52 protein-coding genes and 1 tRNA gene (1 of these 53 running past the window's edge) are annotated in these 57,671 nt (G+C 69.5%); 30 read left to right on the top strand and 23 right to left on the bottom strand.

Translation table 11 applies throughout. The features are described 5' to 3' along the window. The 4 genes from leuA to KVA01_RS08610 form a co-directional block, all read left to right on the top strand. Positions 1 to 442, top strand: the 3' portion of a protein-coding gene (leuA, locus tag KVA01_RS08625; protein ID WP_371858577.1) for a 2-isopropylmalate synthase. 1,286 nt of this gene lie to the left of the window's left edge; only the last 442 of its 1,728 coding nucleotides appear in the window; its start codon lies off the left edge, out of view; the stop codon is at positions 440 to 442. A 223-nt stretch (positions 443 to 665) separates the two neighbouring features. Beyond that, positions 666 to 1,424, top strand: a complete 759-nt coding sequence (recO, locus tag KVA01_RS08620; protein ID WP_141269788.1) for a DNA repair protein RecO — start codon at positions 666 to 668, stop codon at positions 1,422 to 1,424. A 92-nt stretch (positions 1,425 to 1,516) separates the two neighbouring features. Continuing rightward, positions 1,517 to 2,311, top strand: a complete 795-nt coding sequence (locus tag KVA01_RS08615) for an isoprenyl transferase (RefSeq protein ID WP_068470230.1) — start codon at positions 1,517 to 1,519, stop codon at positions 2,309 to 2,311. 196 nt (positions 2,312 to 2,507) lie between these two features. After that, entirely contained in the window at positions 2,508 to 3,599 is a 1,092-nt protein-coding gene (locus tag KVA01_RS08610; protein ID WP_141269786.1) for a quinone-dependent dihydroorotate dehydrogenase, read from the top strand. A gap of 135 nt (positions 3,600 to 3,734) precedes the next feature. Here KVA01_RS08610 and KVA01_RS08605 read toward each other — a convergent pair whose 3' ends face one another. After that, positions 3,735 to 4,367, bottom strand: coding sequence for a DUF3043 domain-containing protein (locus tag KVA01_RS08605; RefSeq protein ID WP_068470226.1), 633 nt, complete (start codon positions 4,365 to 4,367; stop codon positions 3,735 to 3,737). An 81-nt stretch (positions 4,368 to 4,448) separates the two neighbouring features. Here KVA01_RS08605 and KVA01_RS08600 point away from each other — a divergent pair, with 81 nt between their 5' ends. From KVA01_RS08600 to KVA01_RS12975, 7 genes are all read left to right on the top strand, one after another. Continuing rightward, positions 4,449 to 5,879 (top strand): dipeptidase, encoded by a 1,431-nt coding sequence (locus KVA01_RS08600; protein ID WP_141269784.1) that lies wholly within the window; start codon positions 4,449 to 4,451, stop codon positions 5,877 to 5,879. Between the two features lie 89 nt (positions 5,880 to 5,968). Continuing rightward, entirely contained in the window at positions 5,969 to 6,337 is a 369-nt protein-coding gene (locus KVA01_RS08595; protein WP_068470255.1) for a HesB/IscA family protein, read from the top strand. A 420-nt stretch (positions 6,338 to 6,757) separates the two neighbouring features. Then, on the top strand, positions 6,758 to 7,564 hold the full coding sequence (gene ctaC / locus KVA01_RS08590) for an aa3-type cytochrome oxidase subunit II (RefSeq protein ID WP_141269782.1): 807 nt from the start codon (positions 6,758 to 6,760) through the stop codon (positions 7,562 to 7,564). Between the two features lie 10 nt (positions 7,565 to 7,574). Then, positions 7,575 to 9,299 (top strand): aa3-type cytochrome oxidase subunit I, encoded by a 1,725-nt coding sequence (gene ctaD, locus KVA01_RS08585; protein WP_141269780.1) that lies wholly within the window; start codon positions 7,575 to 7,577, stop codon positions 9,297 to 9,299. Then, positions 9,296 to 9,700: a cytochrome c oxidase subunit 4 gene (locus KVA01_RS08580; protein ID WP_141269778.1), complete on the top strand. Its 405-nt coding sequence runs from the start codon at positions 9,296 to 9,298 to the stop codon at positions 9,698 to 9,700. Before ctaD ends, KVA01_RS08580 begins: the two co-directional genes overlap by 4 nt. A gap of 597 nt (positions 9,701 to 10,297) precedes the next feature. Beyond that, entirely contained in the window at positions 10,298 to 10,615 is a 318-nt protein-coding gene (locus KVA01_RS12980) for a hypothetical protein (RefSeq protein ID WP_233438821.1), read from the top strand. 51 nt (positions 10,616 to 10,666) lie between these two features. After that, on the top strand, positions 10,667 to 10,909 hold the full coding sequence (locus KVA01_RS12975) for a GNAT family N-acetyltransferase (protein WP_068470216.1): 243 nt from the start codon (positions 10,667 to 10,669) through the stop codon (positions 10,907 to 10,909). Positions 10,910 to 11,290: 381 nt separating this feature from the next. Here the strand turns inward: KVA01_RS12975 and qcrB are convergent, their stop codons facing one another. The 4 genes from qcrB to ctaE all read right to left on the bottom strand — a co-directional run bounded on the left by qcrB (position 11,291) and on the right by ctaE (position 15,613). Further along, positions 11,291 to 12,961: a cytochrome bc1 complex cytochrome b subunit gene (gene qcrB / locus KVA01_RS08570; RefSeq protein ID WP_141269776.1), complete on the bottom strand. Its 1,671-nt coding sequence runs from the start codon at positions 12,959 to 12,961 to the stop codon at positions 11,291 to 11,293. Continuing rightward, positions 12,961 to 14,055: a cytochrome bc1 complex Rieske iron-sulfur subunit gene (gene qcrA, locus KVA01_RS08565; RefSeq protein WP_174805719.1), complete on the bottom strand. Its 1,095-nt coding sequence runs from the start codon at positions 14,053 to 14,055 to the stop codon at positions 12,961 to 12,963. The genes qcrB and qcrA overlap by 1 nt, the downstream gene beginning before the upstream one ends. Before the next feature lie 70 nt (positions 14,056 to 14,125). Beyond that, positions 14,126 to 14,917, bottom strand: a complete 792-nt coding sequence (gene qcrC / locus KVA01_RS08560) for a cytochrome bc1 complex diheme cytochrome c subunit (RefSeq protein ID WP_068470207.1) — start codon at positions 14,915 to 14,917, stop codon at positions 14,126 to 14,128. Positions 14,918 to 14,974: 57 nt separating this feature from the next. Then, positions 14,975 to 15,613: an aa3-type cytochrome oxidase subunit III gene (gene ctaE, locus KVA01_RS08555; protein WP_068470205.1), complete on the bottom strand. Its 639-nt coding sequence runs from the start codon at positions 15,611 to 15,613 to the stop codon at positions 14,975 to 14,977. A 195-nt stretch (positions 15,614 to 15,808) separates the two neighbouring features. On the opposite strand from ctaE, the gene trpD reads away from it, so the two are divergent. Beyond that, positions 15,809 to 16,864: an anthranilate phosphoribosyltransferase gene (gene trpD, locus KVA01_RS08550; RefSeq protein ID WP_068470203.1), complete on the top strand. Its 1,056-nt coding sequence runs from the start codon at positions 15,809 to 15,811 to the stop codon at positions 16,862 to 16,864. A gap of 172 nt (positions 16,865 to 17,036) precedes the next feature. Here trpD and KVA01_RS08545 read toward each other — a convergent pair whose 3' ends face one another. From KVA01_RS08545 to KVA01_RS08530, 4 genes are all read right to left on the bottom strand, one after another. Beyond that, the gene (locus KVA01_RS08545) at positions 17,037 to 17,318 is read right to left on the bottom strand and encodes an Lrp/AsnC family transcriptional regulator (RefSeq protein ID WP_068470201.1); all 282 of its coding nucleotides are present in this window, start codon (positions 17,316 to 17,318) and stop codon (positions 17,037 to 17,039) included. 101 nt (positions 17,319 to 17,419) lie between these two features. Further along, a complete protein-coding gene (locus KVA01_RS08540; protein WP_233438820.1) occupies positions 17,420 to 17,869 on the bottom strand; it encodes a DUF3054 domain-containing protein in 450 nt (149 codons plus the stop codon). A gap of 99 nt (positions 17,870 to 17,968) precedes the next feature. After that, positions 17,969 to 18,154 (bottom strand): YciI family protein, encoded by a 186-nt coding sequence (locus tag KVA01_RS12970; RefSeq protein WP_233438819.1) that lies wholly within the window; start codon positions 18,152 to 18,154, stop codon positions 17,969 to 17,971. A 799-nt stretch (positions 18,155 to 18,953) separates the two neighbouring features. Beyond that, positions 18,954 to 20,204, bottom strand: a complete 1,251-nt coding sequence (locus KVA01_RS08530; RefSeq protein WP_231860674.1) for a YhgE/Pip domain-containing protein — start codon at positions 20,202 to 20,204, stop codon at positions 18,954 to 18,956. A gap of 93 nt (positions 20,205 to 20,297) precedes the next feature. On the opposite strand from KVA01_RS08530, the gene KVA01_RS08525 reads away from it, so the two are divergent. Next, complete coding sequence (locus KVA01_RS08525; protein WP_233438818.1) at positions 20,298 to 20,948, top strand: TetR/AcrR family transcriptional regulator; 651 nt, start codon at positions 20,298 to 20,300, stop codon at positions 20,946 to 20,948. Here the strand turns inward: KVA01_RS08525 and glgA are convergent. After that, positions 20,930 to 22,123 carry a glycogen synthase gene (glgA, locus tag KVA01_RS08520; protein WP_141269771.1) on the bottom strand — a complete coding sequence of 398 codons (1,194 nt, stop codon included), beginning with the start codon at positions 22,121 to 22,123 and terminating at the stop codon, positions 20,930 to 20,932. The two genes, KVA01_RS08525 and glgA, sit on opposite strands and share 19 nt — an antisense overlap. 176 nt (positions 22,124 to 22,299) lie before the next feature. On the opposite strand from glgA, the gene glgC reads away from it, so the two are divergent. The 4 genes from glgC to KVA01_RS08500 all read left to right on the top strand — a co-directional run bounded on the left by glgC (position 22,300) and on the right by KVA01_RS08500 (position 29,682). After that, positions 22,300 to 23,544: a glucose-1-phosphate adenylyltransferase gene (gene glgC / locus KVA01_RS08515; RefSeq protein WP_141269769.1), complete on the top strand. Its 1,245-nt coding sequence runs from the start codon at positions 22,300 to 22,302 to the stop codon at positions 23,542 to 23,544. A 273-nt stretch (positions 23,545 to 23,817) separates the two neighbouring features. After that, positions 23,818 to 26,478 carry an aminopeptidase N gene (gene pepN / locus KVA01_RS08510; protein WP_141269767.1) on the top strand — a complete coding sequence of 887 codons (2,661 nt, stop codon included), beginning with the start codon at positions 23,818 to 23,820 and terminating at the stop codon, positions 26,476 to 26,478. A gap of 112 nt (positions 26,479 to 26,590) precedes the next feature. Further along, on the top strand, positions 26,591 to 27,967 hold the full coding sequence (locus tag KVA01_RS08505; protein ID WP_141269765.1) for a hypothetical protein: 1,377 nt from the start codon (positions 26,591 to 26,593) through the stop codon (positions 27,965 to 27,967). Positions 27,968 to 27,984: 17 nt separating this feature from the next. Then, entirely contained in the window at positions 27,985 to 29,682 is a 1,698-nt protein-coding gene (locus KVA01_RS08500; RefSeq protein WP_068470188.1) for an ABC1 kinase family protein, read from the top strand. Here the strand turns inward: KVA01_RS08500 and KVA01_RS08495 are convergent. After that, positions 29,663 to 30,370: a hypothetical protein gene (locus KVA01_RS08495; RefSeq protein WP_068470184.1), complete on the bottom strand. Its 708-nt coding sequence runs from the start codon at positions 30,368 to 30,370 to the stop codon at positions 29,663 to 29,665. The genes KVA01_RS08500 and KVA01_RS08495 overlap by 20 nt on opposite strands. A gap of 345 nt (positions 30,371 to 30,715) precedes the next feature. Between KVA01_RS08495 and wecB the strand changes: the two genes are divergently transcribed. Together wecB and KVA01_RS08485 are read left to right on the top strand one after the other, a co-directional pair. Continuing rightward, positions 30,716 to 31,852 carry a non-hydrolyzing UDP-N-acetylglucosamine 2-epimerase gene (wecB, locus tag KVA01_RS08490; protein ID WP_068470253.1) on the top strand — a complete coding sequence of 379 codons (1,137 nt, stop codon included), beginning with the start codon at positions 30,716 to 30,718 and terminating at the stop codon, positions 31,850 to 31,852. A gap of 46 nt (positions 31,853 to 31,898) precedes the next feature. Next, complete coding sequence (locus KVA01_RS08485; protein ID WP_141269761.1) at positions 31,899 to 33,245, top strand: UDP-glucose dehydrogenase family protein; 1,347 nt, start codon at positions 31,899 to 31,901, stop codon at positions 33,243 to 33,245. A 40-nt stretch (positions 33,246 to 33,285) separates the two neighbouring features. Here KVA01_RS08485 and wecC read toward each other — a convergent pair whose 3' ends face one another. The 3 genes from wecC to lplAB form a co-directional block, all read right to left on the bottom strand. Further along, on the bottom strand, positions 33,286 to 34,533 hold the full coding sequence (gene wecC / locus KVA01_RS08480; RefSeq protein ID WP_068470980.1) for a UDP-N-acetyl-D-mannosamine dehydrogenase: 1,248 nt from the start codon (positions 34,531 to 34,533) through the stop codon (positions 33,286 to 33,288). A gap of 218 nt (positions 34,534 to 34,751) precedes the next feature. Further along, positions 34,752 to 35,783: an LCP family protein gene (locus KVA01_RS08475; RefSeq protein ID WP_068470979.1), complete on the bottom strand. Its 1,032-nt coding sequence runs from the start codon at positions 35,781 to 35,783 to the stop codon at positions 34,752 to 34,754. Between the two features lie 124 nt (positions 35,784 to 35,907). Next, a complete protein-coding gene (gene lplAB / locus KVA01_RS08470) occupies positions 35,908 to 36,972 on the bottom strand; it encodes a lipoate-protein ligase LplAB (protein ID WP_068470977.1) in 1,065 nt (354 codons plus the stop codon). A gap of 210 nt (positions 36,973 to 37,182) precedes the next feature. On the opposite strand from lplAB, the gene KVA01_RS08465 reads away from it, so the two are divergent. Continuing rightward, positions 37,183 to 37,443, top strand: a complete 261-nt coding sequence (locus tag KVA01_RS08465; protein ID WP_055083062.1) for a type B 50S ribosomal protein L31 — start codon at positions 37,183 to 37,185, stop codon at positions 37,441 to 37,443. Between the two features lie 281 nt (positions 37,444 to 37,724). Next, complete coding sequence (locus KVA01_RS08460) at positions 37,725 to 39,833, top strand: S8 family serine peptidase (protein WP_233438817.1); 2,109 nt, start codon at positions 37,725 to 37,727, stop codon at positions 39,831 to 39,833. A 93-nt stretch (positions 39,834 to 39,926) separates the two neighbouring features. On the opposite strand, the gene KVA01_RS08455 is transcribed toward KVA01_RS08460, so the two are convergent. The 5 genes from KVA01_RS08455 to KVA01_RS08435 form a co-directional block, all read right to left on the bottom strand. After that, positions 39,927 to 40,754 (bottom strand): TrmH family RNA methyltransferase, encoded by an 828-nt coding sequence (locus KVA01_RS08455; RefSeq protein WP_068470975.1) that lies wholly within the window; start codon positions 40,752 to 40,754, stop codon positions 39,927 to 39,929. A 100-nt stretch (positions 40,755 to 40,854) separates the two neighbouring features. After that, positions 40,855 to 41,793, bottom strand: coding sequence for a sulfite exporter TauE/SafE family protein (locus KVA01_RS08450; RefSeq protein ID WP_233438826.1), 939 nt, complete (start codon positions 41,791 to 41,793; stop codon positions 40,855 to 40,857). A 65-nt stretch (positions 41,794 to 41,858) separates the two neighbouring features. Next, positions 41,859 to 42,641 carry an ABC transporter ATP-binding protein gene (locus KVA01_RS08445; protein WP_068470974.1) on the bottom strand — a complete coding sequence of 261 codons (783 nt, stop codon included), beginning with the start codon at positions 42,639 to 42,641 and terminating at the stop codon, positions 41,859 to 41,861. A 107-nt stretch (positions 42,642 to 42,748) separates the two neighbouring features. Further along, entirely contained in the window at positions 42,749 to 43,678 is a 930-nt protein-coding gene (gene serB, locus KVA01_RS08440; RefSeq protein ID WP_141269757.1) for a phosphoserine phosphatase SerB, read from the bottom strand. Between the two features lie 181 nt (positions 43,679 to 43,859). Then, the gene (locus KVA01_RS08435) at positions 43,860 to 46,130 is read right to left on the bottom strand and encodes an MMPL family transporter (protein WP_141269755.1); all 2,271 of its coding nucleotides are present in this window, start codon (positions 46,128 to 46,130) and stop codon (positions 43,860 to 43,862) included. A gap of 340 nt (positions 46,131 to 46,470) precedes the next feature. Here KVA01_RS08435 and KVA01_RS08430 point away from each other — a divergent pair, with 340 nt between their 5' ends. After that, positions 46,471 to 47,265 (top strand): Ltp family lipoprotein, encoded by a 795-nt coding sequence (locus KVA01_RS08430; RefSeq protein ID WP_233438816.1) that lies wholly within the window; start codon positions 46,471 to 46,473, stop codon positions 47,263 to 47,265. A 101-nt stretch (positions 47,266 to 47,366) separates the two neighbouring features. On the opposite strand, the gene KVA01_RS08425 is transcribed toward KVA01_RS08430, so the two are convergent. The 3 genes from KVA01_RS08425 to KVA01_RS08415 all read right to left on the bottom strand — a co-directional run bounded on the left by KVA01_RS08425 (position 47,367) and on the right by KVA01_RS08415 (position 49,214). Next, positions 47,367 to 47,452 (bottom strand) — tRNA-Leu (locus KVA01_RS08425). A 236-nt stretch (positions 47,453 to 47,688) separates the two neighbouring features. Next, positions 47,689 to 48,444, bottom strand: a complete 756-nt coding sequence (locus KVA01_RS08420; RefSeq protein ID WP_068470968.1) for an SDR family oxidoreductase — start codon at positions 48,442 to 48,444, stop codon at positions 47,689 to 47,691. 44 nt (positions 48,445 to 48,488) lie between these two features. Continuing rightward, positions 48,489 to 49,214: a beta-ketoacyl-ACP reductase gene (locus KVA01_RS08415; protein ID WP_068470966.1), complete on the bottom strand. Its 726-nt coding sequence runs from the start codon at positions 49,212 to 49,214 to the stop codon at positions 48,489 to 48,491. Between the two features lie 255 nt (positions 49,215 to 49,469). Between KVA01_RS08415 and KVA01_RS08410 the strand changes: the two genes are divergently transcribed. From KVA01_RS08410 to KVA01_RS08395, 4 genes are all read left to right on the top strand, one after another. Then, positions 49,470 to 49,853: a DUF3099 domain-containing protein gene (locus KVA01_RS08410; RefSeq protein WP_267899942.1), complete on the top strand. Its 384-nt coding sequence runs from the start codon at positions 49,470 to 49,472 to the stop codon at positions 49,851 to 49,853. A 72-nt stretch (positions 49,854 to 49,925) separates the two neighbouring features. Then, positions 49,926 to 50,351, top strand: a complete 426-nt coding sequence (locus KVA01_RS12965; protein WP_068467128.1) for a hypothetical protein — start codon at positions 49,926 to 49,928, stop codon at positions 50,349 to 50,351. Then, complete coding sequence (locus KVA01_RS08400) at positions 50,351 to 51,325, top strand: SURF1 family cytochrome oxidase biogenesis protein (protein ID WP_141269748.1); 975 nt, start codon at positions 50,351 to 50,353, stop codon at positions 51,323 to 51,325. The genes KVA01_RS12965 and KVA01_RS08400 overlap by 1 nt, the downstream gene beginning before the upstream one ends. Before the next feature lie 149 nt (positions 51,326 to 51,474). Next, the gene (locus tag KVA01_RS08395; RefSeq protein ID WP_068467130.1) at positions 51,475 to 52,584 is read left to right on the top strand and encodes an alcohol dehydrogenase catalytic domain-containing protein; all 1,110 of its coding nucleotides are present in this window, start codon (positions 51,475 to 51,477) and stop codon (positions 52,582 to 52,584) included. Positions 52,585 to 52,689: 105 nt separating this feature from the next. Here KVA01_RS08395 and KVA01_RS08390 read toward each other — a convergent pair whose 3' ends face one another. Then, a complete protein-coding gene (locus KVA01_RS08390) occupies positions 52,690 to 54,288 on the bottom strand; it encodes an ABC-F family ATP-binding cassette domain-containing protein (protein ID WP_068467132.1) in 1,599 nt (532 codons plus the stop codon). A gap of 230 nt (positions 54,289 to 54,518) precedes the next feature. Between KVA01_RS08390 and KVA01_RS08385 the strand changes: the two genes are divergently transcribed. The 4 genes from KVA01_RS08385 to ypfJ form a co-directional block, all read left to right on the top strand. Next, positions 54,519 to 55,163 carry a biotin transporter BioY gene (locus tag KVA01_RS08385; protein ID WP_141269746.1) on the top strand — a complete coding sequence of 215 codons (645 nt, stop codon included), beginning with the start codon at positions 54,519 to 54,521 and terminating at the stop codon, positions 55,161 to 55,163. Between the two features lie 63 nt (positions 55,164 to 55,226). Then, on the top strand, positions 55,227 to 55,910 hold the full coding sequence (locus tag KVA01_RS08380; RefSeq protein WP_141269816.1) for an energy-coupling factor ABC transporter ATP-binding protein: 684 nt from the start codon (positions 55,227 to 55,229) through the stop codon (positions 55,908 to 55,910). Next, positions 55,907 to 56,605 (top strand): energy-coupling factor transporter transmembrane component T family protein, encoded by a 699-nt coding sequence (locus KVA01_RS08375; protein ID WP_141269744.1) that lies wholly within the window; start codon positions 55,907 to 55,909, stop codon positions 56,603 to 56,605. Before KVA01_RS08380 ends, KVA01_RS08375 begins: the two co-directional genes overlap by 4 nt. Positions 56,606 to 56,778: 173 nt before the next feature. Next, positions 56,779 to 57,671: KPN_02809 family neutral zinc metallopeptidase (gene ypfJ / locus KVA01_RS08370; protein WP_141269742.1), on the top strand; the 893-nt coding region annotated here is incomplete at its 3' end.

The raw sequence follows: 57,671 nt of genomic DNA, 5'->3' as shown, positions 1-57,671 counted from the left end.
GGAGGTCACGGCCCAGCAGCTGTGGAAGATCTTTTCGGACGAGTACCTGCCCGCCAAGGACGGCGGGGACGCCACCTGGGGCCACTACCGGATCACGTCCATCTCCACCCACGCGGAGGACGAGGGCAACACGGTCCTGGAGATCGGCCTGGACGTCGGGGGAGAGCACCACGAGCGCAGCGCTCACGGCACCGGTCCGATCGACGCCCTGATCAACCTGTTCAACGACGAGGGCGTGGACGTCCGGCTGCTGGACTACACGGAGCACACGCTCTCGGCGTCCGCCAACGCGCAGGCCGCGAGCTACGTGGAGCTGGCCGTCGGAGACCGCGTCCTGTGGGGCGCGGGCATGGACAACAACACCACGCGGGCGTCCCTGAAGGCCGTCATCTCCGGCGTGAACCGTGCGGTGCGCGACGCGCAGCTGGCAGATCAGGCCTGATGCGTCGGTTCTGATCCTCCTGCGGCCCCGGTCTTCCTCGTGAGGGCGGGGGCCGTTGCCTGTCCGAGCTCCGATCGACGGCGGCGAGGGTCCGTGGTGTGGGAGAGGGGTGGCGTGCAAGGGGCCGACGACGCCGCGGCGCCGGCGGGCGTCGTTGCCGGTCCGCGTCCTTGTCGTGGGCCGGCGGCGCGGCCGTGTCCGAGGCTGGTGGCACAATGACTCCGTGGCTCGTTCAACCTTCGCTTCGCGTTCCTACAGCGACGACGCCGTGGTGCTGCGCACGTACAAGCTGGGGGAGGCGGACCGGATCGTGATCCTCCTGACCGCGGAGCACGGGCAGGTCCGGGCCGTGGCCAAGGGCGTGCGGCGCACCACGTCGCGTTTCGGCGCCCGGCTGGAACCGTTCAACGTGGCGCAGGTGCAGCTCGTCCACGGGCGCACGCTGGACATCGTCTCCCAGGCGGTGGGCCGCCGCTCCTACGGGGAGCGCATCGTGGCGGACTACGACCGCTACACCGCTGCGGCCGCGATGGCAGAGACCGCGGAGAAGCTCACCGCGGACGACTACGACACCGCCGCCCAGCACTACCGGCTGCTGACCGGGGCGCTCTCCGCGGTGGCACGCGGACTGCACGAGCCCGGGCGGATCCTCGACTCCTACCTGCTGCGGGCGGTCTCCCTCGCGGGCTGGTCGCCCAGTTTCGTCGACTGCGCCCGCTGCGGCGCTCCCGGTCCCCACCGCTCGTTCTCAGCGGCCCTCGGCGGAGCCGTGTGCCCGCAGTGCCGCCCGCCGGGTTCCGCGGCACCGGACGCCGCCACCTTCGTCCTCCTGGACGGGCTGCTGCGCGGCGACTGGACCGTCGTCGACGCCGCCCATCCCCGGACCGCACGCGCGGCCGCCGGTCTCGTGGCCGCCTACGTCCAGTGGCACATGGAGCGCACCGTCAGGTCCCTGGCACTCGTGGAGCGCGCGGGGGACTGAGACCCGCTCCGCAGGTCGGGCGCGGCGCCGGTCGAGCCCCGGAAGTTCTAGGGTGGGGGAGACACCCATCGTCGCTTCGACAGGATCCCCGCGTGAACCGTTTCTCCCCGCCGCCCCTGCACCCGAGCGGAGCCACCGCCCCGCGTCTGAACCGCTCCGACCTGCCCGAGCACGTGGCCCTGGTGATGGACGGAAACGGCCGGTGGGCCAACGAGCGGGGCCTGCCCCGCACCGAGGGACACCGCGCTGGTGAGCGGGCGCTGATGGACGTCGTGGCCGGCGCGATCGACCTCGGCATTCCGTACGTCTCCGCCTACGCGTTCTCCACCGAGAACTGGAAGCGATCCCCCGCGGAGGTCGCCTTCCTCATGAACTTCACCGGGGACGTCATGGCCCGCCAGCTGCCCACGTTCCAGGAGTGGGGGATCAGGGTGCGGTGGGCCGGCCGGCGTCCCAGGCTCTGGAACTCGGTGATCAAACGCCTTGAGACGGCCGAGCAGGAGACCCGGGACAACGACGTCATCACCCTCACGATGTGCGTGAACTACGGGGGCCGCGCGGAGATCGCAGACGCTGCGGCCGCGATGGCTCGAGACGCCGCGGCGGGTCGCCTGAAGCCGGGCTCCATCTCCGAGGCCACCGTCCAGCGCTACCTGGACGAGCCGGAGCTTCCGGACGTGGACATGTTTCTGCGGTCCTCGGGAGAGCAGCGGCTATCCAACTTCATGCTGTGGCAGTCCGCCTATGCGGAGATGGTCTTCCTGGACGCGCTGTGGCCGGACATGGACCGTCGGGTGCTGTGGCGCGCCGTCGAGGACTATGTGGACCGGGACCGCCGGTACGGGGGAGCCGTAGACCGAGTCCCGGCGAGCCCGCACGAGGGGTAACGGTCACCGGGGTGGATCCAAGTTGAAGGTGAAACGTGATATTTATCCCCCAAGTCTCACGTGAAACATGAATTTATGGGTGGCCCATGGTGGTGACCCATGCACCGTTCGACAGATGCACACGGCGTCATCCACCACCCGCGCCCCGCGAGTCCCCGCCGCTCGGCCCCGTCACCCGTGTGGAAAACTGGGGGGCATGCGCGTGTATCCCACCTTCTTCAAGCTCGCCTTCTCCTGGATGGACCCCGAGCTGGCCCACACCCTCGGCTTCGCGGGCATCAAGCTGGCCCACCGCTGCGGCATCGGCCGTGTGCTGAGCCGCCTCACGGCACCGGCCATCGGCGGCGAGGTGCGCGTGATGGGGCTGACGTTCCCGTCCGCGTTCGGCCTGGCGGCCGGCTTCGACAAGGGCGCGACCGGCACCCACGCCCTCACGAACCTGGGTTTCGGCCACGTGGAGATCGGGACCGTGACCGGACAGGGCCAGCCCGGCAACCCCCGCCCGCGGCTGTTCCGCCTGGTGGAGGACCGTGCCGTCATCAACCGCATGGGCTTCAACAACGACGGGGCGCAGGCCGTGGCGCCGCGCGTGGTCGCCGCGCTGCAGAGCCTGGCCCAGGAGGCCGCCCGCACGGGCAGGGCCCGCCCGGTGATCGGCGTGAACATCGGCAAGACGAAGGTCGTGGGTCTCGAGGACGCCGCGCAGGACTACGTGAGCAGCACCCGCGTGCTCGCGCCCTATGCGGACTACCTGGTGGTCAACGTGTCCTCTCCGAACACCCCGGGGCTGCGCCAGCTCCAGGAGCTCGACTCCCTGCGACCCCTGCTCGCCGCGGTGCGGGAGGAAGCGGACCGGGTGACGTCCCGCCGCGTGCCGCTGCTCGTGAAGATCGCCCCGGACCTCGCGGACGAGTACGTCCTGGCGGTGGCGGACCTCGCCCTGGACCTCGGCCTGGACGGGATCGTGGCCACCAACACGACGATCGCCCGCGAAGGCCTGGGGCTGCGGACCCCGGCGGAGGAGGTCGCGGCGGACGGCGCGGGCGGGCTCTCCGGCGCGCCGCTGGGCCGTCGTTCCCTCGAAGTGCTGCGCCTGCTGCGCGAGCACGTAGGGGACAGGCTCGTGCTCGTGTCGGTGGGGGGAGTGACCACGGCGCAGGACGTGCAGGAACGGCTCGACGCCGGGGCCTCGCTCGTGCAGGGGTACACCGCATTCCTCTACGAGGGCCCGTTCTGGGCGGCACGGATCAACCGCGGTCTCGCGCGCCTGGCCCCTCGGGGCCGCTGAGGCGTCCTCGGCGCGACCGCGTGGGAAGCCCATCCCCGCGGCGATGCGGGCGGCGTACCCACGAGCACACGGGCAAAGACGAGGGCCGGTCCACCGCGCGGTGGACCGGCCCTCGTCCTACGGGGTGCGGCGACCTCAGGCGGGACGCTCACCCCGGCGCACCTGGGGCTTGGGAAGGCGCAGGCGGCGGATGGTGAACGTGCGCATGGCGGCGTACCAGCGGGTGCCGCGCTGGACCGTTCCGAATTTGCGGCGCATGGCCGCGTGCATCCGCGTGGTCATGATCACGGCGTCGAGGACGCAGAGCAGGATGTAGCCGTAGACGATCCAGATCAGGGTCAGGGCCACGGACTGCACGGGCAGCCACATGAGCACGAAGATCAGCAGCAGGAAGATCAGCACGTACTCGCCGATGTTGAAGCGGGAGTCCACCCAGTCGCGGGCGAACCGGCGCTGGGGCCCGGCGTCGCGCGGGCCGAGGTAGCGCTCGTCGCCGGCCGCCATGCCGGCCTGGGCCACCTTGCGCTGCTCACGCACGGCCAGCTTGGACTCGGCCTTCGCGGCCTTGCGGTCCTCCGGGATCAGCGGACGACGCCGCGCGGCCTCCTGCTCCTTGCGGGTGGGCGTGGGCCTGCCCTTCTTGGCCTGCGGGGAGTGGCCGTCGCGGCCCTGTGCCCCGTGGGCGGAGGGTGCGGGGGAGTCCTTCACGGCCGCTGCGCGCACGGCGGTGGAACCCGAGGATTGATCTGCCTTCTTGCGTCCAAACACCCGACCAGCCTAACGGAGATCCCGCGGGTGCCGGCCCGCTTGACCGGCGGGCGTCCAGTGCGCGTGACTATGGTGGGATGCATGAGCACAGACTTCACCCGACCCGGTTCCGAAACCGTCGAGGCCCTGCGCCGCAGCGTCGTCGACTCACGCGCAGCCCTGCTGGAGGACCTCGGTGCCCTCGTGGCCATTCCGGGGATCGCGTGGGACTCCTTCGACGCCGCAGACCTCGACCGCAGCGCGGAGGCCGTCGCCGGGCTGCTGCGCGAGCTGCCCTTCGACGGGGTCGAGGTGCTGCGCGCCCCCACCGACTCCGAGGACAGGCCCGGGCACCCCGCCGTCGTCGCCCGCAAGGCCGCGGCACCCGGGCGCCCCACGATCCTGCTCTACGCTCACCACGACGTGCAGCCCCCCGGAAAGCGGGAGCTGTGGGAGACCGAGCCGTTCGAGGCCGTCGAGAAGGACGGTCGGCTCTGGGGGCGTGGTGCCGCGGACGACAAGGCCGGCGTGATGGCCCACGTGGGCGCCCTGCGCGCGTTCTTCGCCCAGCACGGCAGCGAGCCGGGCCTCGGCATCACCGTCTTCGTCGAGGGCGAGGAGGAGGCCGGCTCGCCCGGTTTCGAGGCGTTCCTCGCGGCCCACCGCGACAAGCTCGCCGCGGACGTCATCGTGATCGCCGACTCCGCGAACTGGGAGGTCGGGGTGCCGGCGCTGACCACGAGCCTGCGCGGCGTCGTCGGCGGCATCGTGGAGGTCGCGGTCCTGGACCACGCCGTGCACTCCGGGATGTTCGGGGGACCGATCCTGGACGCGCCCACCGTCCTCTCCCGCCTGATCGCCACGCTGCACGACGACGACGGTGCCGTGGCCGTCGAGGGCCTGCTGAGCGAGGACCACACGGACGTCGACTATGACGAGGCCCGGTTCCGCGCGGACGCGGGCGTGCTCGACGGCGTTCGGCTGGCCGGGCGCGGCTCCATCTCCTCGCGGATCTGGACCCAGCCGGCCATCTCGGTCACGGGCATCGACGTCACGGAGGTGGACAAGGCCTCCAACACCATCGCCGCCACGGCCCGGGCCAAGCTGAGCCTGCGGATCGCTCCCGGGCAGGACCCGAAGGTCGCGGGGGAGGCGCTGCGCAGGCACGTGGAGGAGCACGCTCCCTTCGGTGCGCACGTGACCTTCCACCTGGAGGAGACCGGGCAGTCCTTCCGCGCGGACACGGACGCCGTGAGCTCCCGGATCGCCCTGTGGGCCTTCGAGGAGGCGTGGGGCCGCCCCGCCGTGACCGCGGGCATGGGCGGCTCCATCCCCTTCACCGCGACCCTCACCGAGGCGTACCCTGAGGCGCAGATCCTCATCACCGGCATCGAGGACCCGGACACCCGGGCCCACAGCGCCAACGAGTCCCTGCACATCGAGGACTTCCTGCACGCCGTCACCGCGGAGGCCCTCGTGCTCTCCGCACTCGCGGAGCAGGAGACGTCCCCCGGCTCCTCACCCGCGGAATGATTCCCCGGACCTCGACGTTGGACGTCGCAGAAGGCATCGGCCGCACCCGGGCGTGAGACCCGGGTCGTAGAAGAAAGAAAGTGAGCACCATGAGCGTCACGACCGAGAACGAGACCACGCAGGACCTGCCCACCCACGAGGTGCTGCTCACCGACAACGCCGCCCAGAAGGTGCGCGACCTCCTGGAGCAGGAGGGCCGCACGGACCTGCGCCTGCGCGTCGCAGTGCAGCCCGGCGGCTGCTCCGGGCTGATCTACCAGCTCTACTTCGACGAGCGCGTCCTCGACGGTGACCACGTTCGCGACTTCGGCGGCGTGGAGGTCATCGTGGACAAGATGAGCGTGCCCTACCTCAGCGGCTCCACGGTGGACTTCGAGGACACCATCTCCAAGCAGGGCTTCTCGATCGACAACCCCAACGCGCAGGGCTCCTGCGCGTGCGGCGACTCGTTCCACTGATCCCCGCGGCACCGAAGGGGTGTGCGTCGGCCCGAAGGCCGCGCACACCCCTTCGGCCTCTCTTCGTCACATGCCTCGTCCGCGTCCCTCTGAACCCCCGGTGGGTCCGCCACGGCCCCCCCCGGACCGGGTCCGGGAGGGAGGATTCAGAGGAGATGACCGCGCGTTCGTCGAGCTGCTGCGTCGTGGCCGAGCAGCTGCCGAGCCGGGTGCGCAGGCGACACGGCGCGCTGACACAGTGTCAGCACATCGAGGGCCTGAGGGGTAAGCTTCCTACGGAGAACAAGTAACGGGCGACGCGTCCTGCCTGCCCTCGGTGCAGGACAGATGCCGACCCCACGTACAGAAGAGGAAGGGCCGTCTGTGAGTTCGCAAACTCGAACCGGCACCCGCCGCGGCCGAGCGCTCAAGGTCTCGGCAGTGGCAGTCCTGGCGACGATCTCGCTCACCGCGTGCTCGGAGCAGTCGAAGGTTGGCTTCCTGCCCACCGAACGGGGCACCACCGACAACGCCGACCAGGTCATGGACCTCTGGATCGGCTCGTGGATTGCCGCCCTGGGCGTCGGTCTCCTGGTGTGGGGCCTCATGCTCTGGTGCATGGTCGCCTACCGCCGGCGCAAGAACGAGACCGGCTACCCCCGCCAGCTCGCCTACAACGCGCCGCTGGAGATCTTCTACACGATCGTGCCGATCGCCATGGTCGTCAGCCTGTTCTTCTTCTCCTTCCGTGCGCAGACCGCCATCACGGAGCGCTTCGACAACCCGGACACCAAGATCCAGGTCTACGGCAAGCAGTGGGCGTGGGACTTCAACTACCTCGACGAGGACGTCCACTACCAGGGCGTGCAGGCGCACCTCACCGGTGAGACCGGCGTCGAGAAGACGCTGCCCACCCTCTACCTCCCCGCCGACAGCAAGGTGGAGCTCGAGATCTCCTCCCGCGACGTCATCCACTCCTTCTGGGTCCCCGCCTTCCTCGAGAAGATCGACATGGTCCCGGGCCGCACCAACTACATGAGCTTCACCACCGGCCGTGAGGGCACCTTCGCCGGCAAGTGTGCAGAGCTGTGCGGTGAGTACCACTCCGAGATGCTCTTCAACGTGTCCGTCGTGAGCAAGGACGAGTACAACGCCCAGATGAAGAAGCTGCGCGACGAAGGCAACACGGGAATCATCGGCGACGAGTACAACCGCAACCCGAACCTCAACGCAACGTCCAACAACTAGGGGATAGGCAATGTCTACGCTCGAATACTCGCGGGACGACGCGGCTACCGCCGCACCCCGTGTTGTCCCACGCTCCAAGGGCAAGGTGATCGTCAACTGGCTCACCTCGACCGACCACAAGACCATCGGGTACATGTACCTGATCTCGTCCTTCATCTTCTTCTGCGTGGGCGGCGTCATGGCGCTGCTCATCCGTGCGGAGCTCTTCGAGCCCGGCATGCAGATCCTGGAGACGAAGGACCAGTACAACCAGCTCTTCACCATGCACGGCACGATCATGCTGCTGATGTTCGGCACCCCGCTGTTCATCGGCTTCGCGAACGTGATCGTTCCGCTGCAGCTGGGCGCCCCTGACGTGGCCTTCCCGCGTCTGAACGCCCTGTCCTTCTGGTTCTTCCTGTTCGGCTCCCTCGTGGCCGTCTCCGGCTTCATGTCCCCCCAGGGCGCGGCCTCGTTCGGCTGGTTCGCCTACGCACCGCTGAACAGCACCACGTTTAGTCCGGGTGTCGGTGGCGACCTTTGGGTCTTCGGCCTGGGCCTGCAGGGCTTCGGCACGATCCTCGGTGGTGTCAACTTCATCACCACCATCGTGTGCATGCGCGCTCCGGGCATGACCATGTGGCGCATGCCCGTGTTCACCTGGACCGCGCTGATCACCGCCATGCTGATCATCATGATCTTCCCGCCGCTGGCCTCCGCGCTCTTCGCGCTCGGCATGGACCGTCGCCTGGGCGGCCACATCTTCGACGCGGAGAACGGTGGGGCCATCCTGTGGCAGCACCTGTTCTGGTTCTTCGGTCACCCCGAGGTGTACGTGTTGGCCCTGCCGTTCTTCGGCATCGTCTCGGAGATCGTCCCGGTGTTTTCCCGCAAGCCGATCTTCGGGTACAAGGGTCTCGTCTTCGCGACCATCGCAATCGCGGCGCTGTCCGTGACCGTGTGGGCGCACCACATGTACGTGACCGGCGCGGTGGCCCTGGGCTTTTTCTCCTTCATGACCATGATGATCGCGGTGCCCACCGGTGTGAAGTTCTTCAACTGGATCGGCACCATGTGGCAGGGATCGCTCACGTTCGAGACGCCCATCCTGTGGGTGCTGGGCTTCCTGTTCACCTTCCTGTTCGGTGGTCTGACGGGCGTCATCCTGGCGACGCCGCCGCTGGACTTCCACGTGTCCGACACCTACTTCGTGGTGGCGCACTTCCACTACGTGATCTTCGGAACCATCGTGTTCGGCATGTTCGCGGGCTTTTACTTCTGGTGGCCCAAGTTCACCGGCAAGATGCTCAACGAGCGCATCGGCAAGATCCACTTCTGGCTGTTGTTCGTCGGCTTCCACATGACCTTCCTCATCCAGCACTGGCTGGGCGTGGACGGCATGCCCCGCCGCTACGCGGACTACATGCCCGAGGACGGCTTCACCTGGATGAACCAGTTCTCGACCATCGGCTCCATGTTGCTGGGCGTCTCCATGATTCCGTTCCTCTGGAACGTGTACACGACGCACCGCAATGCCAAGAAGGTCGAGGTGGACGATCCCTGGGGCTTCGGTGGCTCGCTCGAGTGGGCGACCTCCTGCCCGCCGCCGCGCCACAACTTCACCTCGCTGCCGCGCATCCGCTCGGAGCGTCCGGCGCTTGATCTCCACCACCCGGAGCTCTCCGCCTACTCCACCCAGCAGTTCGACGCCGAGAAGCCCCTCGTGGGCGGGACCACCGGAGGGAACGCACGATGAAGGCAACCATCAAGCTGTTCCTGATGCTGGCGGTCTTCTGCCTCATCGTCGGGTTCATCTACGGCTACGTGACGGACTTCCAGGAGCTTGCGGGCTTCCCCGCTCTGCTCGCCCTGTCGGCCATGAGCTTCATGCTCGTGATCTACCTCTGGCTCGTGCAGCGCTCCACCGGGGGAACCCTCCCGGAGGACCGTGAGGACGGCGAGATCGTGGAGATGTCCGGCGACTACGGGTTCTTCTCCCCGTGGAGCTGGTGGCCCCTGCTGCTCGGCATCGGTTGCGCGCTGTTCGTGACCGCGCTGGCCGTCGGCTGGTGGATCGTGGGCCTGGCCGTTCCGGTGGCCCTGCTGGGTCTTTTGGGCCTGATCTTCGAGCACTCCCGCGGGGAGTACTCGCACTGATCGGGATCTGACAGTCGGCACCGACACAGCCCGCCCCATCCGTCATGGATGGGGCGGGCTGTTTTTGTCGTGGGGTGACAACTGGCGTGCGCGGCCTTTGCACGCATCATGAGGCATGAGTCCCGAGCTGGCTGATGATCACGTCATCGGTCGCTTCCGCGGAATGCTGTCCACCGGGGTTCTTCAGCTGTGAGATCGATGCCAGGTCTGGCGGCCTTCCCTACGGAGCCATGGGATTCGCTCGCGCTCGGCTCGGGGGGGGTGCGGCATGATTTCAAGCATGAGGATCGAAACGCCCACCGCACAGCTGCTGCATGAAGCCGCCACTATGGCGACCACGTCCGGGATCGGGATGACATCTGCCGAGATCGAGACCGAGATCGGAGCCGGACGTCTACGGCCTCAGTGGTCGCAGGTCGCCATCGACGATGCTGGCCAAGTCATCGGCCGGGCCTTGTGGTGGGGCGGGACCAACAGACCCCCCTGGCGCTTGACGTGTGGGATGTCGTGGCGGGTCACACGGAGGCGGCAAAGGTCCTCCGCGCGCTTCTTAAGCGCGGCCACGCCGTTCTGGCCGCTCGCGGTATCCCTGTCCCGTTGCCGCACACCCTGCGTGTCCCCGTCGCCTGGCGCGAGGACGCCGCGGTGGCCCACGAGGTCCACACGAAGATCGTAGAGGCCACGGGCATGGGTCTGGGGCACCACAACGAGCGGCGGCAGTTCGAGTGGAAACAAGTGACCCCCGTCATCCCTCCCAGCTCGCGGCTGCGGTTTGAGCCAGCTGATGACGACACGTTCATCAGTCTCTTCGCCCGCGTCATGCCCGGCTCCCTCGACGTCATGACCCGACGCGAGTTGGCCACCACCGATGCGCTGAGCTTGGCGCGAGACGAGGTGGACTACTACCGTTCCTGACCCGGCGACCGGGACTGGTGACGCCTCGCGTACGACGAGTACGGCTCCGTCGTGGGGATCGCCATCCCCTCAGTCACCCCGACGAACCGCAACGTCGGGTATCTGGCGGTCCTGCCAGAACACCGCGGGCGCGGATACGTCGACGATCTCCTCGGGTTCATCACCGCTTTTCATGCCGCGTCCGGAGCTGACAGGATCACTGCCACCACGGATGCCGTGAACACGCCGATGGCTGCAGCGTTCGAGCGGGCCGGCTACCAGTGCACCGAGACACGAATCGACCTCGAGCGCTGACACACCTTCCGAGCCCATCTGCCCCACGCAGTCTCGCTGCGGAGCACGCATCACGATGACAGGGCACCGGCAATCTCGTTGAGGGCGTCGAGGAGGGCGCTGTGTTCGAGCGTGGGTGACTTCGCGCCGGAGAGACCCACTTGGGAGGGCGAGCCGGACGTCCTAACCCGTATCAGCGACGCCCAGTTCGACCCCTGAGGGGCGTAGCGGGGTGTCTTAGCCCCCTTAGAGCTGGCACCGACCGACGAGCCCGTCGGTGCCCCACGAGCCGCGAAGACGGTACTGCCCAGAGCGAGCGAAAGGGCCCGTGGTGGGCGGTGCATTTCTGCACGCCTCCACGGGCCCTTTCGCGGACGCACCGAGGTGCGCCGGGGATAGTGCCTACTTCTCGAGCTCACCGCCGGGGGACCCGGCGCCGACGCCCGCGGGCTCGGCGTGGTGACCGTGGTCGTGAGCGGCCTCCAGCTCGGCCGGGGTGACCGGAGCAACGCGGTCCTCGAAGAACAGGCGGCTCAGACGACCGCGGAGCTTCTCGGTACCGGTGACCTTGCCCTCGGCATTTGCACGGGCGGGGAGCACCTGACGGTCCTGGAAGTCCACCAGCTTGTAGCGACGGTACTCGTCGAGCTGCTCGTGGACCTCCACGAACTCGCCGTGGGGCAGGGCCTGGATGCGGCCCGACTCGCGGCCGTGGAGCACGATCTCACGGTCCTTGCGCTGCAACGACAGGCAGAACCGGCGGACGATGATGAACGCCAGGATGGGACCCAGGAAGTACAGCGCGCGCAGCCAGTAGATGACGTCGTTCACGGCCAGGTGGAAGTGCGTGGCGATGAGGTCACCGCTGGCGGCCATCATCTGCACGGCGTAGAACGTGATGCCCGCAGCACCCACCGCGGTGCGGAAGGGGGCGTTGCGCGGACGGTCCAGGATGTTGTGGACGCGGTCGTCGCGGGTGACCCATCGCTCGATCCAGGGCCAGGCGAACATGACCACGAACATGCCAGCCATGGGGATCAGCGGCAACAGGATCGCCAGCGGAACCGCGAGGCCGAAGATGCTGACCTCCCAGGAGAACGGCCAGTTGCCGGGCATCAGGCGCAGTCCGCCGTCGGAGAAGCCCATGTACCAGTCAGGCTGCGAACCGGCCTGCACGGGGGAGGGATCGTAGGGACCGTAGTTCCAGATGGCGTTGATCGTCGTGGTGCCCGCGATGGCAGCGAGGATGCCGAAGACAATGAAGAAGAAGCCCCCGGCTTTGGCCGCGTAGATGGGGCCCACGGGGAAGCCGACCACGTTGTCCTCAGTGCGGCCGGGGCCGGGGTACTGGGTGTGCTTGTGGACGACGACCATGAACAGGTGAATCACGATCATCACCAGGATCAGCGCGGGGATGATCAGCACGTGCACGATGTAGAGGCGGCCGATGATCGCGTGACCCGGGAACTCGCCACCGAACATGAACATGGAGATGTAGGTGCCGACGATCGGCATGGACTTGGCGATCGCATCAGCGATGCGCAGGCCGTTGCCGGAGAGGACGTCGTCCGGGAGGGAGTAGCCAGAGAAGCCGGCGACGATCGCGAGGATGAAGAGCACGCAGCCGACGACCCAGTTGAGCTCGCGCGGGCGCCGGAACGCACCGGTGAAGAAGACACGAAGCATGTGCACGGACAGCGCCATGACGAACATCAGCGCGGACCAGTGGTGCAACTGGCGAAGGAAGAGGCCGCCTCGGATGTCGAACGAGATGTTCAGCGCTGAGGCGTAGGCCCCGGACATCTCCACGCCCTGCATGGGCACGTAGCTGCCCTTGTACTCCATGGAGGTCATGGTCGGGTCGAACCAGAATGCCAGGAACGTGCCCGAGAGCAGGAGGATGACGAAGCTGTAGAGCGCCACCTCACCGAACATGAAGGTCCAGTGGTCCGGGAAGACCTTGCGGCCGAACTCCTTGACCATGGCGGAGGCACCCACGCGGGTGTCCACGAAGTTGGCAATGCGACCGGTGACGGTGCTGGGCCGATACTCGAAGTCTGACGAAGTAGACATTAGTTCCCCTCACCCTGCATTTCCTTGACTGCGAAGTCACGCTGGGAGTATGTCGGTCCCACGGGCTCGTGGAAGTCGCTGCGCGCCACGAGGTAGCCGTCGGAGTCAACGGAGATGGGCAGCTGCGGCAGCGGGCGGGAAGCCGGGCCGAAGATGACCTCGCACTCGTTCACGAGGTCGAAGGTGGACTGGTGGCACGGGCACAGCAGGTGGTGCGTGTGCTGCTCGTACAGAGCGATCGGGCAGCCCACGTGGGTGCAGACCTTGGAGTAGGCGAAGATGCCGTCCACGTTCCAGTTCTTGCGCTCCTCGGAGACGTTGACCGTGTCCGGGTCCAGGCGCATGAGCAGGACGACGGCCTTGGCCTTCTCGTTGAGGTAGCCGTCTTCGTGGCTGAGGCTGCTGAGGCTCTCGGGTACGACGTGGAAAACGGAGCCCAGGGTGACGTCCGACGCCTTGATGGGGGTGCCGGAGGGGTCACGGACGAGGCGGACACCTTCGTCCCACATGGTGTGGCGCAGGACCTTGAGGTCCGTGGGGCCGAGATCCTTGAGCAATCCGACGAAGGGGAGGGGCATCAGCACGGCGGCACCGATGAGCGTGTTGCGCAGCAGCGGGCGACGCTTGACCCCGGACTCGTCGTAGATGGTGTTGAGGATGCTCTGTGCTTCGGCGCGATCCTCTTCACTTCGGATGTCGTGGCGCATCTCGACGATCTCGTGATCCGGCATGAGCGTGCGGGCCCAGTGGACCACGCCGATGCCGATGCCGAACATGCCGAGTGCGATGCCAAGACCGAGCAGCGTGTTCTGAAGACGCAGCTGGCTCGTGGGCTCGGTGTTCACCGCGTCGTACAGGGGGCCGTCCACGCGGATGCCGAAGTAGGCCACGAAGAACAGGACTGATCCGACCATGGAGAGCAGGAACAGGATCAGAACCTGGTGCTCCGCACGTTTTGCAGCCTTGGGGTCTACGTCGGTCACGCGGGGGCGGTGCGGGGGAAGCCCCGGGTTGGGGAACTGTTCCTGCTCCGCGCCGTCCGAGGTGACAACCGCCCCGCTCTTGTGGGGAGTGCCATCACGATGGTCGCCCATGTGGTCCCTCATTCTTCTCTTGGTGCTGTGAATAGTGTCAGGGGTGCCGACCCGGGGCCGGCGGATGCTCTCAGGCGGAGCGGGAGGTCAGCCAGACGGTGAAGCCGATAACGACCACCAGACCGATGGTCCAGATGAACAGGCCCTCCGAGACGGGGCCGAGCGAACCCAGGCTGAATCCGCCGACCGTGGTGTTGTTGTCGAGCGTCTTCAGGTAGGTGATGACGTCGCGCTTCTCGTCCGGCGTGATGTTGGCGTCGTTGAAGACGGGCATGTTCTGCGGGCCGGTCTGCATGGCCTCGTAGATGTGCTTCTCGCTCACGCCCATGAGGGAGGGGGCGAACTTGCCGCGGGTCAGGGCGCCGCCCTGGCCGGCCGCATTGTGGCACATCGCGCAGTTGACCAGGAACACCTGGGCGCCGTTGGCGGAGTTGCCCTTGGAGATGTCCAGGTACTCTTCGGCGGGAACACTGGGACCCGCGCCGAGGGAGGCGACGTACGCGGCGAGCTGGCCGGTCTGCTCCTCGGTGAACTGCGGCGGCTTGACCTGCGCCTGGGGGCCCTGCATCTGCATGGGCATGCGGCCGGTGCCGACCTGGAAGTCCACGGAGGATGCGCCCACACCGATCAGGGACGGACCGGAGTCCGTGCCCTGGGCCTTCATGCCGTGGCAGGTGGAGCAGTTGGACATGAAGAGCTTCTGTCCCTGCTCGATGTCCTGAGCCGAGTAGGTGGTCGTCTCGGCCTTCGCTTCGTTGGTGGTTGTGGCAACTGCGTAGAGTCCACCGGTGAGAAGCAAAGCCATGACCAGCAGCGCGAGGGCTGCCATGGGATGGCGGCGCTTTTGTGAGAGTGCCTTCACGTCAAACGTTCCTTTTACTCGGTTCTGAGACTTGGATGGGTGAGGTCCTGGCTCCGGCTACTTGATGAAGTAGACCAGGAGGAACAGGACGATCCAGACCACGTCGACGAAGTGCCAGTAGTAGGACACCACGATGGCCGAGGTGGCCTCGTAGTGGCCGAAGCGCTTGGCGACGAAGGCGCGGCCGATGATGAAGAGGAATGCGATGAGGCCGCCGGTCACGTGCAGGGCGTGGAAGCCCGTGGTGATATAGAAGGCGGAGCCGTACGCATTGGCCGCTATGCTGACGCCCTCGGAGACCAGGGACGCGTACTCGTAGACCTGCACGGACACGAAGACCGCGCCCATGAGGAACGAGAGGGCGAACCATTCGGTGAGGCCCCACTTGCTGAGCTGGAACAGGCCGCCGGTGCGGCGGGGCTGCAGTCGCTCGGCCGCGAAGACACCGAACTGGCAGGTCACCGAGCTGAGCACGAGGACGATGGTGTTGATCGTGGCCATGGGCACGTTCAGCATCTCGGTGTTCTCGTGCCACACCTCAGGAGAGGTGGCGCGCAGGGTGAAGTACATGGCGAAGAGGCCGGCGAAGAACATCACTTCCGAGGACAACCACACAATGGTGCCCACGGAGGTGAGGTTGGGGCGAGTGATGCTCGCCGTCACCGGTTTGGCTGGGGTATGAGTCGCAGTTGTCACAGAGACATTATGTCGCCAAAACTCTCGGCGGACCAACCACCGCGACGTTCGGCGCGCACCGTGTCGCGCGCCGCCGCCGTGATCTGGGTGACGTTCCGAGCACGGACCGGGGCGCGCCCGCCCCGGGAATCCGGGGCGCGGCGGTGCCGGGGGAGTGATCCGCGCCTCAGCGAGCCGGACGGTAGAGTCGGCAGCGTGACTACCTCGAACGACGCACGGACCTCCATCCAGTGGCCGGATCTCCTGGCGGCCCTCAGCCAGCGGCAGGACCTCTCCTGGGACCAGTCCTTCTGGGCCATGGACAACATCATGTCGGGAGAGGTGCCCGATGCCGTGATCGCGGGCTTCCTGATGGCGCTGCGGACCAAGGGCGAGAGCGTCGCCGAGCTCAACGGCCTGGCGGACGCCATGGTGCGCCACGCTCGTCCCATCACGGTGGAGGGGCCCGCGCTGGACATCGTGGGCACCGGGGGAGACCGGCTGTCGAGCGTCAACATCTCCACGATGGCCGCGCTGGTCTGCGCCGGCGCCGGCGCGCGCGTGGTCAAGCACGGCAACCGGGCGTCGTCGTCGAAGTCCGGGTCCGCAGACGTCCTCGAGGAACTCGGTGTGCAGCTGGACGTGCCGGTGGACCGCGTCCAGCAGGCCGTCTCCGAGGTCGGGATCACGTTCCTCTTCGCGCAGACGTTCCACCCTTCCATGCGCTTCGCCGCGGCGGCCCGCAAGGCGCTCGGCGTGGCCACGGCGTTCAACTTCCTCGGCCCCATCACGAACCCGGCCCGCGTGGGCGCGTCCGCGATCGGCGTCGCGGATGCCGCCCTGGCGCCCCTGATGGCCGGCGTGTTCCAGAACCGCGGGGACCGCGCGCTGGTGTTCCGCGGAGGTGACGGGCTCGACGAGCTGACCGTGACCGCGCCGTCCGCCGTGTGGGAAGTCCGGGACGGCCGCATCACGGAGCACACGCTGGATCCCCTGGATCTGGGCATGCCGCGGGCGTCCATCGCTGACCTGCGCGGCGGGGACGCCTCCTACAACGCCGGGGTGGTGCGCGACGTGCTCGACGGCGCCCCCGGCCACGTCCGCCATGCCGTTCTGCTCAACGCCGCGGCGGGGCTCGTGGCCGTGGACGAACGAGCGGACGAACCCTTCCAAGAACGCTTCGCGGCCACGGTGGCGCGAGCTGCGGAGGCCATCGACTCGGGGGCCGCCCGGGACGTGCTCGCGCGCTGGGTGGCCTTCGCCGCGGCGTAGCGCGGCCACTGCGGCGTCCCTCTTCGCGTGGGCGCTGTCCTTGGTGCGGGAGGGCGCTGACGCACCCTGACCGCCGTCCCGGCGTGCCACATACGGTGGTCATGGCCCACCAGTGACGACGACGCCCGCCCCGGTTCTCGGGGCGGGCGTCGTGCTGCGCGGGCTCGGCAGGTCAGTCGTCGATGCCGAGGGCGAAGGCGGCGTCGAGATCGTGGGTGCTGTAGGTGCGGAACGCGATGTTCGTGTTGGTGGAGACCACCCCGTCCACCTTGGAGAGCTCGTCCGCGATCACGTCGGCAAGGCGCTCGTGCTGCTGCACGCGCACCAGGGCGATGAGATCCCACTCGCCGGTCACCGAGTAGACCTCCGTGACGCCACGGATGTCGGAGACCTCCTGAGCGACCTCGGGGATCCTGTCCGAGGTGGTCTTGATCAGAACGATGGCGGTGAACATGGGGGTTCCTTTCCGGACGGCGGCCCCGGCCCACGAGCGGGTGCTGCGCGGTGGTCAGGGATTTTCAGGCGTAGTAGTAAGAGGAGAAGACCTAACGGGCCTCAGCGACGGCGGGCCCGTCGCACACCGGCGACGATCGCTCGGTAGCCCAGCAGGAAAACACCGAGCACCACGAGGCTCACGATCATGAACGACACCGCGGTTCCCTGATCCGTCAGAGCGCGCAGCAGCATGCCGACGACTTCCGTGGCCAGCCACACGACGACGCCGGTGGGCCACAGGGCGGCGGGGGAGCGGGCACCCCGGGAGACGAGCCAGCCCACCAGCGTGCCCACGAGAAACGGCCACGCCGTGAGGAACATCCCGCCCCCATCCTCACCGTGGCTGGCCCGGCCAATGGCCGCGAAGACCACTACGAGGACAAGGTCCGCCAGGAGGTAGAGGGGCCACCGGGAGGTTTCGCGGCCCGGGGCTACGGCCGTGGGAGTCATTCGTGTTTCAGGGGCCCGGTGGTTCGTGGAGTCAGGGGTGGGGGTCGAAGAAGTGCTCATGTCTCGATCGTAGCCTCCGTATGTATATGGAGTCGTACGTGAAACTTGAGTTCACAGTGTCGAGTCTCACGTGAGTGTTGAATACAAGAGGACGGTGCTTCAGCCCTCGAGGGCTCGCAGTTCGACCTTCTGGCCGCACGCCGCCGATGCCTGGGTCGCGCGCTCCAGGGCCGCGGCCTGATTGACGGCCTCGATGATCCAGAAACCGCCCAGCGCAGCGGCGGCCACGGAGAACGGTCCGGGCGTGACGTCAGGCTCCAGGGGGACCGGCCCGGCTGAGTCCACTGTGATGGCGGATTCCGGGGGAGTCAGTGACCCGGCGTAGACCCACTGGCCCGCCGCCTGGCAGGTCCGCATTGAACTGAGTGACGGCCGCGAACGCCGCCTGCATGTCCTCCTCACTGCCGTAGGCCGCGCCGGCGCTCTGAACGCCCGGCTGGTGAAAGACGGAGATCATGAACTGGGCCATCCCAGCTCCTTTCACATGGTGGAAACGCACGAATGCGGTAGGTCACATCCATCTAACCGGATGTCGCGGGGTCGCACCATGGACGTCGCACAGAACGCGCCGACGGTGACCAGTAGGACGCCGAACGACGATCTGCTCGCACGTGGCATTCTGCGGCGCACCGTTTGTACCAGTCGGATGTGCGGGGCGGACGGAGTGGCGTGTGGTCGTTGCGCGGTCAGTCGACGTCCGGCCCGCGTTGGAGACCCGTGTGACAACTCGGGCGCCGTGTGAGGTTGTTGTCGCGTCGCTGCCGGGGCTTCCTGAGAGTCGAACCTCTCAACGGCTGATCATGGTCTATCAGCGCATCACCGCGGATATCCCAATGTCCGATAATGTACATTATGTAAAGTAGACCGGAAGGGGCCCCGCCCGCACACAGGATCTGCACCAGATTCAGCCCCCGGGGGCGCCCCCTGCTTCCGGTCACTCGTCCCACTCGACGCGGTGCGCAGCGCACACACGAACCTGCCCTCCCCACCGAGGTGACGGTGCGGAGGGCGGGTGGCGCGGCGTCGTCGTGCGTGCTGGTCGCTGACGGCGGCGCCGCGCTCTCGTGCCGGGTGCGGCCGGAGTTTATGCGCGCTGCGGCGCGTTGGCTCCGTAGCCATCGGCGGTGCCGGTGCCATCGGCGTCAGGGGTCTCGGTGACGGACTCCCCCGTGGCTCCGTAGCGCGCGGCGGTACTATGCTGCGCCGTGTGCGGGTGGCGTGGCTCATGATGAAGGATGGGCTGCTCTGGCTCGTCCTTGCCCGTGATGGACGACTCGTTCTTGTGGTGCCCCAGCAGGGTGAGGACCACGCCCAGCGCGACCCACCCGATCAGGGCCCAGAACCGGGCCGCGATGTTCGCGTCCGGGAAGTAGGACAGGTCGCGCAGCAGCGTGCCGGACAGCCCCGGGACGAGCCACTGCCCGATCTCCCCGAAGGGCGCGACGATGAACTCCTTGGGTGAGGTCAGGGCGGAGATGGGGTTGTCGATGAACATGGTCAGAACGGCGCCCACCGCGAGTCCTGCGCGTCCGATCAGCGAGCTCAGGCCCACGATCACGGACGCCGTGGCCGCGATGCCCAGGCCGATGCCGGCCCAGTTGGCGAAGAAGTTGGACTGCATGATCGAGGCCAGTGCGAGGCCCCCGAAGATGCCGTAGAGGGCGATGGCCAAGAGATGCTTGCGGGCACCGGTGACGAGCGTGGAGATCAGGATGCCGCCGATCATGCCGCCCATGGTCAGGGGCAGGCCGGCAATGGCGAGGCCGCTCCCCCACGGATCGTCCTCGGACAGGGGCACGACGTCCGTGGTCTTCACGGTCGGCGGGGTCATGGCCTGCTGGCCGGAGCCCTGCTGCTGGCCCTGCAGGGCTGCGAGACCGCTCGGGCCCTGGCTCAGTGCGCCGGTGATCTTCTGCAGCGCCTGGGTGGTCTTCTCGATGACCTGCTGGTCGATCCCCCGCTGCATGGTGGTGCCCATGCTCGTGAGCATCTGCGACGCCACGGGGCTCGCGGCGCTGGCGGTCAGGATCTCGGGTGAACCGCCCAGCACGATCCCGCCGTAGACCTCGCGGGTCTTGATGCCGTTAACAATGTCCTCGCGGTCCGCGACCGGGTGAATGTCCGGGAGGTTCTCCGGCATCTTCTCGGTGACGGTGTCGATCTGCTCCTGCGTGCCGACCACCGCGACCGGCAGGTTCTCGGTCTTGGACGTGACGGTGGGCCACGCGAACGCCAGCAGGACGATGGACACCACGACCGTGGCGATCAGTGCGGCACGGACGCTCTCGGTCCATGCAGGCCGCTGGCGCGGCTCGGGGGTCTTGACGTGCGACACAGCGCACTCCTTCCACAAAGAATGTTTGTTCTTGAAGAGTGTGGCCCCGTCCGGTACCGTGTCAAGAACGATCATTCGTTTTTGGAGGTGGACGTGCCCAAGGTCAGCGAAGAGCACAGGGAACAGATGCGGCGTCGGATCCAGGACGCCGCGCTCATGTGCATCGGGCGCAAGGGGTTCTCGGGCGTGTCCATGGCGGACATCATTGCGGAGTCGGGACTCTCGGCCGGTGCCGTGTACGTCTACTACAAGGGCAAGGACGAGCTGTTCCTGGACGCCAGCCGCGGCGTGATGCGGGACCGCCTGGGGATGCTCGAGGGACTGCGCGAGCAGCGCCCGCTCCCCCATCCCGCGCGCGCCCTGGCCTACGTGGTCCAGGACATCCCCCAGCGCGGCACCTTCCCCGGTCTGCCGGTCCAGGTCTGGGGCGAGGCCGTGCGGCGCCCAGAGATGCAGGGCGCGGCACTGGCCATCCTCAAGGAGGCCCGGGCGCAGCTCTCCGCCTACCTCCGGGCCTGGCTGGCCGCGGAGCGGGGCCTCCCCGAGAGCGACGCCGCCGCGCTGGCGGAGCGCCTGGCCCCCGCCTTCATCGGGATCGTCCAGGGCTACATGGTGCAGGTGAGCCTGTCACCGGACCCGGACGTCACGCACGACCGGTACGTGGAGGCCGTGGAGGCGCTGCTCAGCGGGGTGCTCGCACCCCGAGGGGTTCAGGCAGCGGCCGCTCAGAGCACCGAGCGGTAGACCTCGAGCGTCTGCTCGGCGATCGACTCCCACGCAAAGTGCTCCGCCACGCGGCGTCGTCCTGCCTCGCCCATGCGGCGGGCGCGGGCGGGGTCGGTGACGACCTCGGTGAGGGCGGCGGCGAAGTCGTCGACGAACTTCTGGGGGTCCAGGGGCGTGCCGGTGCCGTCCGTGACCTGTTCGATGGGGACGAGCAGCCCGGTCTCGTCGTGCACGACGACCTCGGGGATGCCGCCGGTGGCGGAGGCGACGACGGCCGCTCCGCAGGCCATGGCCTCCAGGTTGACGATGCCGAGGGGCTCGTAGACGGAGGGGCACGCGAACGCGGTGGCGTGGGAGAGGATCTGGATGACCTCGCGGCGCGGGAGCATCTTCTCGATGAGTACGACGCCGTCGCGTTCGCGGCGCAGCTGCTCGATGAGGCCGTTGACCTCTGCGGCGAGCTCGGGGGTGTCCGCGGCGCCGGCGCACAGCACGAGCTGGACCTCCGGGGGCAGCTGGAGGGCGGCGCGCAGCAGGTAGGGCACACCCTTCTGGCGGGTCACGCGGCCCACGAAGACCACGGAGGGGCGTTCGGGGTCGATGCCGTACTCGTCGAGGACGTCGGTGTCCGTGTCGCGGTGCCACTGGGAGACGTCGATGCCGTTGTGGACGGTGCGCACGCGCTCCGGGTCCACGTTCGGGTAGGAGCGCAGGATGTCCTGGCGCATGCCCTCCGAGACGGCGATGATCGCGGCGGCGGCCTCGTAGGAGGTCTTCTCCACGAAGGAGGATATGCGGTACCCGCCGCCGAGCTGCTCGGTCTTCCAGGGGCGCAGGGGCTCCAGGGAGTGCGCGGAGAGCACGTGGGGGATGTCGTACATGAGCGAGGAGAGGTGCCCGCCCATGTTGGCGTACCAGGTGTGGGAGTGGACCAGGTCCGCGCCCTCGATGTCCTGGATCATGGTGAGGTCCACGCCGAGGGTCTGGACGGCGGCGTTGGCGGCGTCGAGCTCGGCGGGCACCGGGTAGGCCGTGACGTGGGCGCCGTGGAAGTCCGGTTCGCGCGGCTCCCCGAAGCAGCGGACGTTGAGGTCCACGAGCGGTGCGAGCACGCGGGAGAGCTCGGCCACGTGCACCCCCGCTCCCCCGTAGATGGCCGGCGGGAATTCTTTGCTCAGGATGTCTACTCGCACGCAGTGAGCGTACTGCACATCACACGGCGGCCGCAGGGGCAAAAACTCGGCAACACTTCGGACAGCGTGGTGGCGGGGTGCTCGCCGTGGTGGACAATGGCGGCAACGACCAGTCAACGTCGACGCCGCGTCGGGGTCCTTGGGGGCCTGACCTGCTCGGGAAGTAAGAGGTAGGAATGTCACGTCAGAAGAAGGTCCTCGCGATCGTGCTGGCCGGCGGTGAGGGCAAGCGCTTGATGCCGCTCACGGAGGACCGTGCCAAGCCGGCCGTGCCGTTCGCCGGTGGCTACCGGCTCATCGACTTCGCGCTGTCCAACCTGGTGAACTCCGGGTACCTGCAGATCGTGGTGCTCACGCAGTACAAGTCGCACTCGCTGGACCGTCACCTCTCGGAGACGTGGCGGCTGTCCACGCAGCTGGGCAACTACGTGACGTCCGTGCCGGCGCAGCAGCGTCGCGGCAAGGACTGGTTCCTGGGCTCGGCGAACGCGATCTACCAGTCCATGAACCTGATCGACGACGCCGATCCGGACATCGTGGTGGTGGTGGGCGCGGACCACGTGTACCGCATGGACTTCTCGAACATGGTGCAGAAGCACGTGGAGTCCGGGGCCAAGGCCACGGTTGCGGCAGTGCGCCAGCCCATGGAGATGGTCAAGTCGTTCGGCGTGATCGAGACGGACGAGCAGGATCCCACGCGGATCGCCCGGTTCGTGGAGAAGCCGGACACCACCGCGCCCCTCGCGGACGACCCCAACTCGTTCCTGGCCTCGATGGGCAACTACGTCTTCGACCGCGACGCCCTCGTGGAGGCGCTGCGCAGCGACAACCGCAAGGCGGACACCCACCACGACATGGGCGGCGACATCATGCCGTACTTCGCGCAGCGCGGTGCGGCCCTGGTCTACGACTTCACGAACAACGACGTCCCCGGCTCCACCGAGCGGGACCGTCAGTACTGGCGGGACGTGGGCACGCTGGAGTCCTACTACGACTCCCACATGGACCTGATCCGCCCGCTGCCGGTATTCAACCTCTACAACTACGACTGGCCCATCTACACGCACCAGATCATGGCCCCGCCGGCGAGGACGGTGCGCGGTCCCAACGGGCAGGCGGGAGTGGCCTTCGACTCGATCGTCTCCCCCGGTGTGCTGATCACGGGTGGGCACGTGGGCTCCTCCGTGCTCTCCCCCAAGGTCAAGGTGGAGCACGACGCCCGCGTGACGGAGTCGGTGCTGATGCAGAACGTCCAGATCGGGGCGGGCGCCACCGTGCACCGCTGCATCCTGGACAAGAACGTGGTGGTCCCGGAGGGCTTCACCGTCGGTCTGGACCGCGAGCAGGACCTCGCCCGCGGTCTCACGGTCATGGACTCGGGGCTCACGATCGCCCCGAAGAACTACCGCTTCGAGAAGTAGCCGCACCACCGTTCTCGGCTCACGCCCGAACCCCGGCGCCCCGCCACGGACCCGTCGTCCGTGCCGGGGCGCTGCCCGTGTCCGGGGCGTTTCGTGCCTGCGGCGCGAGTGCCTGCGGTGTGGTGTCCGGGGCCCCGGGCTGTGGCGTCCGGGCTCGCGCACCGGCCGTGGCGGGTGGAGTTCCCGGCAGCCGGGGACGACGCCGCGGCGGGGCGGCGCGCCAGCCGCGCCCCGCGGCGTCGTCGTGGGCGCGGCGGTGCCTACACTGGGCCCATGGGATCCTCGAGCCTGACCAGAGACGAAGCGACGACCAGGGCCGAGCAGATCAGGGTGGTGGACTACCGGGTGGTCGTGGACCTCTCCGGGGCGCAGGATCCGGGGCGCACGAGCTTCGGCTCCGAGGTCAACGTGCGGTTCACGGCGGAGGAGGGCGCGGAGTCGTTCATCGACTTCATCCACGACTCGGTGTCCAGCGTGGAGCTCAACGGCGAGCTGCTGGACGTGGATGACGTCGTGGAGGGTTCCCGGATCCGGCTTCCGGAGCTGGGCGAGGCGAACGAGCTGCGCGTGGTGGGACGCGGCCTGTACTCCCGTTCGGGTGAGGGGCTGCACCGCTACGTGGACCCGCAGGACGGCGAGGTCTACATCTACACGCAGTACGAGCCCGCGGACTGCCGCCGGGTGTTCGCGGTGTTCGAGCAGCCGGACCTGAAGGCCGAGTTCCAGTTCACCGTGATCGCTCCCCCGCAGTGGCTCGCGGCGTCCAACGGTGAGCTGGTGGCGAGCCGGCCGTGCGACGACGGCGACGTGCCCGGAGCGGTGAGCCACGAGTTCGCCCCCACGCAGCGGATCTCCAGCTACATCACCACGATCCTCGCCGGCCCGTACACGCGCGTCACGGACGAGTGGAGCGGCACCGACGCCCAGGGCGAGCCGGTCACCATCCCGTTGGCGCTGTACTGCCGCAGGGCGCTCGCGGACGCCATGGACTCCGAGGAGCTCTTCGCCCTGACCAAGCAGGGGCTGGACTTCTTCCCGCGGCTCTTCGCCTTCGCCTACCCGTTCGGCAAGTACGAGCAGGCGTTCGTGCCAGAGTACAACCTGGGCGCCATGGAGAACCCGGGGCTCGTGACGTTCACCGAGGACTACCTCTTCCCGTCCGGGGCCACCCGTGCGCAGCTGGCGGGGCGCGCCAACACGCTGATGCACGAGATGTCCCACATGTGGTTCGGGGACCTGGTCACCATGCGCTGGTGGGACGACCTGTGGCTCAAGGAGTCCTTCGCCGAGTTCATGGGCGCGTACGCGTGCGTGCACGCCACCCAGTACACGGACGCGTGGGTCACGTTCGCCCTCGCCCGCAAGGAGTGGGCGTACCGCCAGGACCAGCTGCGCACCACGCACCCGGTCGTCGCGGACATCGTGGACCTGGAGGCTGCGCGCCAGAACTTCGACGGCATCACCTACGCCAAGGGCGCGTCCGTGCTGAAGCAGCTCGTGGCCTTCGTGGGCGAGGAGTCCTTCGTGGACGCCTGCCGCGCGTACTTCCGTCGCTTCGCGTTCCGCAACACGGACCTCGCGGACTTCCTGGACGTCCTCGACGAGGCGTGCGACCACGATGTCCGCGCCTGGGCCCAGCAGTGGCTGCACACCACCGGCGTCCCCGTGCTCTCCTTCGCCGTCTCCGGGGACGCCGCCGCCGGGTCCGGTTCCGGGGCCACGCTCACCCAGAGCGCGCGCGAACCCCGCCCGCACGTCCTGACCGTGGGCGTCTACGGCCGCTCCGCCGCGGACGCGCCCGTCACGGTCACCGAGCGTGTGGAGGTCCGCGTGCCGGCCGAGGACGGCCCCACGGACCTGCCGGAGGACCGGGCGGCGGTGCTCGCGGGCGCGCTCGCCGGGGACGACGCCGTCGTCGGCACCACGTTCGCGCTCCTCAATGACACCGACCTCACGTACTGCCTGGCCCACCCGGACGCCCGCTCGCTCGCCGCGCTGACCCGAGTGGTGGGAGGGATCGAGGACCCCCTGGCGCGCGCCGTCGGCCACTCCCAGCTCTGGGCGGCCGTCCGCGACGGGCGGCTGCGCCCCGAGGACTACGTGCGCATGGTCGCGCAGCGCTGCACCGGGGAGACCCACGCGGCGATCCTCACCACCGTGCTCGACCACGCCCGCCAGGCCCTCGGCGAGTACGTGCCCGTGGCCCACCGCGTGCACGTGCGCCGGGTGCTCCTCGACGCCCTGCGCGACGCCCTGCTGCGGGCCGCCCCGGGTTCCGACGCCCAGCTGATCCTCGCCCGCGCGTTCTCCCGCGAGGCCGCGCGGGACGGCGCCTACGCCCGGCCCATCCAGGAGTGGCTCGGCGGCATCCGCAGCATCGAGGGTCTGCCCCTCACCCCGCAGCTGCGCTGGTCCATGCTCACCGCCGTGACCGCCACCGGTCACAGCACCATGTCCGAGCTGCGCTCCGAGCGGGCCCGGGACTCCTCCCGCGACGGACACCTGGGACACCTCCAGGCGCTCGCGGCCATGCGCTCGGACCGCGCCAAGCAGCAGGCCTGGGAGCGGATCCTCTCGGGAGAACTCTCCAACGACGAGCTCAGCGCCACGATCTCCGGCTTCCAGCTGGCCTCCCCCGCCGTGCTGCGCCGCTACGAGGACGCCTACTTCGAGCAGGTCACCCGCTGGTGGGACGAGCGCTCCATGGAGATCGCCACGCGCATGGTACGCGGTCTCTACCCGCGCACCCTGGACGTGCGGGCCTCCTCCGCGGCGGTCACGGACGTCGTCGCCCGGCACCGCGTGGTGCGGGCGACCACCCGCTGGCTCGACGAGCACCAGGATGCTCCGGCGGCCCTGCGACGGATCATGACCGAGCTGCTGGACGAGGCCCGGCGCAGCGTGGACCTGCAGGCCAGGTGCCTGACCCGGTGACCCGCGGTCGGTGTCCTCACAGTGGATGAACCTCGATGCACCGCGATCAACGGATAGCATGAGACGGACACGCCGCGGGGGGACACCCGCCGGCGCTACAGCGAGGGAGACCATGACCGATTACGCGCTCAACGACCGGGGATCCTTGGACGTCGTCACGGAGAACTTCTACGACACCGAGATCATGCGGGTGTTCGGCGGACTCTCCGCGGGGCGCGCCCAGACCTGGCACGGGCTCGCGGCGCTGGTCCCGGAACCGGACAACCCCTTCGACCCCCGCACCGTCTCGGTGCGCGTGGGAGAGAACAAGGTCGCGCACCTCAGCGCGCAGGACGCCCACCGCTACTGGCACCCGCTGTCCCGCGTGATCGCCTCCGGCTACACCCCCGTGGTTCCCCTCCACCTGGAGGCAGACCTGCTGCGGCAGGACGGCGTGGCGGAGGTGGACTCCCGCGCGGTGATCGACATCGCTCCCCCGGACCTGCTCTTCCCCCTGAACACCGCCCCCGCCCAGGCCGCCGTCCTGCCCCAGGGATCCTCCATCAAGGTCCTGGACGAGCAGGAGTTCGCCGAGTACCTGCACTCGATCGTCCCGGCCTCCGGCGAGGGCCGCGTGATCCTCACCCTGGAGGTCAACAAGGTCCGCAACAGCCACGGCGTCACCGTGGACACCGTGGACGTGCTCTACGAGCGCAAGCAGGTGGGCCGGCTCTCCACCCAGATGTCCGAGCAGTTCATCCCGATCATCCACTACGCGTTCGAGCACGACCTGCTGACCGCAGTTTGGGGGACGATTCGAGGATCTTCGTTCGAGGTGTCCATGACCCTGCAATCCGTCCGCGCCTCCGAGGTGCCGGCACAGTGGTTCGAGGAGCTCCCCAACGACGTCCCCGAGCTGCTCCCGGACGCCGAGCACTTCGACGTCCCCCCGGCCTACGTGGCGGTGGAGTCGGACCACGGCCGCAACGCCAAGAAGTGGCGCAAGGGCTTCGTGGCCGCCCACCCGGACACCCCCGCCCCCACCGGCGCGCGCGGTTTCGCCGCACGATTCTTCGGTGAGCGTTCCCGGGGCACGGAGCAGCGTCGCGCCGCCGCCTCCACCGCGGCCTCCCCGACCGACGCCGCCTCAACCGGTGCGCCCGGTGCGGGCCACGCTGGCGGCCCCGGCAGCACCGCGGCCCGCACCGCCACCGCGGAGGCCCCCGCCGCAGACGGCGGCGTGGCCGCGCTCATGGACGGCCACGACGGCGAACTGGTCCCCGCGGGCGAGACCCGCGAGGGCACCGGGACGCGGGCGGCGTCGTCGTCGGACGCGAAGACGCTGGTGGGCGGCATGACGCCGCTCGTGACGGGGCTGCTGGTGCTCACAGCGATCCTTGTGGTGCTGGGCGTGGTCCTGCTGGGCGTGGAGCCGCTGGCCACCACGCTCGTGCTCATCGTGGCCGTGGCCACGGGCTTCATGGCCGTCTACCTGCACCGCACACTGTAAGGGGCACTTCCACCCGTATGATTTCCCGCCGAGAACGGTTCCTCCAGATCGTCGAAGTGCTCACGAAGCACGGCTTCGGATTCGCCCTGGGTGGGTTGAAGCCCCAGTGGCGCGCTCCCCTGGCACGCGTGCGGCTCGTCGACCCGGACACCGTGCACTCCCAGCCCGAGCACCTGCGGATGGCGCTGGAGGAGCTCGGTCCCACCTTCATCAAGCTCGGTCAGCTCGCCTCCACGCGCCCGGACCTGCTGCCCCCGGGCTACTCCCAGGAGCTGCTGAAGCTGCAGGACCACACCCCGCCCATCCCCGTGGAGCAGATCCGGGCGATGATCGAGGCGGAGCCTGACACCGCGGCGGAGCAGATCCTCCAGCACATCGATCCCGTGCCCGTGGCCACAGGATCCATCGGCCAGGCCCACGCCGCCACGTTCGAGGGGCGCCAGGTGATCGTGAAGGTCCGCCGCCCCGGCGTCACGGACGAGGTCAACCGGGACCTGGAGATCCTCACGGAAATGGCCACCTGGGTCTCGCGCTACTGGACGGCCGCGCAGGACTACGACATCAAGGGCATCGTCGAGGAGTTCAGCGAGTCGCTGCGGGACGAGCTCGACTTCGTCCAGGAGGCCAAGAACGCGCAGCGCATGGCCGAGAACTTCATGGGCCACCCGCAGATCCACATCCCCGAGATCTTCTGGGACGCCACGACCTCCCGCGTGCTGACCATGGAGCGGATGTTCGGGGTCAAGATCAACAACTACGAGGCGCTCGAGGCGGAGGGCATCGACCGCCACCTGCTCGCCAAGGAAGCCACGGACGCCATCTGCAAGATGGTCTTCGAGGACGGCTTCTTCCACGCGGACCCCCACCCCGGCAACCTCTTCGTGGAGCCGGACGGGCGGATCGGGATCATCGACTTCGGGATGGTGGGCAACCTCACCGAGGAGTTCCGCGACCACCTCATCACGCTGCTGCTGGGCGTGGTGCAGAACAACCCGCGACGTGCCGCCACCGGCCTGCTGGGTCTCACGGACAGCGGCGAGCACGCGATCGCCAAGCGGGAGATCGAGAAGGACGTGGCGGTGATGATGCGCCGCTACGCCAACAGGCCGCTCGAAGAGGTGCGGGTGGGTGCCCTGATGGCGGACCTGATCTCCGTGCTGCGCCACCACAAGCTGCAGCTGCCCCGCCAGTCCGCCCTGCTGCTGCGCATGCTGGTCACGGCAGAGTCCATGGGCACGGGACTGGACCCCGGCTTCGACCTCGTCTCCTCCGTGAAGCCCTACGCGGAACGGTTCATCATGCAGCGGCTCTCCCCCGAGGTGCTGCTCAACCGCCTGCGCGCCACGGTGGAGGACGCCGTGCAGATGGGCGTTGACGTGCCCGAGTACGTCCGCCGGTTCATCCTGGTGCTCGAGCGCGGCGGCTTCGACGTGCACCTGCGCACCGACGAGCTGGAACCGCTGGTCAAGAGCAGCGCGAAGATCGGCCACCACGTGGTGGCCGGCGGCGTGATCGCCGCGACCATCAACGGCACCGCGCACATCATCGCCTCGGACCCCGAGCGCTGGCAGAAGCACCACACCGCGCTGATCGTGGGCGGCATGTCCACCGTGGGCGCGCTCAGCGGCTACCTGGCGGTGTCCTCCAACGTGGACCGGGTGCGCCACCTGGCCAGGGTGCTGCGGGGCAAGAAGGTCAAGAAGACGGTGCGCTGAGCGCTCGGGCCGCGGCGAGATCCTCCGTGGTCAGAGGCAGCGGGGCGCCCGCCGCGAACCGGCGCAGGGCGTCCGTGGTGGAAACTTGTGTGCGCCGCACGTACTTCAGCCCCGGCGTCTGCTGCGTGAGCGTGGCGTAGGCCAGCCCCGGCTGCTTGAGGTTGGCGACCAGTGCGCGCAGCACCGCCATGCCGTCCGGCTGCAGCAGCTTCTCCAACGGGCCCGACTCCACGGCCAGGACGGCGCGCCCCTGGTCGAACAGCTCGTAGTACGGGCCGAAGTCGTCCTCCACGTAGCGCACCGTCACATCCGGGTGGTTGGCGATGTAGACCCCGGCCGTCCCCACGCTGGTGAGCACGTCCGTGAGGTGGTCCAGCAGTGCGGTGACCGCGAGCTGGTCGTAGAAGGCCTTACGGCTGAAGAAGCGGTAGTCCTGGGTGGAGGAGGCGCGGACCTCGATCCGGAAGGTGGAGGGGCCCATCTGCATGATGGTGAAGTCCTGGGTGAACCCGGACAGCAGGTCCCCTGCGAAACCCAGTACGCGCTGCGTGAGCAGCTGCAGCCCGGTGAAGCTCTCGCGGGTCTGTGCCTGGGGAAGCGGCAGCTGCCGGCCCTCGGCGTCGCGGTAGGCCACGAGGACCGAGACCTGAGGGGTGCTGGATCGTGTCCCCAGCGGGTTGCGTGCCACGGTGCCCTCTTTCGGGTCACTGACCGATAAATGAACGTCTCGTTCCGCGGTCCACGGTGCTTGACTCCCCGTTCGACGGAACGTCGGTTACTGACGAGAAGTTTGCAAGCGTCAAATCCTGTATTCGTATGCACACAGTGTAAATGAGTCTGACTAGTGGAAACGCTCTGCGGGACACATATCGGTGTCAACACTATGGTGGACAGATGCCCCTGTGTCATGCCGTGTCACGGGAGGGGTCCCCCTAGACTGGTGACGAGCGGCCCCGGCCGCGTTAATGATCATCAGACGTGGTGCCGGTGCATTCTCGGCCCAAGACAAGGATGTTTCCCAGTGTTCACGATCATGCCGATCTACGGCACGCGCCCGGAGGCCATCAAGATGGCGCCCATCGTCAAGGTTTTGCAGGACAGCCCCGACTTCGAGTGCGTGGTCACGGTGACCGGTCAGCACCGCGAGATGCTCGACCAGGTCAACGAGATCTTCGGCATCACCCCGGACCACGATCTGAACATCATCCAGCCGCGCCAGACCCTCAACGGCGTGCTCACGCGCACCGTGGAGGGTCTCGACAAGATCTTCGCGGAGACTCCTCCGGACGCCGTGGTGGTCCAGGGCGACACCACCACGTCCACCGCCGGCGCGATCGCCGCGTTCTACCGGGGCATCCCGGTGATCCACGCGGAGGCCGGGCTGCGCTCCTTCGACCTCTTCTCCCCGTTCCCGGAGGAGGCGAACCGCAAGATCACCTCGCAGATCACGTCCCTGCACCTGGCGCCCACGAGCACCTCCAAGGAGAACCTGCTGCGCGAGGCCATTGCGGAGCAGGACGTGGTGGTCACCGGCAACACGGTGATCGACGCCCTGCTGCACACCGTGGAGCAGCAGCTGCCCTTCACCGATCCCCAGCTCGAGGAGATCGCCTCTTCCGGCAAGCGCGTGCTGCTGGTGACCACCCACCGCCGGGAGAACCAGGGTGAGGCGATGCGCGGCGTCGGGCGCGCCCTGGCGCGGATCGCGGACGCCGAGCCGGACCTCACCATCGTGCTGCCCGCCCACCGCAACCCCGTGGTGCGCGAGGCCGTGCTGCCCGCCATCGAGGGCAAGCCCAACGTGGTGGTCACCGAGCCGCTGGCCTACGGCGAGTTCACCCGCATGCTCTCCGTGGCGCACGTGGTGCTCACGGACTCCGGCGGGGTGCAGGAGGAGGCACCGTCCCTCGGCAAGCCCGTGCTCGTGATGCGCGAGAACACCGAGCGCCCGGAGGCGGTGACCGCGGGCACCGTGAAGCTGATCGGCACGGACGAGGAGCGCATCGTCACCGAGGTGGACCGCCTGCTCAACGACGACGCCGCCTACCGCGAGATGGCCAACGCCGTGAACCCCTACGGTGACGGCCGGGCAGCCGAGCGCTCCCTGGCCGCGATCGCCGAGATGTTCGGTGTGGGCGAGCGAATCGCGGATTTCGAGTCGCAGGCCTGACCTGCCCCCGCCCCCCCCGTCTCCCCCGCGGAAGGATCCCCCACCCATGCGCATGACCGTCATCGGCACCGGGTACCTGGGCGCCACGCACGCCGTGGCCATGGCCGAGCTCGGGCACGAGGTGCTCGGTCTGGACGTGGACCGTTCCAAGATCGATGCGCTGAACGCGGGGCGGGTCCCGTTCCACGAGCCCGGTCTGCCGGAGCTGCTGCGCAAGCACGTGGCCACCGGCGCGGTGCGGTTCACCACCTCGTACGGGGAGGCCGGGGCGTTCGGTGACGTCCACTTCATCGGGGTGGGCACGCCGCAGAAGCGCAACGGTCACGCCGCGGACATGACCTACGTGGACTCCGCGGTGGAGCAGATCGCGCGCGCCGCGGACCACGACTGCGTGATTGCGGGCAAGTCAACGGTTCCCGTGGGGTCCGCGGCGCGCCTGCGGGAGGTGGCGCGGGCGGCGTCGTCCCCGGGCGTGACCGTGGATCTCGCGTGGAACCCGGAGTTCCTCCGGGAGGGCCACGCGGTGGAGGACACGCTGCACCCGGACCGCATGGTGCTGGGTGTGGAGCACGACGACGCCGCGCGGCCGGCTCCCGGGGGCCGGCGCGCCGAGGCGGTGCTGCGGGAGGTCTATGCGCAGCAGCTGGCGGAGGACACCCCGTTCATCGTGACCGACTACGAGACCGCGGAACTCGTGAAGGTGGCCGCGAACAGCTTCCTGGCCACCAAGATCAGCTTCATCAACGCGCTGTCCGAGATCACGGAGACCGTGGGCGGTGACATCCGCACGCTCGCGGACGCGATCGGGCTGGACGAGCGGATCGGACGGAAGTTCCTCAACGCGGGTGTGGGCTTCGGCGGCGGCTGCCTGCCGAAGGACATCCGTGCCCTGCGGGCCCGCGCCTCCGAGCTCGGGCTGGACCAGTCCCTGCGGTTTCTCGCGGAGGTGGACGACATCAACCTGCGCCGCCGCGAGCACACGGTGCAGCTCGTCGTCCACGAGTGCGGCGGGACGCTGCACGGAGCGCAGATCGCGGTGCTCGGCGCCGCCTTCAAACCCGACTCCGACGACGTCCGCGACTCCCCCGCCCTGGACATCGCCGCCCGCCTGCACTCGATGGGGGCAGACGTGCGCCTCTACGACCCCCAGGCCAACGCCAACGCCGCACAGCGCTACCCGCGCCTGGACTACGTGGACTCGCTCGACGCCGCCGTCACCGGTGCACAGGTGACTCTGCTGCTCACCGAGTGGCGGGAGTTCCGGGACATGGACCCCCGCCGTGTCGCCCCGCTGGTGGCCACTCCCACGATCGTCGACGGGCGCAACGTGCTGGACCCGGCGGCGTGGCAGGATGCCGGGTGGAAGTATCTGGCGCTGGGGCGGCGGTCCTAGACAAAAGTGCCGAGGCCGCCGCCCTGAAGAGCGGGAGTGGTCAGCGCCACAGCCCCTTGGTGTCCACCACAGCCTTGCCTTTCAGCGCCGCGGCGGGCAGGGCCTTGAACTCGTCGTGGTCCACGAGCAGCAGGACCACGTCTGCACGCTCGATGGCGTCCTGGTACTCGGCGAACTCCACGTTGGGCAGACCCTGCAGGGCCTTCGGCAGCTCGGAGACGTTGGGCTCCACGGCCAGCACGGTCGCGTGGCTCACGTGCTGGGCGAGATCCTTGGTGATGTTCATGGCCGGGGACTCGCGCAGGTCGTCGATGTTCGCCTTGAACGCGAGACCGAGTGCCGCGATCACCGGGGACTCGATGTGCGAGCAGGCCTCCTCGACCTGGCGGATGACCCACTTGGGCTTGCCGTCGTTGACCTCGCGGGCCGTGCGGATCAGGTTCGAGTTCTCCCGGTCCGCGGCCACGATGAACCAGGGGTCCACGGCGATGCAGTGCCCGCCCACACCGGGGCCCGGCTGCAGGATGTTCACGCGCGGGTGGTGGTTGGCGAGCTCGATGAGCTCCCACACATCGATCCCCAGGTTGTCCGCGATCAGGGACAGCTCGTTGGCGAACGCGATGTTCACGTCCCGGAAGCTGTTCTCCGTGAGCTTGGACATCTCTGCCGTGACGTCGTCGGTCTCGAGCAACTCGCCCTCGCAGAAGGACGCGTAGACCCGCTTGGCGCGGCGCCCCGCCTCCGGGGTGCGGCCGCCGATGATGCGGTCGTTGGTGATCAGTTCCTCCAGCGCCTTGCCCGGCAGGATGCGCTCCGGGCAGTACGCGAAGTGCACCACGGGCTTGCCGTCCTCGCCGTCCAGCGAGAGATCGGGGCGCAGCTCCATGATCTTCGCGGCAAGTTTCTCCGTGGTGCGCGGCGGGGAGGTGGACTCGAGGATCACGGTCTCGTCACCTCGCAGCTGCGGGGCGATCGACTCCGCGGCGGACATGATGTAGGTCAGGTCCCCCTCGTGGTTCTCCTTGAAGGGGGTGGGCACGGCGATCACGAACGCGTCACCGTGCTGCATCTCGGTGGTGGCGGTGAGTCGGCCGCTGTTCACGGCCTGCTTCAGCTGCTCCTCCAGACCGGGCTCCACGATGGTGACCTCACCGCGCTGGATCCGCTCGACCGCCGAGGCGTTGACGTCCACACCGTGGACCCGCACCCCGTGGTTCGCCATCACTACGGCGGTGGGCAGGCCGATGTAGCCCAGCCCCACGAAGACGACTTCCAGCGGTTCACTCATTGACACACCTCATCTGCTCGTCACGCCGTCCGGTTCAGGCAGCGCGTGGTTCGTGCACTGGTCTGCAGGAACGCCGACGATCATACCGACCTTTGGGTTCCATTGTCCCCGAAAGGGACTACCGACCACGGAGGACGACGCCGCCGCGGCGCCGCGGCGCCGTAGTCCTCCGGAGAGGCGACGGCGCCCGGGCGGATTCCCTGCCCGGGCGCCGGATGTCACTGGCCCTGCTGGTCCAGCGACTGGACGTAGCTGTCCAGGGTGCCGTTCGAGATGGCCTTGCCGATCGCCTTCATGGCGTCCTCGTCGGCGACGATGATCGACTGGCCGTCCGCGGATGTTCCCACGCCCTTGTTGGGCACGGTGAACATGTGGATGTCGCTGCTACTGAGACCCACCAGTTGGGGCGCGCGCTGGGCGATCCACGTGGAGGTCAACCCGTCGCTCACGGTCAGGTACGGGGAGATCTGCTTGACCACCTCGTTGAGCTTCACGGGGTTGGAGACGGTGCCCGTGCTCAGCAGCTTGTTCATCATGGCCTGCAGGTAGGCCCGCTGGTTGCGCACGCGCTGGTAGTCGCCGTCGGAGAACGCGTAGCGCTCCCGCACGAACGCAAGCGCCTGCTCGCCGTTCATCTCCTGGGGGCCGGCCTCGAAGTGCTGCCCGCCCTGGGCGGTGAACGTCTCGGGCACGTTGACAGTCACCCCGCCGAGGGCGTCGGTGAGGCCCTCAAACCCGGCGAAGTCCACCATGGCCACCTCGTCGATGCGGGTGTCGAAGTTCTCCTCCAGTGTCTGGACCATCAGGGGCATCCCGCCCTGGTCCAGTGCCGCGTTGATCTTGGACTCGCCCACGCCGGGGATGTCCACCCACGTGTCGCGCATGATGGACATGACGTACATCTGCCCGCCGTCCTCCGGGATGTGCAGCAGCATGATCGAGTCCGCCCGGGAGCCGGTGACGTCCTTGTCCACGCCCTCGGGGCGCTTGTCCGAGCCGAGCAGCAGCACGGTGGTTCCGCTGTCCTCCGCGGAGCCCTTCGCGGGTCGGGAGGACTCGTCCGGGAACGCGTTGTCCAGGCTGGCCGTCCCGTTGTCGAAGTTGCGGCCCAGGTTCCACATGAACAGGCCCGCGGCCACGGCCAGGACCACCACCAGGGACAGCAGGACCAGGATGATGTTGCGCCCGGTGTGCTTCTTCCTCACCGGGCGGGGCTCGTGGGCGTCTGACTCGTACTGGGGCTGGGACACGTGGCTCTCCGGGGCTGGGGGGTCATCATCATGCGACGCTCACCCGATCCCTGGCTTCGGGATGCGGGCGGCATTCCGAAGCCAGGTGGAGCGGACGCAGTGGTGATTGCGTTTGCACATACTATTACGGCACCCGGTGAATCCACTCCTCGGTGCCGAACTTGTGCTCGATCAACTCCCTGGCCGCGGCGAGCTCGCTGTCTGAGACCTTACCAATCCTCGCCGCGTAGCGATCGGTGAAAGTGCGCGAGAGAGCGGCGATCACGTCCTCGCGCGCCATGCCCGTCTGGCGGCGCAGCGGGTCCACACGCTTCTTCGCGGAGCGGATGCCCTTGTCGGAAAGCTTCTCCTTGCCCACGCGCAGCACCTCGCTCATCTTCTCCGCGTCGATGTCGTAGCTCATGGTCACGTGGTGGACCATGCCCCCGTTGGAGAAGCGCTTCTGGGCCGCCCCGCCGATCTTGCCCTGGGGCGTGGCGATGTCGTTGAGCGGGACGTAGAACGCCTCCACGCCCATGTCCTTGAACCCCTGCATGACCCACGCGTCCAGGAACGGGTAGGAGTCCTTGAAGCTCATGCCGTCCACCAGGGTCTGCGGGATGTAGAGCGAGTAGGTGATGCAGTTGCCGGCCTCCATGAACATGGCCCCGCCCCCGGACACCCGGCGCACCACCTGCACCCCGTGGCGCGCGGCGGCCTCCGGGTCCACCTCGTTGACCACGGACTGGAAGGAGCCGATCACCACGGCCGGCTCGTCCCAGTCCCAGAAGCGCAGCGTGGGCCTGCGGCGTCCCGCGCCCACCTCCCGGGCCAGCACCTCGTCCAGGGCGAGGTTCTCCAGCGTGGGACGCACCTGCGCGGGGATCACCTCCCACTCGTGGTCCGTCCAGCTCGTGGCCCGGGCCAGGGCGCGGCGCACCGCGATCACGACCGCGCGGGCGTCGAAACCGAACATCACCGTGGCCGGTGGCAGCGCGGCCTCGATGCGCTCCCCCATCTCCTGGGGGGAGGTCTCCTCCGGCAGCCCGGTCAGCGCGGCGTTGATCTGCTCCAGCGCCTCGTCCGGCTCCAGGAAGAAATCCCCGTTGACGGACACCCGTTCCAGGCGCCCGTCCAGGACGTCGAAGTCCGCGACCACCAGCTTCCCGCCGGGGACCTTGTACTCACCGTGTGCGTGCGACGTGCCCATCAGCCGTTCTCCGTCTCGTCGTGGGGTTCGTCCCGATCGTAGGCTTCCCCGACGCCGCGCGGTACGGCCCCGATCACACCCGCAGCGCACGGGACTCGCCCCGCCGCACGCGCGGGCGTATGCTGGTGCCTTGGTGCCCGCTTCCGAGCGCACCGCATCCGAGCAACGCCGTGCCTGGCAAAATCCAGGCACCTACAGAAGGTTGACACCATGAAGGCTGACATCCACCCGGACTACCACCCGGTCCTCTTCCGCGACCTCGCCTCCGGCAAGGTCGTGCTGACTCGTTCCACCGCCACCTCCTCCAAGACGGAGACGTGGGAGGACGGCAACGAGTACCCGATCATCGAGGTCGAGATCTCCTCCGAGTCCCACCCGTTCTACACGGGCAAGCAGCGCATCATGGACTCCGCCGGCCGCGTGGAGCGCTTCAACCAGCGCTTCGCGAACTTCGGGAAGTCCTCCAAGTAGGTCGGAGCACCTCTCCCCCGGACGCCCGGTCCCACCGCACGGTGGGACCGGGCGTTCTTCGTGTCCAGCCCGCTGCGGGCAGGCTCCGGGCACGTTCCAGCTCCCTCCCGGGACCCGGCCCGTTCCTGCCCGTCCCTGGTTCATCGACACGTCACGACATCTCCGTGTGCATCGTCACCAAACCGTGATCTTCCCCTAGGATGGGACCGGCTCAATCCCCCCAGGCCACGACGATCCCCCCTTCCTCGCGTCGCGGTCACCGAAAGGTCTCCCCCCCACCGATGAACACACCCCTGTCACAGCGCTGCCCTCTGCACACTTCACACCGGCCCACCTCGGGCGGGTCCACTTCGCGCACCCGCCGCGCCACCGCGTCCCGGACGGGCGAGGGCTCGGCCCGCGCCACGCACGACGACGCCGCGGCGACCGCCGGCGCCCGGGTGGCCGCGGCGGCGTCGTCGCCGTCCGCCCTGACCCGCGTGCTGCGCCACACCGTGCTGCCCCTGGCCGTGACCGCTGCACTCGCGTTCTCCGCGCAGCCCGCCCAGGCCGCGCCCGAGAGTGGCCCCGAGGCCCCCGCGAGCACCGTGCCGAACGACCCGCCCAAGGAGTCAAACCGGGTGATCGTGAAGTTCCACGACACCGCCGCCGCCGAGGCGAGCAAAGAGAAGGTCGTCGAGCAGGCGGCCCGGGACGCGCTGAAGGCCAAGGCGCCGGAGGTCACCGACCGGGTGAAGACCACCGCCACGCAGGCGGACGTCATCGAGCTGGACCGTGAGCTGGACGAGACGGAGCAGAAGAAGGTCGTCGCCGAGATCGAGGCGGATCCCGCTGTGGAGTACGCGGAGGCGGACCGGCTGGCGTCCTCGTCCTGGATGCCCAACGACACCTACACCAAGTTCCAGTGGACCCTGCTGCCCAGCAGCAGCGGGGTGGACTTCCCAGGCGCGTGGGACCTCTCCCGCGGCAACGGGCAGACCATCGCGGTCCTGGACACCGGCATCACCTCCCACGGGGACCTCAACCCCAAGGTGCTGCCGGGCCGTGACTTCATCAACGACACCGCGCTCTCCCGTGACGGGAACCTGCGGGACGCCAACCCCCAGGACCAGGGCGACTGGAGTGCGGCCGGCGAGTGCTCCACGGCGGCCCGCACCTCCTCGTGGCACGGCACCCACGTGGCCGGCCTCGCCGCCGGCGTGACGAACAACGGCGTCGGCATCACCGGCGCCGCCCCGGGCGCGAAGATCCTGCCCGTGCGCGTGCTCGGCAAGTGCACCAACGGCTGGGTCTCGGACATCGCCGACGCCGTGACATGGTCCTCCGGTGCGGCCGTGGCCGGCCAGCCCGCGAACGCGAACCCGGCGTCCGTGATCAACATGTCCCTGAACTACCCCGGTGAGTGCGGGGCCACCATGCAGAACGCGATCAACACCGCCGTGAGCCGCAACGTTCCCGTGGTCGTGGCCGCGGGCAACAGCGCGGTCAACGCGGGCGGCACCGCACCGGCCAACTGCGGCAACACCATCGTGGTGGGTGCCTCGGACACCACCGGCCACACCGCGAGCTACTCCAACACCGGCGCGGTGGTGGACGTGCTCGCCCCGGGCGGCACCGCGCAGAACCCCATGCTCTCCACCATGAACGCGGGCACGAGCACGCCGGGTGCAGCCACCTACGGCAACCTCTACGGCACGTCCATGGCAACGCCCCTGGTTTCCGGGACCATTGCCATGATGAAGCAGCGCAACCCGTCGCTGTCCCCGGCCAGGATCGAGCAGATCATCACCTCCACGGCCAGTGGACCGCTCGGTTCCCTGAACCTCAACCCCGCGGCCGCCGTCCGTGCGGTGGCTCCCTCCGGGCAGGGCGCCTACTCCACCTCCGGAGGCATCGGCGCCAAGTGGCGTGCCACCGGCGGTGCCGCGACGTGGGGCAACCCCGTGATGAACGAGGCCGCCGCCGCGAACGGCGGGCGCTACCAGGAGTTCGTGAAGAACGGCCGGAAGGTCACCATCTACTGGAGCAGCGCGACCGGCGCGAACATCGTGGAGAACGCCACGGTGATCGGCAAGAAGTTCATCTCCGCGGGCCGTGAGCGCGGCTACGGCTACCCGGCCACGGGCGAGGCCCGCGTGCGGGGCGGCTCCTACCAGGTCTACCGCAACGGTGCCGCCACGACCAAGGTGCTGTGGAGCAGCGCCTCCGGGACCCACGCGGTCAAGGAGAGCGGCGCCATCGGGGGCGCGTGGAAGAAGGCCGGGCTTGAACGCGGCTGGGGCTGGCCCACCACGGACGAGTACACCGTGAACGGCGAGGTGCAGCAGCGCTTCTCCAACGGGGTGACCGCCCACTGGACCCACCAGCGCGGGCTGTGGACCACGCGCTGATCCGGTAACTGCCTGAACGACGACGGCGGGCGGTCCCTCCTGGGGGCCGCCCGCCGTCGTCATCTGCCATCGTCGGCGTGTGCCGGGAGCGCGCTACCGCGGTCGCGTCTCCCAGAACGCTACGGCACTCGCGGCGGCCACGTTGAGGGAGTCCACCCCGTGGCTCATGGGGATGACGACGTGGCGGTCCGCGTGGTGCAGCGTGGCCGCGGAGAGCCCCTGGCCCTCGGTGCCCAGGATCAGCGCGAGCTTCTCCGGGTGCTGCGCGGCGAGCTCGTCGACGGTCACGGCGTCCTCGGACAGCGCCAGCGCGGCCGTGAGGAAGCCTGCGTCCTTGACCCGCTGCAGGTCCGCGGTCCAGTGCTCCAGGCGCACCCAGGGCACCTGGAAGACCGTGCCCATGGATACCCGCACGGCCCGCCGGTAGAGGGGATCCGCGCAGCGCGGGGTGACCAGGACGGCGTCGACGTCCAGGGCCGCCGCGGAACGGAAGATGGCGCCCACGTTGGTGTGGTCCACGATGTCCTCCAGGATCGCCACGCGCCGTGACGCCGCGAGCACCGATTCGAGGTCCAGCGGCTCCGGGCGGTGCATGGCGGCCATGGCCCCTCGGTGCAGGTGAAAGCCGGTGATGCCCTCGAGCACCTCGTCGGAGCCCACGTAGACCGGGACGTCGTAGCGTTCGAGCACGTCCGTGAGGCCGTCCAGCCACTTCTCCGCCATGAAGAAGGAGCGGGGTTCGTGCCCCGCGTCCAGCGCACGGCGCAGCACCTTGGAGGACTCGGCCAGGTAGAGCCCGCGCTCCGGTTCGAGCTTGCGGCGCAGGGAGACGTCCGTGAGTCCCGTGTAGTCGGCCACGCGCGGATCGGCGGGGTCCTCCAGGCAGACGATGCGTTCGGACAGGGGTGCGGGAGAGGTCACGGGGTTCCTGAGTCGACGGAGCAGGACGGGTTGTGCGAGGCGGCGCAGGACGCGCGCACAGGGGCGTGCCACGCGGCACACCAGCGCCCGGCGAGAGGGTTCAGAACAGCTTGGAGACCATGTTCGCCAGGGCCACGAGTCCCAGGAGCACGATCACGGTGCGCAGCGCCACGGGCGACATCCGCTTGCCGATCTTCGCGCCGAGCCACGAGCCCACGGTGGAGCTCAGGGCGATGAACAGCACGACCCACCAGTTGATGCGGTCGAAGGCGAAGAAGACGTAGGACAGGGCCGCCACGATGTTCACGGCGGCCACGAGTGCGTTCTTCACGGCGTTGGCCGACTGCAGGGGCGCCAGCAGGAACACCCCGAGGATGCCCACGAGCAGCACGCCTTGGGCGGCCACGAAGTACCCGCCGTAGATGCCGGCCAGGAAGACGAGCAGGTAGAGGACTGCCGGCTGCCGGGCGCCGTCCGCCATGTCCACGGTCCCGGGGGACGACGACGCCGCAGCGGCAGTGCCGCCGGAAGTCGCCGCGGCCACGGGGTTGCTGCCCGCGGGCACCCCACCCGCCGCCGTCGTACGCGGGGCGCTCGCCACGGCGTCGTCGGCCTTCTCCCCCGCCGTCACCGGTGCCTGACGCTGCTTGCGTGCGCGCACGGCGGCCTGCAGCCGGGGCTGGAATACGACGAAGAGCAGGGCGACCACGATGAGGAACGGAGCCGCAATGCCGAAGACCTCCTCGGGAAGGTGCAGCAGCAGGTAGGCGCCGATCACACCGCCCACGAGCGAGCACGGCAGCAACTTCAGCAGCGTGCGCTTCAGGCCCTTCAGCTCGCTGCGGTAGCTCCACGCGCCGGTGACGTTGCCGGCGATCAGTCCCATGGCGTTGGACATGGACGCCGTCACCGGGGGCACACCCAGGGTGACCAGCACCGGGAAGGTCACGAGCGTGCCGGAGCCCACGATCGTGTTGATCGTGCCGGCCCACAGACCCGCGACCAGGATCAGGAGGACCTGCCACCACTGGAAGCCCATGGCGCTGCCGGACCCGAAGAGCTCGGCAGGAAGCATTGCGGAGGGAACTGCCACCATGGGGGCGCTCAGCCCGCGAACGCGGCGAAGCGGTTGGCCACGCGCACCAGCTTGAGGGGCATCCCGAACGTCTCCGAGAGGTTCTGCTGCGTCATGACCTCCCCCACCGGCCCGGCGGCCACGATGGCACCGTCACGCAGCAGCAGCGCGTGCGTGAACCCGTCCGGGACCTCCTCCAGGTGGTGCGTGACCATGACGATCGCCGGTGCGGCCTCGTCCCGGGCGAGCTCGTCCAGGCGCTGCACGAGCTTCTCGCGACCACCCACGTCCAGACCCGCGGCGGGCTCGTCCAGCAGCAGCAGCTCCGGGTCCGTCATCAGGGCACGTGCGATCAGCACACGCTTGCGCTCGCCGTCCGAGAGGGTGCCGTAGCGGCGGTCGTGCAGACCCTCCAGGCCCCAGACCCGCAGCAGCTCCTCGCTGCGCTCCACGTCCGCGGAGTCGTACTCCTCACGCCACCGCCCGGTCACGCCGTAGGCCGCCGTGAGCACCACGTTCGCCACGGTCTCCGCGTGCGGGATCTGACCCGCCAGCGGGCCGGAGCTCACGCCGATGCGCGGGCGCAGCTCGAAGACGTCCACCGCCCCCAGGATCTCGTCCAGGATGTCCACCATCCCGCGCGTGGGGTGCAACCGCGCCGCGGCAATCGAGAGCAGGGTGGACTTGCCCGCCCCGTTGGGCCCCAGGATGACCCAGCGCTCGCCGTCCTGCACGGTCCAGTTCACGGCGTCCAACAGGGTCTTCTCGCCGCGGACGACCGTGACGTCCACCAATTCCAGAACTGAACTCATGAGGGCAACTCTAGTGCCCGGGCCGTGTCCGGTCGCAGTCCGGCGCACCGACGCCCCAGGTCACCGCGTCCGCCACCGGGCTGTCCACGGGCTCAGGGACCCCGAGTTCAGAGACCCATGAAGAAGCGCAGGGCGTCCAGGTTGGGGATGTTCAGCTGGGTGTCCGCGATCTCCCGCAGTGCGGGCTTGGCGCGGTAGGCCACGGAGAGCCCTGCCAGGCGGGCCATGTCGATGTCGTTGGCGCCGTCCCCCACGACCATGACGTCCTCGGGGTCCACGGCGAGCTCGCGCGCCCACTGCTCGGTGAGCTCGGCCTTGGTCCGGCGGTCGACGACGCGTCCGGTCACGCGTCCCGTGAGGACACCGTCCTCGATCTCCAGGGTGTTCGCGGCCGCCCGGGTCAGTCCGAGCGAGGCGGCGAGCGGTTCGAGCACCTGCTCGAAGCCCCCGGAGACGGCCGCGACGGCGTGACCTTCGCGCAGCAGGGTCTGGACCAGCACCTGGGCGCCCGGCGAGAGCCGCACGCTGCGGGCCACGTCCGCGATCACGCTCTCGGGCAGCCCCGCGAGCACCTCCACGCGTCGGCGCAGGGACTCCACGAAGTCGATCTCGCCGCGCATCGCGCGCTCGGTGACCTCGGCGACCTCCGCCTCCCGCCCGGCGTGGGCGGCGAGCAGCTCGATGACCTCCTGGCGGATCAGCGTGGAGTCCACGTCCAGCACCACGAGCTTGCGGCGGGAGGGGTCCATCCAGGTGCTCTCGAGGGCGTTGAGGTCCAGTCCGGGCAGCAGCTGCTGCTGCGGGTCCGGGCGCAGCGCGTGCCGCAGCCGGGGCAGATCGTCCGTGCGCACGTGCACCGTGAGGGCGTTGTAGCCCTCCACGTCCGTGGCCTGCTCGTCCGAGGCGCTGCCCGTGACGCGCACCCAGTTGTGGGACTCCACGGTGGCCCCGGCGCCCGCCACGAGCTCCAGGACGGCGGGAGTGGATTCCTCATCCGGGGTGGCGGTGAAGGCGACGACGGCACAGTGATCGGACATGGCCGCAGTGTACCGGCCGGTGGGAACGGGGCACAAAGGCGGGGGCCGCCACCGTCCCGTGTGACGCCGCCGCCGGGGCAGGGTTCCGGGGCGTTCCCCCGCTCGTTGCGCGGCCGGCCCGGGCGGTGAGGCGCGCCGCCCTAGCCGCCGAGCGGCGTCGTCGTGCCGGAACGACGCCGGATCAGTCCACGGGCGCCGCACCGGCCCGGTGACGGCCGGGAGTGCCCACGCGCGAGGGCCACCACGAACGCGGACCCATGTCCAGCACGAGTGCGGGGACCAGCAGGGAGCGGACCACGATGGTGTCCAGGAGCACACCGATGGTCACGATGATCGCCAGCTGCACCAGGAACAGGATGGGCAGCACGCCCAGTGCGGCGAACGTGGCCGCCAGGACGATCCCGGCGGACGTGATGACCCCGCCCGTGGTGATCAGACCCGCGAGCACGCCGGCGCGGTGGCCCACCGAGACCACCTCCTCGCGCACCCGGCTCATCAGGAAGATGTTGTAGTCGATGCCCAGCGCCACGAGGAACACGAAGCTGAACAGCGGCACCGTGGGATCCGCCTGGTTGATGCCCATGAGGGTGAAGACCAGGGTGGCCACTCCCAGGGCCGCCAGGAAGGAGAGCACGGTGGTGGCGATCAGCAGCACGGGCATCAGCACGCTGCGCAGCAGGACCACGAGGATGAGCAGGATCACGGCCAGGATGACCGGGATGATCAGAGCGCGGTCGTGCTCGGAGGCGGCGATGGTGTCCACCTGGACGGCCGTGGTGCCGCCGATCCTCGCGTCCGGTGCGTCAGCGGCGAGGTCCTCCCGCAGGCGCTTGACGGTGTCCTGCGCCTCCTCGGAGTCTGAGGCGTGCGTGAGGGTCGCCTGCAGCAGCACGTCCCCGTGGCTCTGCGTGGGCTTCACCCCGGCGAACGGGCCGGCCTGCGGGGTCGGGTAGGGCAGCGTGCCGATCGGGGAGTCCTTGGCGGTGAAGGCCACGGTGTCGACGTCGTCGTCCGCCGCGAGGGTCGAGGCGGACGTCTCGGCCTGGTCCTCGGGAACGAGCACGTACACCGGGTCCCCGGAGCCGCCCGGGAAGTGCCGCTCGATGGTCGCCAGACCGTCCCGGGCCTCGGACTTTCCCGTGACGAACTCGGACTGCGGCACGCCACCGGCGTCCAGCTGGGTGGCCCCGACCGCCGCGCCGGCCAGCAGGACGGTGCACACGATCCACACGGCGCGGGAGCGGCGGTCCACGAGCCGGGCGACGGCGGGCCAGAGCCCCTTGTGGTCGTAGGGGTTCATGGCCTCGTCGTGGGACTCGGGGTTCTCGTCCACTCGAGGCATCTTGGGCCACAGCGCGGCGCGTCCGAAGATCGCGAGCAAGGCGGGCAGCAGCGTGAGCCCGGCGAGGACCGCGAAGACGACGCCGATCGCGGTGGCCGGGCCCAGCCCACGGTTCGAGGTCAGCTCGGAGAGCAGCAGGCACAGCAGGCCCGCGATCACCGTGGTGCCGGAGGCCAGGACGGCGGGCACGCTGCCCTTCCACGCCACGAGGGTGGCGGTCCAGCGCGACGGCGTGTGGTGCAGGGCCTCACGGAACCGTGCGGTGTAGAGCAGCCCGTAGTCGGTGGCCGCCCCGATCACGATGATCGAGAGGATCCCCTGGGTCTGCCCGCTGAGGTCGATCACCCCGGCCTGCGCCAGCGCGTACACGGTGATGATCGCGCCGCACAGCGCCGCCACGCTGGTGAGCAGCACGAGGAACGGCAGCAGCGGCGAGCGGTAGACGACCACGAGGATCACGAGCACCGCCACGAGGGCCACGAGCAGCAGCAGACCGTCGATGCCGGAGAACGCCTGGGAGAGGTCCGCCACCAGACCCGCTGGTCCGGAAACCGCCACGGTGAGACCGTCGGGAATGTCGGAGTGAAGGCGGTCGCGGATCTCCTCGACCACGTCCTTCGTCTCGGCCTGGGAGTCCACGAGCGCGACGACCTCGACCGCCTCACCGTCCTCGGAGGGAATGGGCGGGGAGACCTCCAGGACCCCGTCGAGATCCTTCAAGGATCCGGCGAGGGACGTGATCTTCCCCAGCTGCGCCTCGGAGAGCTTCTCCCCGGACTCCACGACGACGATCGCCGGCAGCCCGTCCGAGTCCTGGAACTCCCCCAGCCGGTCCTGGACCTGCGTGGCCTGGGACGAGACCGGAAGGAAGTCCGACTGCGAGTTGGACACCACGTCCGAGATCTTCCCGAAGGTCGTGCCGCCCACGCCCATCACGGCGAACCACGCGAGCACGAGCACCACGGGCACGAGCCACCGCACCCAGCGGCTGCTCTCCCGGGCGGGCACGGCCTCGGCGGCGCCGGGCTCGCGCTCCGCGCCGGTCCCCTGCTCCGGGGTGGTCACCGTCCCCTCGCGCTCGCCGGATCGGGGTGCGGGTCTGCTCGGCATGGCTCACCTTCGGGGGTCTCGGTTCGTGGACGACCGCTCCGTGCAGCACGCACCGGCCCTGACGACGCCCCACCGCCGGTTCGGTGGCGCGGGTCACCTGCTGGTCATCGTACGGGTGCCGGTGACCCCGGCGCGTGACCGTGGACTTGCGGCGGGCAGCGGGCCATCAGATGGCGCCGCCTCGAGGGCAGCGTCGTGCTCGGCCCTCCGGCACGGGAACGATGTGGGTGCTTGTGTGGACATCGTCCCGGAGATCGTCGTGCCAGGATGTGTGAAAGCAAATACATCCGTTTGCAATTCTTCTGGTGCCCGACCGGCACTCCTCGTGGAAGGCCACACCTTGGCACACCCCCGTTCCCACTCCCTCGTCCTCTCCGGGGGCGTCCTCGCCCTCCTGCTGCTCACCGGGTGCGGGACGAACGCGCCCGCCGCGCCGCCCCAGTCCACGCAGAGCTCGACCGCGAGCTCCACCCCGCCCGAGCACGCGGCGTCGGCGGCTCCGGCCACGGACGCCACCACCCAGCAGGTGGCGGAGGCGACCACGACGGATACGACCGGTTCGGACGGTGTGGGCGTCGCGGGCCCCACGTCGGAGGAATCGGCGTCCTCGGAGCCCGGACGAGAGAGCACGCCCGACACCGGTGCCACCACCGGCGGGTCGACGTCGGCGGCTGACGCGGGTGAGGACGGCGGCCACCGGTCCACGTCCGTCTCGCAGGACAGCGCCGTGCGCAAGGCGCAGGACTACCTCGCGATCAGCGGCTTCTCCCGCTCGGGGCTGATCCATCAGCTCGAGTACGAGGGTTTCACCACCCAGGAGGCGACCGCCGCGGTGGACCAGCTCAGCACCGACTACGACGAGCAGGCCGCGAAGAAGGCCGACGACTACCTCTCGGTCATGGCGTTCTCGCGTAGCGGTCTGATCGAGCAGCTCCAGTACGACGGCTTCACCCCGGAGCAGGCCGCCCACGGCGTGGACGCGGCCGCCCCGGACTACATGGCGCAGGCGGTGAAGAAGGGCAAGGAGTACCTGGACATCAGCGGCTTCTCGCGCCAGAGCCTGATCGAGCAGCTCACGTTCGACGGGTTCACGCCCGAGCAGGCCGAGCACGGCGCGGACGCGAACGGGCTGTGACCCCTCTGCATTGAGATGACAGGGCCCCGGCGTGCGCCGGGGCCCTGTCGGAGACATGAAAGAACCCCGCTCGACCAGTGGTCGAACGGGGTTCTTCTCTGTGCGCGAGGGGGGACTTGAACCCCCACCCTCTAATACGAGGACTAGCACCTCAAGCTAGCGCGTCTGCCTATTCCGCCACCCGCGCAGGTGTCCGAACCGTGAACTTCTTCCGGAGAAGAACCTCGTGGGCCCGTGGCAACGACAGAAAATTTACCACAGTTGTCCGGGCGGTTCGAACCGATCCGTCTCAGGGGCCGGAAGCACCGCTGCACCCGGCGCCTCCCCCCGGGAGGTGCCCACCACAGACGGCGACGACGCCGCACGCCGGTTCGCGTGCGGCGTCGTCGCCGTCTCGGAAAGAAGGGGCAACGCCCCGGAGTGCTACTTGCCGGCCTGCGCCAGGAAGTCCTCCGCGCCGCCCACGAGCTCCACGTGGCCGGTGGGCACGTCCGCCGTGACCATCTTCGCGATCTCGTGCGCGAACTCGTTGACCGTGTAGAGCTTGCCGGCGGCCTCCCGCCGCTCGTCCAGCGCACCGGGGCGCGCACGGTTGAGCAGCGTGGCGGTGACGGTGCCCTCGATCATGTCCGCGGAGACCACGACCAGGCTCACGCCCTTCGCCTCGAGCTCGGGCACGCGAGCGGTGAGGGTGTCCTCCCCCGCACGCTTGGAGCGGGCGACGGCGTCGTACTCGGGCATGGTCGCGACGTCGTTGATGAAGTGCGCCTGGTGGCTCGTCACGAACACCACGCGCCCGCCCTCGGGCAGCAGCTCGAGCGCGTCGGTGAGGGTGTCGTTCTGGGCGTCCCGGTTGAGCTTGAGCGCATAGTCCTCGCCGAGGTCCGTCTCCATGCCGCCGGAGGCGTTGAGGACCAGCACGTCCACGCCGCCGAACGCGTCCTTCGCGGCCGTGAAGAGACCGCGGCGGGACTCGGGATCGGTGATGTCAGCCTGCACGGCCACGGCCTTGCCGCCGGCCTCCGTGATCTCCTTGACCACCTTGTTGGCGCGCGGCGCCTTCTGGCGGTAGTTGATCACCACGTTGGCGCCCTCGCCGGCGAGGATCTTGGCGGTGTCCGCGCCCACGCCGCGCGAGGATCCGGTGATGACGACCGTCTTGCCTGCCACTGAGCTCATGCGTTGTCTCCTTCGAGGGGAACTTCTCGGGTCCGGGAGGGGCGTCAGTGCCCCACGCCCAGCCCGCCGTCTACGGGGATGATAGCGCCGGAGATGTAGGCGGCGTCCTCCGAGGCCAGGTACTTCACCGCGGAGGCGACCTCCGCGGTGCGCCCGAAGCGGTTCGCGGGAATCATGGAGCGGTAGTTCTCCTTGACCTCCTCCGGCAGCTCCTCGGTCATGGCGGTGTCGATGTAGCCCGGTGCGACCACGTTCGCGGTGATCCCGCGGGAGCCGAGCTCGCGGGTGATGGCGCGCGCCATGCCGATCAGACCGGCCTTCGAGGAGGCGTAGTTCACCTGGCCGGGGGCGCCGGTGTAGCCCACCACGGAGGAGATGAACACGATGCGCCCGCGCTTCAGGCGCATGAACCCCTTGGTCGCGCGCTGCACCACGCGGAACGCGCCGGTGAGGTTGGTGTCCACGACGTCCTGGAAGTCCGCCTCCGACATGCGCACGAGGAGCGAGTCCTTGGTGACGCCGGCGTTGGCCACGAGCACCTCCACGGGGCCGAACTCGGACTCGATCTGCTTGAACGCGGCGTCCACCGAGGCGGAGTCGGTGACGTCCGCGCGCACGGTGTGGGCGCCCTCGGGCCCGTCGTCACCCGAGCGGGACGTGACGACCACGGTGTCCCCCGCGGCCACGAACGCCTCGGCGATGGCGCGGCCGATGCCGCGGTTGCCTCCCGTGACGAGGACGGTGCGGGGGGACGAGGACTGCTCGGTCATAGGGGAAGCCTTCCGTGGGCGGGTGGTCGCGGCAGATCCGGCCGCGGCCGTGGATCTGGACTCCCAGCATCCTAACCGCCGCCCCACCTGCGGCGCTCTCCCAGGTAGCGGTCAGTTGGGGCCGCCGCGCAACGGTGAGACAATGGGCACCGCGCTCCCGGCCGGTCCGGGGCCCGGGGCAGCCCCCGCGGACGATGTCTCCGAAGGACGTTCACCATCACTCGATCCCACGCTCAGCCGAACGGTTCCACCGAGGTGCACTCGATCACCTCGGCGGCGGATTCCCACACCTCGGACATGAGCCAGCGGATGAAGGTCTACTCGATCCAGATGGGTCTGCGCGTGGTGTGCATCATCGCCATGGTGCTCGTCGACAACCTGGTGGCCCGCATCCTGCTGCTGCTCGGGGCGGCGCTGCTGCCGTGGTTCGCGGTGCTGCTGGCCAACAAGGGGGCGGACCGCTCCCAGCGCGCGGGCTCTGCGTACACCCCGCCGCAGCGCACCGAGCTGCCGACCGCGGCGGAAGCGCAGGAGCACGAGCCGGACCCGGAGGCCGTGGTGGTGGACGGCGAGTACACGGTCCACCGCCCGCCCCGGGAGCTGCCCCGCCCGCCGCACACGGCCACGCGCCGCAACTGAGCACGCCCACGACCCCGCACGGACAACCGCACGACCAGCCCCGCACCGCGACCCCGGGAGGACACGCACACGGTGGAACTCGATCTCCTCGGCTCTCTCGACCCGCAACGCCCCGCGGGCTCTCCCACCCCCTCGCGCTCGGAGGAGGACGTCGCGCCGCGCGCCGTGTGCTCGCGCCGCGGCTGCCGGGCTCCCGCGCGCTGGACGCTGCTGTGGAACAACCCGCGCGTGCACACCCCCGAGCGCCGCAAGGCGTGGCTCGCGTGCGACGCGCACCGTGAGCACCTCGCGGACTTCCTGGGTCAGCGCGGCTTCCTGAAGAGCGTGGAGCCGTTCGACGACGGCGCCGCGGTACCCGGGGCCGCAGGGCCCGGCACCCGGGAGGGCAGCGGCGTCGGCCCCGGAGGCGCGAGCAGCCACGGCGCAGCCGGTCGGGGACTCGGCAACCAGGGAAGCGGCGACGACGCCGAGAACCACGACGGGGAGCACGACAAGTGATGCGCAAGTACAAGTTCCTGGGCACGCCCGCGTGGATCGGGTGGTTCGTGCTCACCTGCGTGGCGGCCGTGCTGTGCGTCTACCTGGCGCAGTGGCAGATGTCCCGCAACGACCACCTGGTGGCCGAGAACGCCAAGATCACGGGCAACTACGACGCCGCCCCCTACGACGCCGCGACGGGTCTGTCCCTGTTCCAGCACTACGACGACGCCAAGACGTGGCACCCCGTGCAGCTGCGCGGCACGTACCTGGCAGACGAGACCGTGGTGGTGCGTAACCGACCGCACGACGGCCGCGTGGGCTACGACGTGCTGGTGCCGTTGCGCACCGACCAGGGCACCGTGGTCGCGGTGGACCGCGGCTGGATCCCCACGGACGACTCCGCCAACGGCATGCCCTCGACCGTTCCCCCCGCCCCCCCCGGGACGGTGGACGTCACGGTGCGGCTGCGCCCCTCGCAGGGTCCGCTGGACCGGGGTGCCCCGGAGGGCCAGGTCGCGTCGATCGACCTTCCGGACCTCACCTCCCGCTGGGGGGCGCAGCTGGCCACGGGCGGCTACGGCGAGCTCGTCGCCGAGGACCCCGCCGCGGCCGTGACCCCGCAGGCCGCCGAGCGTCCCGAGGTCTCCTACGGGCCGCACCTGTCCTACTCGCTGCAGTGGTACGCGTTCGCCGTGCTCGTGTTCGTGGCCTACGGCTACTCCGCGCGCCAGCACGTGAAGAACGTGGAGTGGGACCGCGCCTACGCCGCGGAGGTCGAGCGGCGGCTGGCCCGCTACTACGACGCCGAGGGCAACTACATCGGGGACGTGGACGAGTCCCTCGTGATCCGCCAGCTGCAGATGGCCGACGACATGCCGGCGCACCTGAAGTCCCTGTACCGCCCCAAGCGCACGCGGGCCCGCTCCGGCACGAGCGACGAGCACGAGGAGGACGCACTGCTCGACGCCCTGGAGGAGCGCGGCCGCGGCTGACGCACGGCGCAGCCCAGGACGCGTGACCCACGACGACGCCGCGGGGCCGCGTCCCCGGGGCCCCGCGGCGTCGTCCTCCCGCTCGGCGCAGGCCGGTGGCCCGTCTGAACCACCCGTTCGACAAACGAATCCGTGACGAAGGAGTCGCCGTGAAGATCACCGCAGCCGTGCTGGACGAGAGCGGGCTGTCCCGCCCGTACGCCGAGTCCCGCCCACTGTCCGTGCAGGAGCTGGAGCTGGACGATCCCGGCCCCGGTGAGCTGCTGATCCGGATCCGGGCCGCGGGGGTGTGCCACTCGGACCTCTCGGTGGTGGACGGCAACCGGCCGCGCCCCCTGCCCATGGTGCTCGGCCACGAGGCGTCGGGAATCGTGGAGAAGGTGGGCGAGGGTGTCACGGACGTGGCCGTGGGAGACCAGGTGACCACTGTGTTCCTGCCCCGCTGCGAGCAGTGCGAGAACTGCGCGACGGACGGCAAGCTGCCGTGCTCACCCGGGACGGAGACCAACAACGCCGGTCTGCTGCCGGGCTCGGCGCTGCGGCTGCACCGCGCGGGGCAGGACGTCCACCACCACGTGGGGGTCTCCGGCTTCGCATCCCACGCCGTGGTCAGCCGTGAGTCCGTGGTGCCCGTGGGCGCGGACGTTCCGGCGGAGATCGCCGCCGTGGTGGGCTGCGCCGTGCTCACGGGAGGCGGCGCGGTCCTCAACGCCGGGCGGCCGCGCGAGGGCGACACCGTGATGGTCGTGGGTCTCGGGGGCGTGGGCATGGCCGCGCTGCTCACGGCGCTGTCCCTGGAGAAGGGGCCGGTGATCGGCGTGGACGCGAATCCCGAGAAGCTCGCACGCGCCACGGAGCTGGGGGCCTCGGCCGTCCACTCCCCCGAGGAGCTGGCGGACAACGGCGTGCGGGCGGCCGTGGTGGTCGAGGCCGCCGGGCATCCCCGGGCCTTCGAGACCGCGGTCGCGGCGACGGCCCCGGGCGGCACGACCGTGACGGTGGGTCTGCCCTCCCCCGACGCCCGGTCCACGATCGCCCCGCTCGGTGTCACCGCCGAGGCGCGCACCATCGTGGGCTCCTACCTGGGCTCCGCGGTTCCTTCGCGCGACATCCCGGTCTACCTGGACCTGTGGCGCGAGGGGAAGCTTCCCGTCGAGGAGCTGATCTCCGAGCGGGTGGCCCTGTCCCAGATCAACGAGAGCTTCGACCGGCTCGCGGACGGGCAGGCCGTGCGGCAGGTCATCCTGTTCGAGGACTGACGCACCACGCCTGGGCCCCACCGTCTGGCCCACAACGGCTGACGCACGACGACGCCGCGGCGCTCCGAAAACGGGGCCCCGCGGCGGCGTCGTGGTGGTCGGGTGTCAGGCCAGGCTGATGAGGTCCTGGTACTCCTGGCTCCACAGGTCCTCGACGCCGTCCGGAAGCATCACCACGCGCTCCGGCTCGAGTGCCTCGACGGCGCCCTCGTCGTGGGAGACCAGGACCACCGCGCCCTCATAGTTGTGCAGCGCGTTGAGGATCTCGCGGCGCGAGGCCGGGTCCAGGTTGTTGGTGGGCTCGTCGAGCAGCAGCACGTTCGCCGACGACGCCACGAGGGTTGCCAGGGCCAGTCGCGTCTTCTCGCCGCCGGAGAGCACCCCGGCGGGCTTGTCGACGTCGTCGCCCTGGAACAGGAACGAGCCGAGCAGCGTGCGCACCTGGGTGTCCGGGAGGTCCGGGGCGGCGCTCTTCATGTTCTCGAGCACGGTGCGCTCGGTGTCCAGGGTGTCGTGCTCCTGCGCGAAGTAGCCCAGCTTGAGCCCGTGGCCCGGGATCACCTCCCCGGTGTCCGGCTCGGACTGGCCCGCGAGCATGCGCAGCAGCGTGGTCTTGCCGGCGCCGTTGAGACCGAGCACCACCACGCGGGAGCCGCGGTCGATCGCAAGGTCCACGTCCGTGAAGATCTCCAGGGAGCCGTAGGACTTGGACAGGCCCTGGGCCGTCAGCGGGGTCTTGCCGCAGTCCGCGGGCTTGGGGAAGCGGATCGCGGCGACCTTGTCCTGCACGCGCTCGCCCTCGATGCCGGCCATGAGGCGTTCGGCCCGGCGGATCATCTGCTGGGCGGCGGAGGCCTTGGTGGCCTTGGCGCGCATCTTGTTGGCCTGGTCCATGAGGACACCGGCCTTCTTCTCCGCGTTCGCGCGCTCCCGCTTGCGCCGGGCCTGGTCCTGCTCGCGCTGCTGCAGGTAGTTCTTCCAGGTCATGTTGTAGACGTCCACCACGCAGCGGTTGGCGTCCAGGTAGAGCACCTTGTTCGCGACCATCTCCATGAGCTCCACGTCGTGGGAGATCATCAGCAGACCGCCCTGGAAGCCCCGCAGGAACTCGCGCAGCCACACGATCGAGTCGTGGTCCAGGTGGTTGGTGGGCTCGTCCAGGAGCATGGTGTCCGCGTCCGAGAAGAGGATCCGGGCGAGCTCCACCCGGCGGCGCTGACCACCGGAGAGGGTGTGCAGCGGCTGCTCCAGCACGCGCGCGGGAAGGTTCAGATTGTTGGTGATCGTGGCAGCCTCGGACTCCGCCGCGTAGCCGCCCCCGGCCAGGAACTCGGACTCCAGACGGTCGTAGCGGCGCATGGCCTTGGCACGGACGGCGTCGTCCTCCGAGGCCATCTCCTCCTCGGTGCGGCGCAGCTTGGAGATCACCCCCGCCAGGTTGCGGGCGGAGAGGATGCGGTCCCGGGCCAGCTGGTCCATGTCGTCCACCTTGGGGTCCTGCGGCAGGTAGCCGATGGACCCGGAGCGGGTCACCTCACCGGCCGCCGGCAGCGTGAGCCCCGCGAGCACCTTGGTCATGGTGGTCTTCCCGGCACCGTTGCGGCCCACCAGGCCCACCTTGTCGCCCTTGTCCACCCGGAAGTTCACCTCGTCCATGAGCAGGCGTGCTCCGGCGCGCAGTTCGAGGTTCGTGACGGTGATCAACGGTGCAAGGCCTTTCGTGGGCGGTGTCGCTCGGGGGTGCCGCCGGGAGGAACGAGGTCGCGGGCCGGTGCCGTCCGTGACGCGGTCACGGCGTCCGGCCCTCCCGGGGCAGACAGAAACCCCGTGGATCCGGGGCACACGCCCAGTCTACCCGGGCCCGCAAATCCGGGCCGCGGCGTCGTCGTCCCACCTCCGGAAGCGGGCGGAGGCCGCCAACTAGACTGCCTTCCATGACTTCTCCCGCGCCGGAAACCCGCGCCGTGACCTCCTTCGACCTCGCCAACATCGCCGTGTTCGCGGCCCTCACGTGCGTGCTCGCGCTCGCACCCGCGATCCCCGTGGGTGCGATCGGGGTGCCCATCACGCTGCAGACCCTCGCGGTGTTCCTGACCGGCATGGTGCTCGGCGGCCGGCGCGCGTTCCTCGCGCTGCTGCTCTACGTGGTCGTGGGCCTGCTGGGCGTGCCCGTCTTCGCGGGCTTCGTGGGCGGCCCCGCGGTGCTGGCGGGCCCGTCCGCCGGCTACCTGGTCTCCTTCCCGTTCGCGGCCGCCCTGGTGGGCGCGCTGGCGCACCGCAGCGTGCGGGGCGAGCGCGTACGACGTCGCGACGGTGCGGCTTTCGGGGCCACCTCCGCGGCACCTGAGCGGCGCGGCGGTCTCACGCTGAAGCTGATCGGCGCCGGCCTCGCCGGTCTCGTGCTCTCCCACGTGGTGGGCATCGTGGGCATGATGGTCAACGCCGGGCTCGCACCGGGTGCCGCCGTGGTCACGGACCTCGCGTTCATCCCCGGGGACCTGGTCAAGGTCGTGGTGGCCGCGCTGATCGCCGTGGCCGTGCACCGCGCGTTCCCCCGCATGGCGGGCGCGGTCCTCTGAGTGGCGGACGCACCACCTGACGAGCTCCGCGCGTCCCTGTACTGCGCGGACGTGACCGTCACCATGGACGGCCCCCACGGTCCCGTGACCGTCCTGGACCGGGTCTCGTGCGAGTTCACCGCCCGGCGCACCGCCGTGGTGGGCCTCAACGGGTCCGGGAAGTCCACGTTCCTGCGGCTGTTCAACGCCCTGGTCACCCCGGTCTCAGGGGTGGTCCGCACCGGCAGCGTGGACCCGGTGGCGTTCCCCCGGGACGCGCGCCGCCAGGTGGGTTTCGTCTTCACGGACCCCGCCTCGCAGATCCTCATGCCCACCCCGCTCGAGGACATCGAGCTCTCCCTGCGCCGCGGCGTGAAGGACCGGGTGGAGCGCACCGAACGGGCCATGGCCTGGCTGCGGCGCATGGGACTCGAAGCCCGCGCCCACCACAGCGTGTTCGACCTCTCCGGCGGTGAGCGTCAGCTCGTCGCGCTCGCCGCCGTGCTCGCCGTGGAGCCGCGCGTGCTCGTGCTCGACGAGCCCACCACCCTCCTGGACCTGCGCAACCGGCTGCGGCTGCGCGAGCTGCTCGACTCCCTCCCCCAGCAGCAGCTCGTCAGCACCCACGACCTCGACCTCGCCGCCACGGCGGAGCACGTGGCGGTCGTGCACGACTCCCGCATCATCGACCAGGGCCCGCCCGAGCGGATGCTCCCGCTGTACCGCGCGTGGTGTGCGAGCGGATTCCCCGGGGAGGCGGGCGCGTGACGGGCGGCGCGGCGGCGTCGTCACCGGGCAGCACGCTCGAGCCGGGCGCGGCCCGCGCCCCGGGCCGACGCCGGGGTGGCGGCCGCTCCCGCGGCGACGACCTGCTCGGCACCTACGTCCCTGGCACCTCCCCGCTGCACCGCAGCCCGCTCTGGCTGAAGGCGGCCCTCGTGCTCGGCGCGTGCCTGGGCGTGATGATCGCCCGCGACTGGCGAGTCTCCCTGGCAACCCTCGCGCTCACGTTCGTGCTGTCTGCCGCGTGCGGGCTCGGAGTGCGGCGCTGGGCCCGCTCGCTGCGTCCCCTCGCGCTGCTGGTGGCGATCCTCGCGGTCTACCACGTCGTCGCCAACGGCCCGGCCCGCGCGGCGGACGTCGTCCTGTCCCTGCTCGCGGTCGTCACCCTCACGCGCCTGCTGCTCACCACCACGCCCCTGCCCCAGCTCGTCGACGGGCTCGTGCGGCTGTGCTCCCCTCTGCGCCTCATCGGTGTGGACCCCGAGCGCATCGGCCTGGCCGTCTCCCTCATGATCCGCTCGGTCCCCTGGCTCTTCGGCGTCCTCTCCAGCCTGCGCGACGCCGCGACCGCCCGCACGGTGCGCACCGACCCGGTCCGCCTGGTCACCCCCGCGGTCATCGCGACCGTGGACTACGCCCACCGCACCGGGGAGGCGCTCGCCGCTCGCGGGCTCGAGTAGGTCATGCCGGGCATTCCTGCCCCGGGAACCGTCCTCGTCACGCTCCTGTCTGGTGACGACGACGCCGCCCTCCCGCTCCAGTGGGCCGCCGGGTCCGTTCCCCCTCACCGCGCCACGCGCCGCACGGTGTCCCGCGCCACGCCCGGAGCGTCCGCTGGCCCTATGCTTCCCCCATGAGCTTCAACGACAACTCCCAGCTGAATGCCGGACGCGTGAGCTCCGGAGGCGGTGGCGGCCGCGGGATCGCCGTGGGCGGCGGACTGGGCGGTGTGGTGCTGCTGCTGATCGCGGGACTGTTCTTCGGCCAGGACGGTATCGACGCCCTGACCGGCGGCTCGGAGCAGGACACCGCCGCCACGCAGCAGGTGGACTCCGGGCTGGCGCAGCGCTGCCGCACCGGCGAGGACGCGAACTCGGACACCTCGTGCCGCATGGTCGCCACGGTGCAGTCCCTGGACCAGTTCTGGGGCTCGTACTTCCCGCAGGCCACGGGCAAGAAGTACACCCAGCCGGAGGTCGTGCTCTTCAACGGCTCGGTCAGCACGTCCAGCGGCACGGCGTCCTCGGCCACCGGCCCGTTCTACTGCCCGCCGGACTCCACGGTCTACCTGGACACCGGGTTCTTCGACCAGCTGCGCACCCAGTTCGGCGCGGACGCGGACGCCCTGGCCCAGGAGTACGTCATGGCGCACGAGGTGGGCCACCACGTGCAGGACCTGCAGGGCACCCTGGGACGGGCCCAGCAGGACCCGCACGGCGCGACGTCCGGTGCCGTGCGCACCGAGCTGCAGGCCGACTGCTACGCGGGCATGTGGGCGCACCACGCGTCCGAGCCCGGCGGTCAGGTGCAGCTGCAGCCCATCACGCGCGCCCAGCTCTCGGACGCGATTGAGGCGGCCGGGGCCATCGGCGACGACCGCATCCAGGAGGCCGCCCGGGGCCGCGCGAATCCGGAGTCCTTCACCCACGGGACGTCCGCGCAGCGCCAGGCGTGGTTCCTCACCGGCTACCAGACCGGGGAGCTCAAGGCCTGCGACACGTTCTCCGCCTCAAACCTGAACCACCC

The sequence above is a fragment of the Kocuria varians genome, from assembly GCF_006539885.1.
In the GTDB taxonomy this organism is placed as follows: Bacteria; Actinomycetota; Actinomycetes; order Actinomycetales; family Micrococcaceae; genus Kocuria; species Kocuria varians.
Note: the sequence above shows the minus strand (reverse complement) of the source record. Positions and strands in the feature narration are given on the sequence as shown.

Excerpts from the sequence above, each read along its gene's own strand:
- serB (WP_141269757.1), bottom strand. The coding sequence starts at position 43,678 with ATGTCCGATCACTGTGCCGTCGTCGCCTTCACCGCCACCCCGGATGAG.
- KVA01_RS08385 (WP_141269746.1), top strand. The coding sequence starts at position 54,519 with ATGACTTCTCCCGCGCCGGAAACCCGCGCCGTGACCTCCTTCGACCTC.
- lplAB (WP_068470977.1), bottom strand. The coding sequence starts at position 36,972 with ATGGGCACGTCGCACGCACACGGTGAGTACAAGGTCCCCGGCGGGAAG.
- KVA01_RS08500 (WP_068470188.1), top strand. The coding sequence starts at position 27,985 with ATGATTTCCCGCCGAGAACGGTTCCTCCAGATCGTCGAAGTGCTCACG.
- KVA01_RS08450 (WP_233438826.1), bottom strand. The coding sequence starts at position 41,793 with ATGGGCTTCCAGTGGTGGCAGGTCCTCCTGATCCTGGTCGCGGGTCTG.
- KVA01_RS08420 (WP_068470968.1), bottom strand. The coding sequence starts at position 48,444 with ATGAGCTCAGTGGCAGGCAAGACGGTCGTCATCACCGGATCCTCGCGC.
- KVA01_RS08485 (WP_141269761.1), top strand. The coding sequence starts at position 31,899 with ATGCGCATGACCGTCATCGGCACCGGGTACCTGGGCGCCACGCACGCC.
- KVA01_RS08380 (WP_141269816.1), top strand. The coding sequence starts at position 55,227 with ATGGACGGCCCCCACGGTCCCGTGACCGTCCTGGACCGGGTCTCGTGC.
- KVA01_RS08610 (WP_141269786.1), top strand. The coding sequence starts at position 2,508 with ATGCGCGTGTATCCCACCTTCTTCAAGCTCGCCTTCTCCTGGATGGAC.
- glgC (WP_141269769.1), top strand. The coding sequence starts at position 22,300 with ATGTCACGTCAGAAGAAGGTCCTCGCGATCGTGCTGGCCGGCGGTGAG.
- qcrA (WP_174805719.1), bottom strand. The coding sequence starts at position 14,055 with ATGGGCGACCATCGTGATGGCACTCCCCACAAGAGCGGGGCGGTTGTC.
- pepN (WP_141269767.1), top strand. The coding sequence starts at position 23,818 with ATGGGATCCTCGAGCCTGACCAGAGACGAAGCGACGACCAGGGCCGAG.
- ctaD (WP_141269780.1), top strand. The coding sequence starts at position 7,575 with ATGTCTACGCTCGAATACTCGCGGGACGACGCGGCTACCGCCGCACCC.
- KVA01_RS08505 (WP_141269765.1), top strand. The coding sequence starts at position 26,591 with ATGACCGATTACGCGCTCAACGACCGGGGATCCTTGGACGTCGTCACG.
- KVA01_RS08400 (WP_141269748.1), top strand. The coding sequence starts at position 50,351 with ATGCGCAAGTACAAGTTCCTGGGCACGCCCGCGTGGATCGGGTGGTTC.
- qcrB (WP_141269776.1), bottom strand. The coding sequence starts at position 12,961 with ATGTCTACTTCGTCAGACTTCGAGTATCGGCCCAGCACCGTCACCGGT.
- KVA01_RS08465 (WP_055083062.1), top strand. The coding sequence starts at position 37,183 with ATGAAGGCTGACATCCACCCGGACTACCACCCGGTCCTCTTCCGCGAC.
- KVA01_RS08595 (WP_068470255.1), top strand. The coding sequence starts at position 5,969 with ATGAGCGTCACGACCGAGAACGAGACCACGCAGGACCTGCCCACCCAC.
- KVA01_RS08415 (WP_068470966.1), bottom strand. The coding sequence starts at position 49,214 with ATGACCGAGCAGTCCTCGTCCCCCCGCACCGTCCTCGTCACGGGAGGC.
- KVA01_RS08600 (WP_141269784.1), top strand. The coding sequence starts at position 4,449 with ATGAGCACAGACTTCACCCGACCCGGTTCCGAAACCGTCGAGGCCCTG.
- KVA01_RS08540 (WP_233438820.1), bottom strand. The coding sequence starts at position 17,869 with ATGAGCACTTCTTCGACCCCCACCCCTGACTCCACGAACCACCGGGCC.
- KVA01_RS08580 (WP_141269778.1), top strand. The coding sequence starts at position 9,296 with ATGAAGGCAACCATCAAGCTGTTCCTGATGCTGGCGGTCTTCTGCCTC.
- KVA01_RS08435 (WP_141269755.1), bottom strand. The coding sequence starts at position 46,130 with ATGCCGAGCAGACCCGCACCCCGATCCGGCGAGCGCGAGGGGACGGTG.
- KVA01_RS08445 (WP_068470974.1), bottom strand. The coding sequence starts at position 42,641 with ATGAGTTCAGTTCTGGAATTGGTGGACGTCACGGTCGTCCGCGGCGAG.
- wecC (WP_068470980.1), bottom strand. The coding sequence starts at position 34,533 with ATGAGTGAACCGCTGGAAGTCGTCTTCGTGGGGCTGGGCTACATCGGC.
- KVA01_RS08460 (WP_233438817.1), top strand. The coding sequence starts at position 37,725 with ATGAACACACCCCTGTCACAGCGCTGCCCTCTGCACACTTCACACCGG.
- wecB (WP_068470253.1), top strand. The coding sequence starts at position 30,716 with ATGCCGATCTACGGCACGCGCCCGGAGGCCATCAAGATGGCGCCCATC.
- KVA01_RS08545 (WP_068470201.1), bottom strand. The coding sequence starts at position 17,318 with ATGTTCACCGCCATCGTTCTGATCAAGACCACCTCGGACAGGATCCCC.